55 protein-coding genes, 1 tRNA gene and 1 riboswitch (1 of these 57 cut by a window edge) are annotated in these 55,066 nt (G+C 65.3%); of the genes, 21 read left to right on the top strand and 35 right to left on the bottom strand.

Annotation, left to right across the window (positions count from 1 at the left end):
* The first annotated feature begins 40 nt into the window (after window positions 1-40).
* A complete protein-coding gene (locus ACOI1H_RS01185) occupies window positions 41-1,906 on the top strand; it encodes a glycosyltransferase family 2 protein (RefSeq protein WP_422434888.1) in 1,866 nt (621 codons plus the stop codon).
* A gap of 100 nt (window positions 1,907-2,006) precedes the next feature.
* Here the strand turns inward: ACOI1H_RS01185 and ACOI1H_RS01190 are convergent, their stop codons facing one another.
* Complete coding sequence (locus ACOI1H_RS01190; RefSeq protein ID WP_422434889.1) at window positions 2,007-2,660, bottom strand: GntR family transcriptional regulator; 654 nt, start codon at window positions 2,658-2,660, stop codon at window positions 2,007-2,009.
* Between the two features lie 109 nt (window positions 2,661-2,769).
* Here ACOI1H_RS01190 and ACOI1H_RS01195 point away from each other — a divergent pair, with 109 nt between their 5' ends.
* Window positions 2,770-3,960, top strand: a complete 1,191-nt coding sequence (locus ACOI1H_RS01195; protein ID WP_422434989.1) for an FAD-dependent monooxygenase — start codon at window positions 2,770-2,772, stop codon at window positions 3,958-3,960.
* Here ACOI1H_RS01195 and ACOI1H_RS01200 read toward each other — a convergent pair.
* The 3 genes from ACOI1H_RS01200 to ACOI1H_RS01210 form a co-directional block, all read right to left on the bottom strand.
* Complete coding sequence (locus tag ACOI1H_RS01200; RefSeq protein WP_422434890.1) at window positions 3,957-5,078, bottom strand: aminotransferase class V-fold PLP-dependent enzyme; 1,122 nt, start codon at window positions 5,076-5,078, stop codon at window positions 3,957-3,959. The two genes, ACOI1H_RS01195 and ACOI1H_RS01200, sit on opposite strands and share 4 nt — an antisense overlap.
* Window positions 5,079-5,179: 101 nt before the next feature.
* Window positions 5,180-5,632 (bottom strand): Lrp/AsnC family transcriptional regulator, encoded by a 453-nt coding sequence (locus tag ACOI1H_RS01205; protein WP_422434891.1) that lies wholly within the window; start codon window positions 5,630-5,632, stop codon window positions 5,180-5,182.
* Complete coding sequence (locus tag ACOI1H_RS01210; RefSeq protein WP_422434892.1) at window positions 5,629-6,084, bottom strand: Lrp/AsnC family transcriptional regulator; 456 nt, start codon at window positions 6,082-6,084, stop codon at window positions 5,629-5,631. Before ACOI1H_RS01210 ends, ACOI1H_RS01205 begins: the two co-directional genes overlap by 4 nt.
* Before the next feature lie 132 nt (window positions 6,085-6,216).
* On the opposite strand from ACOI1H_RS01210, the gene ilvC reads away from it, so the two are divergent.
* On the top strand, window positions 6,217-7,239 hold the full coding sequence (gene ilvC, locus ACOI1H_RS01215) for a ketol-acid reductoisomerase (RefSeq protein WP_422434893.1): 1,023 nt from the start codon (window positions 6,217-6,219) through the stop codon (window positions 7,237-7,239).
* 64 nt (window positions 7,240-7,303) lie between these two features.
* Here ilvC and ACOI1H_RS01220 read toward each other — a convergent pair whose 3' ends face one another.
* The gene (locus ACOI1H_RS01220) at window positions 7,304-7,468 is read right to left on the bottom strand and encodes a hypothetical protein (RefSeq protein ID WP_422434894.1); all 165 of its coding nucleotides are present in this window, start codon (window positions 7,466-7,468) and stop codon (window positions 7,304-7,306) included.
* Window positions 7,469-7,516: 48 nt separating this feature from the next.
* Between ACOI1H_RS01220 and ACOI1H_RS01225 the strand changes: the two genes are divergently transcribed.
* Entirely contained in the window at window positions 7,517-8,440 is a 924-nt protein-coding gene (locus ACOI1H_RS01225; protein ID WP_422434895.1) for a DMT family transporter, read from the top strand.
* A gap of 64 nt (window positions 8,441-8,504) precedes the next feature.
* On the opposite strand, the gene glmM is transcribed toward ACOI1H_RS01225, so the two are convergent.
* From glmM to ACOI1H_RS01265, 8 genes are all read right to left on the bottom strand, one after another.
* Complete coding sequence (glmM, locus tag ACOI1H_RS01230; RefSeq protein WP_422434896.1) at window positions 8,505-9,848, bottom strand: phosphoglucosamine mutase; 1,344 nt, start codon at window positions 9,846-9,848, stop codon at window positions 8,505-8,507.
* Between the two features lie 2 nt (window positions 9,849-9,850).
* A complete protein-coding gene (gene folP / locus ACOI1H_RS01235; protein ID WP_422434897.1) occupies window positions 9,851-10,855 on the bottom strand; it encodes a dihydropteroate synthase in 1,005 nt (334 codons plus the stop codon).
* Entirely contained in the window at window positions 10,852-11,772 is a 921-nt protein-coding gene (locus ACOI1H_RS01240; RefSeq protein WP_422434898.1) for a dihydroneopterin aldolase, read from the bottom strand. The genes folP and ACOI1H_RS01240 overlap by 4 nt, the downstream gene beginning before the upstream one ends.
* A 65-nt stretch (window positions 11,773-11,837) precedes the next feature.
* On the bottom strand, window positions 11,838-12,512 hold the full coding sequence (locus ACOI1H_RS01245; RefSeq protein WP_422434899.1) for a cell wall hydrolase: 675 nt from the start codon (window positions 12,510-12,512) through the stop codon (window positions 11,838-11,840).
* Window positions 12,513-12,650: 138 nt separating this feature from the next.
* A complete protein-coding gene (locus tag ACOI1H_RS01250; RefSeq protein WP_422434900.1) occupies window positions 12,651-15,239 on the bottom strand; it encodes a putative PEP-binding protein in 2,589 nt (862 codons plus the stop codon).
* 88 nt (window positions 15,240-15,327) lie between these two features.
* The gene (gene glyS, locus ACOI1H_RS01255; protein WP_422434901.1) at window positions 15,328-17,460 is read right to left on the bottom strand and encodes a glycine--tRNA ligase subunit beta; all 2,133 of its coding nucleotides are present in this window, start codon (window positions 17,458-17,460) and stop codon (window positions 15,328-15,330) included.
* A gap of 1 nt (window position 17,461) precedes the next feature.
* Entirely contained in the window at window positions 17,462-17,986 is a 525-nt protein-coding gene (locus tag ACOI1H_RS01260) for a DUF6446 family protein (protein WP_422434990.1), read from the bottom strand.
* Window positions 17,986-18,906 carry a glycine--tRNA ligase subunit alpha gene (locus tag ACOI1H_RS01265; RefSeq protein ID WP_422434902.1) on the bottom strand — a complete coding sequence of 307 codons (921 nt, stop codon included), beginning with the start codon at window positions 18,904-18,906 and terminating at the stop codon, window positions 17,986-17,988. Before ACOI1H_RS01265 ends, ACOI1H_RS01260 begins: the two co-directional genes overlap by 1 nt.
* 173 nt (window positions 18,907-19,079) lie before the next feature.
* Here ACOI1H_RS01265 and ACOI1H_RS01270 point away from each other — a divergent pair, with 173 nt between their 5' ends.
* Both ACOI1H_RS01270 and ACOI1H_RS01275 read left to right on the top strand, forming a co-directional pair.
* Complete coding sequence (locus ACOI1H_RS01270; RefSeq protein WP_422434903.1) at window positions 19,080-20,846, top strand: serine protease; 1,767 nt, start codon at window positions 19,080-19,082, stop codon at window positions 20,844-20,846.
* A gap of 40 nt (window positions 20,847-20,886) precedes the next feature.
* Window positions 20,887-21,276 carry a hypothetical protein gene (locus tag ACOI1H_RS01275; RefSeq protein WP_422434904.1) on the top strand — a complete coding sequence of 130 codons (390 nt, stop codon included), beginning with the start codon at window positions 20,887-20,889 and terminating at the stop codon, window positions 21,274-21,276.
* Between the two features lie 12 nt (window positions 21,277-21,288).
* On the opposite strand, the gene ACOI1H_RS01280 is transcribed toward ACOI1H_RS01275, so the two are convergent.
* The 3 genes from ACOI1H_RS01280 to ACOI1H_RS01290 form a co-directional block, all read right to left on the bottom strand.
* A complete protein-coding gene (locus ACOI1H_RS01280; protein ID WP_422434991.1) occupies window positions 21,289-22,737 on the bottom strand; it encodes a TrkH family potassium uptake protein in 1,449 nt (482 codons plus the stop codon).
* 54 nt (window positions 22,738-22,791) lie between these two features.
* Complete coding sequence (gene folE2, locus ACOI1H_RS01285; protein WP_422434905.1) at window positions 22,792-23,895, bottom strand: GTP cyclohydrolase FolE2; 1,104 nt, start codon at window positions 23,893-23,895, stop codon at window positions 22,792-22,794.
* Window positions 23,896-24,009: 114 nt separating this feature from the next.
* Complete coding sequence (locus tag ACOI1H_RS01290) at window positions 24,010-25,188, bottom strand: aminotransferase class V-fold PLP-dependent enzyme (protein ID WP_422434906.1); 1,179 nt, start codon at window positions 25,186-25,188, stop codon at window positions 24,010-24,012.
* Between the two features lie 45 nt (window positions 25,189-25,233).
* Window positions 25,234-25,311: riboswitch (SAM riboswitch) on the bottom strand.
* A 162-nt stretch (window positions 25,312-25,473) separates the two neighbouring features.
* Between ACOI1H_RS01290 and ACOI1H_RS01295 the strand changes: the two genes are divergently transcribed.
* Entirely contained in the window at window positions 25,474-25,803 is a 330-nt protein-coding gene (locus ACOI1H_RS01295; RefSeq protein ID WP_422434907.1) for a PilZ domain-containing protein, read from the top strand.
* Here ACOI1H_RS01295 and ACOI1H_RS01300 read toward each other — a convergent pair.
* Entirely contained in the window at window positions 25,800-26,420 is a 621-nt protein-coding gene (locus ACOI1H_RS01300; RefSeq protein ID WP_422434908.1) for an inner membrane-spanning protein YciB, read from the bottom strand. The genes ACOI1H_RS01295 and ACOI1H_RS01300 overlap by 4 nt on opposite strands.
* A gap of 11 nt (window positions 26,421-26,431) precedes the next feature.
* The gene (locus ACOI1H_RS01305) at window positions 26,432-27,334 is read right to left on the bottom strand and encodes a DMT family transporter (protein WP_422434909.1); all 903 of its coding nucleotides are present in this window, start codon (window positions 27,332-27,334) and stop codon (window positions 26,432-26,434) included.
* A 75-nt stretch (window positions 27,335-27,409) separates the two neighbouring features.
* Here ACOI1H_RS01305 and ACOI1H_RS01310 point away from each other — a divergent pair, with 75 nt between their 5' ends.
* Window positions 27,410-27,901 (top strand): MgtC/SapB family protein, encoded by a 492-nt coding sequence (locus tag ACOI1H_RS01310; RefSeq protein ID WP_422434910.1) that lies wholly within the window; start codon window positions 27,410-27,412, stop codon window positions 27,899-27,901.
* 8 nt (window positions 27,902-27,909) lie between these two features.
* Here the strand turns inward: ACOI1H_RS01310 and ftsY are convergent, their stop codons facing one another.
* Window positions 27,910-29,037: a signal recognition particle-docking protein FtsY gene (gene ftsY, locus ACOI1H_RS01315; RefSeq protein ID WP_422434911.1), complete on the bottom strand. Its 1,128-nt coding sequence runs from the start codon at window positions 29,035-29,037 to the stop codon at window positions 27,910-27,912.
* A gap of 151 nt (window positions 29,038-29,188) precedes the next feature.
* On the opposite strand from ftsY, the gene ACOI1H_RS01320 reads away from it, so the two are divergent.
* Entirely contained in the window at window positions 29,189-30,025 is an 837-nt protein-coding gene (locus ACOI1H_RS01320) for a lytic transglycosylase domain-containing protein (RefSeq protein WP_422434912.1), read from the top strand.
* A gap of 9 nt (window positions 30,026-30,034) precedes the next feature.
* Here ACOI1H_RS01320 and ACOI1H_RS01325 read toward each other — a convergent pair whose 3' ends face one another.
* On the bottom strand, window positions 30,035-31,720 hold the full coding sequence (locus tag ACOI1H_RS01325) for an NAD(P)H-dependent oxidoreductase subunit E (protein WP_422434913.1): 1,686 nt from the start codon (window positions 31,718-31,720) through the stop codon (window positions 30,035-30,037).
* 186 nt (window positions 31,721-31,906) lie between these two features.
* Here ACOI1H_RS01325 and ACOI1H_RS01330 point away from each other — a divergent pair, with 186 nt between their 5' ends.
* Window positions 31,907-32,926 carry an alkane 1-monooxygenase gene (locus ACOI1H_RS01330; protein ID WP_422434914.1) on the top strand — a complete coding sequence of 340 codons (1,020 nt, stop codon included), beginning with the start codon at window positions 31,907-31,909 and terminating at the stop codon, window positions 32,924-32,926.
* Complete coding sequence (locus ACOI1H_RS01335) at window positions 32,923-33,324, top strand: hypothetical protein (RefSeq protein ID WP_422434915.1); 402 nt, start codon at window positions 32,923-32,925, stop codon at window positions 33,322-33,324. The genes ACOI1H_RS01330 and ACOI1H_RS01335 overlap by 4 nt, the downstream gene beginning before the upstream one ends.
* Here the strand turns inward: ACOI1H_RS01335 and xseA are convergent.
* Window positions 33,321-34,778 carry an exodeoxyribonuclease VII large subunit gene (gene xseA / locus ACOI1H_RS01340; RefSeq protein ID WP_422434916.1) on the bottom strand — a complete coding sequence of 486 codons (1,458 nt, stop codon included), beginning with the start codon at window positions 34,776-34,778 and terminating at the stop codon, window positions 33,321-33,323. The genes ACOI1H_RS01335 and xseA overlap by 4 nt on opposite strands.
* 70 nt (window positions 34,779-34,848) lie before the next feature.
* Between xseA and purD the strand changes: the two genes are divergently transcribed.
* Window positions 34,849-36,117 (top strand): phosphoribosylamine--glycine ligase, encoded by a 1,269-nt coding sequence (purD, locus tag ACOI1H_RS01345; RefSeq protein WP_422434917.1) that lies wholly within the window; start codon window positions 34,849-34,851, stop codon window positions 36,115-36,117.
* 97 nt (window positions 36,118-36,214) lie between these two features.
* On the opposite strand, the gene ACOI1H_RS01350 is transcribed toward purD, so the two are convergent.
* The 5 genes from ACOI1H_RS01350 to ACOI1H_RS01370 form a co-directional block, all read right to left on the bottom strand.
* Window positions 36,215-36,724, bottom strand: coding sequence for a CarD family transcriptional regulator (locus ACOI1H_RS01350; protein ID WP_237063199.1), 510 nt, complete (start codon window positions 36,722-36,724; stop codon window positions 36,215-36,217).
* 200 nt (window positions 36,725-36,924) lie between these two features.
* Entirely contained in the window at window positions 36,925-37,260 is a 336-nt protein-coding gene (gene fdxA, locus ACOI1H_RS01355; RefSeq protein ID WP_422434918.1) for a ferredoxin FdxA, read from the bottom strand.
* 51 nt (window positions 37,261-37,311) lie between these two features.
* The gene (locus ACOI1H_RS01360) at window positions 37,312-37,698 is read right to left on the bottom strand and encodes an RNA-binding S4 domain-containing protein (RefSeq protein WP_422434919.1); all 387 of its coding nucleotides are present in this window, start codon (window positions 37,696-37,698) and stop codon (window positions 37,312-37,314) included.
* On the bottom strand, window positions 37,695-40,574 hold the full coding sequence (locus ACOI1H_RS01365) for a helicase-related protein (protein WP_422434920.1): 2,880 nt from the start codon (window positions 40,572-40,574) through the stop codon (window positions 37,695-37,697). Before ACOI1H_RS01365 ends, ACOI1H_RS01360 begins: the two co-directional genes overlap by 4 nt.
* Before the next feature lie 27 nt (window positions 40,575-40,601).
* Window positions 40,602-41,162, bottom strand: a complete 561-nt coding sequence (locus tag ACOI1H_RS01370) for a tetratricopeptide repeat protein (RefSeq protein ID WP_422434921.1) — start codon at window positions 41,160-41,162, stop codon at window positions 40,602-40,604.
* A 72-nt stretch (window positions 41,163-41,234) separates the two neighbouring features.
* Between ACOI1H_RS01370 and ACOI1H_RS01375 the strand changes: the two genes are divergently transcribed.
* The 8 genes from ACOI1H_RS01375 to ACOI1H_RS01410 all read left to right on the top strand — a co-directional run bounded on the left by ACOI1H_RS01375 (window position 41,235) and on the right by ACOI1H_RS01410 (window position 48,975).
* Window positions 41,235-41,522 (top strand): SCP2 sterol-binding domain-containing protein, encoded by a 288-nt coding sequence (locus ACOI1H_RS01375; RefSeq protein WP_422434922.1) that lies wholly within the window; start codon window positions 41,235-41,237, stop codon window positions 41,520-41,522.
* Window positions 41,522-42,457: an alpha/beta fold hydrolase gene (locus tag ACOI1H_RS01380; protein WP_422434923.1), complete on the top strand. Its 936-nt coding sequence runs from the start codon at window positions 41,522-41,524 to the stop codon at window positions 42,455-42,457. The genes ACOI1H_RS01375 and ACOI1H_RS01380 overlap by 1 nt, the downstream gene beginning before the upstream one ends.
* 156 nt (window positions 42,458-42,613) lie before the next feature.
* Window positions 42,614-43,630, top strand: a complete 1,017-nt coding sequence (locus tag ACOI1H_RS01385; RefSeq protein ID WP_422434924.1) for a ligase-associated DNA damage response exonuclease — start codon at window positions 42,614-42,616, stop codon at window positions 43,628-43,630.
* Entirely contained in the window at window positions 43,627-45,216 is a 1,590-nt protein-coding gene (locus ACOI1H_RS01390) for an ATP-dependent DNA ligase (protein ID WP_422434925.1), read from the top strand. Before ACOI1H_RS01385 ends, ACOI1H_RS01390 begins: the two co-directional genes overlap by 4 nt.
* Window positions 45,217-45,226: 10 nt before the next feature.
* On the top strand, window positions 45,227-46,276 hold the full coding sequence (locus ACOI1H_RS01395; RefSeq protein ID WP_422434926.1) for an endonuclease/exonuclease/phosphatase family protein: 1,050 nt from the start codon (window positions 45,227-45,229) through the stop codon (window positions 46,274-46,276).
* 52 nt (window positions 46,277-46,328) lie between these two features.
* Window positions 46,329-48,152: a M3 family oligoendopeptidase gene (locus ACOI1H_RS01400; RefSeq protein WP_422434927.1), complete on the top strand. Its 1,824-nt coding sequence runs from the start codon at window positions 46,329-46,331 to the stop codon at window positions 48,150-48,152.
* Window positions 48,149-48,673: a GNAT family N-acetyltransferase gene (locus tag ACOI1H_RS01405; protein ID WP_422434928.1), complete on the top strand. Its 525-nt coding sequence runs from the start codon at window positions 48,149-48,151 to the stop codon at window positions 48,671-48,673. The genes ACOI1H_RS01400 and ACOI1H_RS01405 overlap by 4 nt, the downstream gene beginning before the upstream one ends.
* Window positions 48,674-48,726: 53 nt before the next feature.
* On the top strand, window positions 48,727-48,975 hold the full coding sequence (locus ACOI1H_RS01410; RefSeq protein WP_422434929.1) for a peptidase: 249 nt from the start codon (window positions 48,727-48,729) through the stop codon (window positions 48,973-48,975).
* A 21-nt stretch (window positions 48,976-48,996) separates the two neighbouring features.
* On the opposite strand, the gene ACOI1H_RS01415 is transcribed toward ACOI1H_RS01410, so the two are convergent.
* The 4 genes from ACOI1H_RS01415 to ACOI1H_RS01430 form a co-directional block, all read right to left on the bottom strand.
* The gene (locus tag ACOI1H_RS01415) at window positions 48,997-49,956 is read right to left on the bottom strand and encodes a Gfo/Idh/MocA family protein (protein ID WP_422434930.1); all 960 of its coding nucleotides are present in this window, start codon (window positions 49,954-49,956) and stop codon (window positions 48,997-48,999) included.
* 81 nt (window positions 49,957-50,037) lie between these two features.
* A complete protein-coding gene (gene rpoH / locus ACOI1H_RS01420) occupies window positions 50,038-50,934 on the bottom strand; it encodes an RNA polymerase sigma factor RpoH (RefSeq protein WP_422434931.1) in 897 nt (298 codons plus the stop codon).
* A 163-nt stretch (window positions 50,935-51,097) separates the two neighbouring features.
* Window positions 51,098-52,126: an RluA family pseudouridine synthase gene (locus tag ACOI1H_RS01425; RefSeq protein ID WP_422434932.1), complete on the bottom strand. Its 1,029-nt coding sequence runs from the start codon at window positions 52,124-52,126 to the stop codon at window positions 51,098-51,100.
* Window positions 52,127-52,310: 184 nt separating this feature from the next.
* A tRNA-His gene (locus ACOI1H_RS01430) sits at window positions 52,311-52,387 on the bottom strand.
* A gap of 83 nt (window positions 52,388-52,470) precedes the next feature.
* On the opposite strand from ACOI1H_RS01430, the gene ACOI1H_RS01435 reads away from it, so the two are divergent.
* Window positions 52,471-52,662: a DUF6324 family protein gene (locus ACOI1H_RS01435; RefSeq protein ID WP_422434933.1), complete on the top strand. Its 192-nt coding sequence runs from the start codon at window positions 52,471-52,473 to the stop codon at window positions 52,660-52,662.
* Here ACOI1H_RS01435 and ACOI1H_RS01440 read toward each other — a convergent pair.
* The 5 genes from ACOI1H_RS01440 to ribB all read right to left on the bottom strand — a co-directional run.
* The gene (locus tag ACOI1H_RS01440) at window positions 52,649-53,059 is read right to left on the bottom strand and encodes a thioesterase family protein (protein WP_422434934.1); all 411 of its coding nucleotides are present in this window, start codon (window positions 53,057-53,059) and stop codon (window positions 52,649-52,651) included. The two genes, ACOI1H_RS01435 and ACOI1H_RS01440, sit on opposite strands and share 14 nt — an antisense overlap.
* Window positions 53,060-53,062: 3 nt before the next feature.
* Window positions 53,063-53,527, bottom strand: a complete 465-nt coding sequence (locus ACOI1H_RS01445; protein WP_422434935.1) for an MmcB family DNA repair protein — start codon at window positions 53,525-53,527, stop codon at window positions 53,063-53,065.
* Between the two features lie 397 nt (window positions 53,528-53,924).
* On the bottom strand, window positions 53,925-54,392 hold the full coding sequence (gene nusB, locus ACOI1H_RS01450) for a transcription antitermination factor NusB (protein ID WP_422434936.1): 468 nt from the start codon (window positions 54,390-54,392) through the stop codon (window positions 53,925-53,927).
* Window positions 54,389-54,919, bottom strand: coding sequence for a 6,7-dimethyl-8-ribityllumazine synthase (locus tag ACOI1H_RS01455; protein WP_422434937.1), 531 nt, complete (start codon window positions 54,917-54,919; stop codon window positions 54,389-54,391). The genes nusB and ACOI1H_RS01455 overlap by 4 nt, the downstream gene beginning before the upstream one ends.
* Window positions 54,916-55,066 carry the end of a 3,4-dihydroxy-2-butanone-4-phosphate synthase gene (ribB, locus tag ACOI1H_RS01460; RefSeq protein ID WP_422434938.1) on the bottom strand. It continues 980 nt past the right edge of the window, so 151 of the gene's 1,131 nt are visible here — the last part of the coding sequence; its start codon lies off the right edge, out of view; the stop codon is at window positions 54,916-54,918. The genes ACOI1H_RS01455 and ribB overlap by 4 nt, the downstream gene beginning before the upstream one ends.

The following is a 55,066-nucleotide window of genomic DNA, read 5'->3' on the forward strand; positions in this document are numbered from 1 at the left end:
CTTCATTCTGGCCAGATGATCCTGCACCGAAAGCAGGATCATGAGCCTTTTTGCGACCGACTTCGACGAAACAGGCGCGCTGCATGATACCGGTGCGGACCTTGAGTCCGCGACCGGCCCCGGGCTTGTCGATCAGGTCCGGATTGCGACACGCGTGGCCGCCGAAGATGATCCCCTGATCCGACGCCTACTGGCGACGGATCAGATCTCGGCCAGGATCGCCCGACAGGCCCGCCTGATCGCCGATCGTGAACGGCTGCCCATCGCGGACGTCCTGCGCACAAGGTTCAGCGTGTCCCCCAGGGTGCTGGTGCTGGCCGAAGGTGCCGACCTGTCGTGCCCGCTGGTCGACCCCGCCGTGCAGCCCCCGGACCGTGCGCTGGTCGGCCGCTACGGTGTCGCGCGCGCCATGACGCACACTGTCCTGCCATGGCGGCAGGTCGGTAACTGCACACTGGTTCTGGCCCCTTGCTACGACACATTCCTGCGCCACCGCACCGGGTTGGAAGACGCCTTGGGTCCGGTGCGGATGGCCCTTTGCACGACCGACCAGATCACGTCGGTTCTGGCGCGCGCCTTCGGCGCGGACCTTGTGCAGCGGGCCGAGACACGCCTGCCCGCCAGTCAAAGCAGTCGCGGCTGGCGCACCGGGCCAGCGATGGTCCTGTCGATGCTTCTCGTCAGTGCGCTCGCCATCACCGCTGTGACGGCCCCCGTCACCCTTTTGTCGGTGCTGTCCATCATCGCAGTCGCCCTGCTTGTCCTGACCGGCACCATCAAGGCCGCTGCGGCGCTGATCGGCAGCGGACCCGATCCGGTGCCGGTCACGGCCGAAGCCGACATGCTGCCGGTCATCACCCTGCTGATCCCGCTTTACCGCGAAGGCGCAATCGCCGATCACCTGCTGACCCGGCTCGAGGCGCTGGACTATCCGCGTGAACGGCTCGACGTCTGCCTCGTGCTGGAAGACGACGACACCACGACCCGCACCGCGCTGAACCGCACGCATCTGCTGACGTGGATGCGCCCGATCGTCGTGCCACAGGGGACGTTGCGCACGAAGCCGCGCGCACTGAACTATGCGCTGGATTTCGCGCGCGGCAGCATCGTCGGCATCTACGACGCAGAGGATGCGCCCGACCCCAATCAATTGCGCATCGTCGCCGCCACATTCGCCACAGCACCGCCGCAGGTCGCCTGCCTGCAAGGGGTGCTGGACTACTACAACAGCTCTGCCAATTGGCTGACCCGCTGTTTCACCATCGAATACGCCAGCTGGTTTCGCGTTGTGCTGCCGGGCTATGCGCGCATGGGCCTCGTGGTGCCGCTGGGCGGCACGGCATTGTTCTTTCGGCGCGAAATTCTGGAAGGGCTGGGCGGCTGGGACGCGCACAACGTCACCGAAGACGCCGATCTGGGGCTGCGATTGGCCCGCGCCGGGTTTCAGACGGTCTTCATCCCCTCCGTCACCTTCGAGGAAGCGAACGGCCGCTTCTGGCCCTGGGTCAAGCAACGGTCACGCTGGCTGAAAGGCTATGCCATCACCTACTGCGTCCACATGCGCAATCCGGCCCGATTGTGGCGCGACCTGGGGGCATGGCGGTTCTTTGGCGTGCAGGTGCTGTTCGCGGGCACCCTGTCCCAGTTCCTTCTCGCACCGTTGATCTGGTCGTTCTGGCTTATCCCGCTGGGACTGAATCACCCGGCAGCGGCCCTGCTGCCCGTGCCGGTCTTCTGGACGATGGTCGGCCTGTTCGTTCTGGCCGAGGTCACGAACCTCGGGGTCGCGGCGCTGGCCCTGCGGCGCGCGAACAAGCGGTGGCTGCTGCCCTGGGCGCTGTCACTGCAACTCTACTTTCCGCTGGGCTCCATCGCAGTCTACAAGGGTCTGCTGGAACTGACCTGAAAGCCGTTCTACTGGGACAAGACGGCACACGGCATTCTTCTGCCCAAACGGTCACGCGGTCAGGGCACCCCCTGACCTGACATCGGCGGGGTTCGGTCCGTCACTCTGCCGCTTCGACCTTGGCCGCATCAAGGCGCAGGCGCGTGACGAACGCCTGAGATATGTGGTCCCGCAGGGCCGCGTCGGCGGCGTCACCGTCACCGGCGGCAATCGCCTCAACGATGCGCCCGTGTTCCTCCAACGTGTCGGCCCCACGGCCTTCGGCCGAGATCGAGGTCGTCGCCAGCAACGCCATCGACCGATGCACAAGGTCGAGTTGCTGCACCAGAAATCGGTTGTGCGATGCAAGGTGGATCTGTTTGTGGAACCGCCGGTTCGCCCGCGACAGTCCTGCCGGATCGTTGCGCAGGGCCTGATCGGCGGCCAGCATGTCGCGCAGCACGGCGACTTCTTCGGGGGTCGCGTGGCGGGCGGCAAGGCGCGCCGCCAGCCCTTCCAGCGTCCCGCGCACGACATAAAGTTCCGCCATCTGTGTGTGATCCAGCGAAGCCACGATCAGCGACCGCCCGTCGCGGGTCAGCAGGCTTTGCGTTTCAAGCCGTTGCAGCGCCTCGCGCACCGGCGTGCGGCTGACGCCAAGCCGGTCGGCCAGCTCGCTTTCCACCAGCCGGTCGCCGGGCTTGTAGATGTGGCTGTCGATGGCTTCGAGGATCAGCGTATAGGCGTCTTTCTGCGGCGTGGCACGGTCCTGCATGGCGGTCTCCTCCTCTGGCGCACACCTTAGTCGCGCTTGGGGACTGCGGGCAAGGATGTCGCATGCCTCCGACCTTTCCGGCTACGCCGCTTCACCCTATATGCAAGGCATGGACAGAGACGCGACAGACATCCTCATCAGCGGCGGCGGCGTGGCGGGCCTTGCGACGGCGATCGCCTTTGGCGCGGCCGGATTCGACGTGATCGTCGTGGACCCTGCAGCACCCGTCACGGATGCGACACAGGACGGAGCCGATCTGCGCACCACGGCATTCCTGCAACCGGCGCAGGCCTTTCTGGCGCGTGCGGGTCTTTGGGACGCATTGTCCCCCGACGACACGCCGCTTGCCGTCATGCGGATCGTGGACGCGGCCCGGGACCCCGCCGTGACCCGCGATTTCGTGGCCAGCGACATCTCTGACGCGCCCTTTGGGTGGAACCTGCCGAACTGGCTGCTGCGGCGCGTGATGGTGGACCGCATAGCGGACATGGCGAACGTGACCCTGCGCACCGGCACCGGCTTTGCCGGCATGGTCGCGCGGCTCGACTGTGCCCTTGTGCGTCTGACCGACGGTGGCCAGATCGCGGCAAAGCTCGTGATCGGTGCGGATGGTCGCAATTCGGCCGTGCGGCAGGCCAACGGCATCGAGGTTACCGTCAAGCGCTACGGGCAAAAGGCGATCACCTTTGCCGTCACCCATCCCGCTCCGCACGACGGCATCTCGACCGAGGTGCACCGTGCCGGCGGCCCCTTTACCCTCGTCCCCCTGCCCGACCACGAGGGGCTGCCCTGCTCGTCGGTCGTCTGGATGGACACCGGCCCGCACATCGCGACGCTGGCAGCACTGTCGGACGCCGACTTTGCCGCCGCCGCGAACGCCCGCAGCGCCGGTGTGAACGGCCAACTGACGCTGGTGGGCAAGCGGTCGGTCTGGCCCATCGTCAGCCAGATCGCCGACCGCATCACCGCCCCGCGCACCGCCCTGGTGGCAGAGGCCGCGCATGTGGTGCCACCCATCGGCGCACAGGGCCTGAACATGTCGCTGGCCGACATGGCGTGCTTGCTGGACCTTGCGGTGGCGTCGCCGCAGACCTTGGGCGAACCAGCGATGCTGTCTGCCTACGCCAAGGCGCGGCACGGCGACATGCGCCTGCGCGTCACGGGCATCGACGTGCTGAACCGCACCTCGATGGCCGCAAGCCCGCTGGTCCACGACCTGCGTGCCCTCGGCGTGCGGGCGCTGCACGATGCAGCCCCCGTCCGTCAGCGGCTGATGAAACTCGGCCTTGGTGCGTCCTAAAGGACGCGGGTCAGCACCGGCAGCAGGCGGTCCAGCGTGCCCTGCACGTCGTACAGCTTGTCGAGCCCGAACAGCCCAAGCCGGAAGGTCATGAAACCCGCGGGCTCGCCGACCTGCAACGGCACCCCGGCGGCAATCTGCATGCCTTCGCGCACGAAGGCGGCACCGGACTTCACCTCTGGATCGTCGGTATAGCTGACGACGACGCCGGGGGCCTGAAAGCCATCCGCCGCGACGGACCGCACGCCCAGTCCCGTCAGATGCGCGCGCACGGCATTGCCCAGTTCCCACTGGGCTGGCTTCAGCCTGTCAAAGCCGTAGTCCCGCGTTTCTTCCATCGTGTCGCGAAAGGCGCGCAGGCCGTCCGTCGGCATGGTGGCGTGATAGGCATGGCCACCGTCCTCGTAGGCTTTCATGATCGCGCGCCACTTCTTCAGGTCGCCTGCGAAACTGTTCGAGGTCGTGGCCTCCAGCCGCTGCGCGGCGCGGTCGGACAACATGACAAGGCCCGCGCAGGGCGTCGATGACCACCCCTTTTGCGGGGCAGAGATCAGCACATCCACCCCCGTGGCCTTCATGTCGACCCAGATGCAGCCCGACGCGATGCAGTCCAGCACCATGATCGCGCCGACCGCATGCGCCGCATCAGCCATCGCTTTTAGATAATCGTCCGGCAGGATCATGCCCGCGCTGGTTTCCACATGCGGGGCAAAGACGACATCGGGCTTCGCGTCATGGATCGCCTGCACGACATCCTCGATCGGTGCCGGTGCAAAGGGCGCGCGACTGTCGTTGCCGGTCTGATGCGCCATTTTCACCGTCGTCTGCGCGGCAAAGCCGCCGGCGTCGAAGATCTGGGACCAGCGGTAGGAAAACCAGCCGTTGCGCAGGATCAGGCAGTGCGCGTTCGTGCCGAACTGCCGCGCCACCGCCTCCATCCCGAAGGTGCCGCCGCCGGGGACGATGGCGACCGCATCCGCACCGTAGACCTCCTTCAGCATGGCGGAACAATCGCGCATCACCTGCTGGAACACCTTCGACATGGAATTTAACGACCGATCCGTGAAGACCACCGAAAATTCCATCAGCCCGTCCGGGTCGACCGGGGTGTGCGTCATCTGTCCGTCCATCGCGTCCTCCATCGCTTTGCCATCCGAGGTAGGCCGAAACGCGCAAGCTGGCAAAGCCTATCTTGGCATACCGTATAACAGTGGCCCCCTTACAAAGGGCCGGGTCTGCGCTCCTCGCTCAGCATCACGTTCGCCTCGACCTGACCGACCCCGGGCAGGGTCATGATCCGCCGCCGCAGGACCCGTTCGAAATCCGCCAGATCGCGGGCGACGACGCGCAGGCGATAATCGTAAAGCCCCAGCACATGGGTCACGACCTGCACTTCGGGGATCGCGCCCACCGCGCGTTCAAAGTCCTCGAGACTGACGCGGCCTTTCGTCGCCAGCTTGATGCCCAGAAACACGGTGACCCCGAACCCCAGCCGTTCGGCATCCAGCAGCAGACGGCGCCCGGTCAGAATCCCCGCGTCCTGCAAACGCCTGATCCGCCGCCAGGCCGCGGGCTGGCTCAGCCCCAGTTGCCGCCCCAAGGCCGAGGCCGACTGCCCTGCATCCGCCACCAGCAGACGCAGCAGCGCGCGGTCCAGATCGTCCAGCGTCACAGGGGCAACCCCATCTCGGACTTCACGGCGGCGACGTCCATCAGCGCCTCGATATCCGCGATGTGCGGCAGCGACAGGATGCGGGTGCGGTAAAGGTGCTGGTAATGACCCAGATCGCGCGCCACCAGCGCCAGCCGCACATCGACGCGGCCCAGAAAGGTCTGGATTTCCAGCACCTCCGCCACATCGCGCGCATCGGTCAGAAAAGCGTCGAACGCGCCTGGCACCGTCTTGTCCAGCGTGATGCGCAGGCTGACCTGCAGCGGATATCCCAGCGCCGCCCAGTCGATAACCGCGGTCTGGCCCCGGATGATGCCGTCCGCCGTCAACCGGTCCAGCCGCCGGGTCGCCTGCCCCGCCGTCAGGCCGGCCAGGACTGCCAGCTCCGGCACGGTCAGGCTGGGGTCCGCCTGCATCCGGCGCAACAGCGCCCTGTCCTTGTCATCCTGCATGAAACTCTCGAAAACTGGCGAAATGGCGCATGATCCCATTCATCTGGCCAGATAAACTCAAAATTCTGCTCTCGCAAGTGCGGCTGAAATCAATATGGTGCGCCACAATGCAACAAACCAAGGATGAACCCCATGCGCGTTTATTATGACCGCGATTGCGACGTGAACCTGATCAAGGACAAGAAGGTCGCGATCCTCGGCTATGGCTCTCAGGGCCACGCCCATGCGCTGAACCTGCGCGATTCGGGCGCCAAGAACCTCGTCGTCGCCCTGCGCGAAGGCTCACCCAGCGCCAAAAAGGCCGAAGCCGAAGGCCTCAAGGTGATGGGCATCGCGGAAGCCGCCGCTTGGTGCGACCTGATCATGTTCACGATGCCCGACGAACTGCAGGCGGAAACCTACCGCAAATACGTCCACGACAACCTGCGTGACGGGGCCGCCATGGCCTTTGCCCACGGTCTGAACATCCACTTCGGCCTGATCGAACCGAAACCCGGCGTCGACATCATCATGATGGCACCCAAAGGCCCCGGCCACACGGTGCGCGGCGAATACACCAAGGGCGGCGGCGTGCCCTGCCTTGTCGCCGTTCATCAGGACGCGACGGGCCGCGCGATGGAAATCGGCCTGTCCTATTGCTCTGCCATCGGCGGTGGCCGGTCCGGCATCATCGAAACCAACTTCCGCCAGGAATGCGAGACCGACCTGTTCGGCGAACAGGCGGTGCTCTGTGGCGGTCTGGTCGAGTTGATCCGCATGGGCTTCGAGACGCTAGTCGAGGCCGGTTACGAGCCCGAGATGGCCTATTTCGAGTGTCTGCACGAGGTGAAGCTGATCGTCGACCTGATCTATGAGGGCGGCATCGCGAACATGAATTATTCGATCTCGAATACGGCCGAATACGGCGAATACGTCTCTGGCCCGCGCATCCTGCCTTACGACGAAACCAAGAAGCGCATGAAGGACGTGCTGACCGACATCCAGACCGGCAAGTTCGTGCGTGATTTCATGCAGGAAAACGCCGTTGGTCAACCGTCGTTCAAGGCCACCCGTCGCATCAACGACGAACACCAGATCGAGAAGGTTGGCGAAAAGCTGCGCGCGATGATGCCGTGGATTTCCGCGGGCCGCATGGTGGACAAGGCCAAGAACTGATCCCTGCCGCCAGTGCAGCGAAAGGCCCGCCTCGGTGGCGGGCCTTTCTCATATCGATTCCTTTTCAGCGAAAGGGCTGCGGCCCCGGTCCATCCTTGGCCAGCGACGATTTGGGCGCATTGGGGTCTTTCATCTTTTTCTCGGTCTGCGCCTTGCTATAGAGGGAGAAGACGATGGCCGCGAGCAATGTGAACATCGCCAGCAGCGGCAGCAGAAAATTCCAGTCCATGACGGGTCTCCGGTATGTGGGATTGGTGTGGCAGAACGTCAGGACCTAATGCAGAACTCAACCACAGGTTCCCCGGCACCGACGCGCGGCAACTGGGCCTCGATCTTCGTGCTGGGTCTGATCTGGGGCGGCACCTTCATGGTCGTGGCGGTCGCCCTGCGCGGCTACGGCCCGCTGACCGTCGCCTGCGCCCGCACGACGCTGGGGGCGCTGGCGCTGCTGGGCCTGCGGGCGGCGCTGCGCCGGCCCTGGCCGGACGTGTCCCCGCGCCTTGTGAAGTACCTGTGTTTCATCGGCATCCTGAACACCGCCTTGCCCTTCGTCCTGCTGTCCTGGGGCCAGCAATACGTGCCGTCGGCCTTTGCCGGCATCTCGATGGCGGCGCTGCCGCTGTTCGTGCTGCCGCTTGCCCATGTCTTCAGCGACGAGGCGCTGTCCACCCGCCGCCTGATCGGCGTCATCGTCGGTTTCATCGGCGCTTTGGTGCTGATCGGCCCCGGCGTGCTGCGGATCGGAACGGGGTGGGAACCGCTGGGCCAGCTTGCCTGTGTTGCCGCCGCAATCTCCTACGCGATCGCAAGCATCATGACCCGGCGCTGCCCACCGATCGATCCCATCGCCCTCGCATCGCTTACGTTGGTCGTGGGATCGGTGGCGCTGATCCCCGCCATGCTGCTGGTCGAGGGCGTGCCCGGTCGCGCCGCGCCGCTGCACATGGCGGCCATCGTCTTTCTCGGCCTGTTTCCCACGGCGCTGGCCGCCCTGCTGCGGGTGACGGTGATCCGCTCGGCTGGCTCCGTATTCATGACGCTGGTGAATTATCAGGTGCCGCTCTGGTCGGTCCTGTGCGGTGCCCTCATCCTGTCGGAGAGCCTGCCGCTGCGGTTCTTTGCGGCCCTCGCCCTGATCCTCTGCGGCCTTGCCATCAGCCAGTGGGCCAGCCTGAAACGGCTCGCGACCCGCCAGGCCTGACGCCGACGCCCCGCATTCTTCTGGTCAAAAATATCCCGGGGTTCGGGGCAGCGCCCCGAGGGGATCAGGCGACCCGCGCGACCTCGTCCACGATGCCGTCCACCACCATCAGCAGCAGGTCCGGGTCCTCGCATTCGGCCATGACCCGGATCAGCGGCTCCGTGCCGGACTTGCGGATCAGCAACCGGCCCTTGCCCGTCAGACGCAGTTCCGCATCGGCAATGCAGGCCTGCACGCTTGCGTCCGCCAACGGGTTCGACCCCGCGGCAAAGCGGACATTCTTCAGCATCTGCGGCACGGTCTGAAACTGCCGGGTCAGGGCCGAGGCCGGCTGCCCGGTCTCGATCATCGCGGCCAGGAACTGCAGCCCTGCCAACAGGCCGTCGCCGGTCGTGGCATAATCGGTCATCACGATGTGGCCGGACTGTTCGCCGCCCAGATTATGACCGCCACGGCGCATCGCCTCGACCACGTAGCGGTCGCCGACGCTGGTGCGTTCCAGTCGCAGCCCGTGACCGTCGAGGAACCGTTCCAGCCCGAGGTTCGACATCACGGTCGCGACCAGCGTACCGTTCGCCAGTCGATCCGACTGCGCCCACCGATGCGCCATCAGCGCCATCAACTGATCGCCGTCCGCCACGCGCCCGGTTTCGTCCAGGATCATCACGCGGTCCGCGTCGCCGTCAAGGCAGATGCCGACATCAGCCCCGTGGCTGACGATCGTCTCCGACGCCTTGCGGGTGTGGGTCGATCCGCAGGCATCGTTGATGTTGAACCCATTCGGCGCGGTGCCGACCTCGATCACCGTGGCCCCCAGTTCCCACAGCACCTCGGGTGCCACCTTGTATGCGGCACCGTGGGCGCAGTCGATGACGACCTTCAGGCCATCCAGCCGCATACCGTGCGGAAAGGTCGATTTCAGACGTTCCGCATACCGGAACCGCCCATCGTCGATCCGCTTGGCCCGACCGATGTTATTCGACTGCGCAGGCTCCACCCCGTCGAAGATCAGGCGGGAAATCTCCTCCTCCGCTGCGTCCGACAGCTTGAACCCGTCGGGCCCGAAGAACTTGATGCCGTTATCATGATGCGGATTGTGACTGGCCGAGATCATGATGCCAAGGTCGGCACGCATGGAACTGGTCAGCATCCCCACCGCCGGCGTCGGCACAGGCCCCAGCAGCAGGACATTCATGCCCGTGCTGGTCAGGCCCGCCGTCAGGGCGTTCTCGAACATGTAGCCGGACAGCCGCGTGTCCTTGCCGATGACGACCCGGTGGCCGTTCGATCCGTCGTTGCGGAAATAGCGCCCGGCCGCAGCCCCGATGCGCAGCGCCATGTCGGCGGTCATCGGCCAGGTATTCGCCGTGCCGCGAATGCCGTCGGTACCGAAAATCTTCTCAACCATGTCTAAACCTCTGTCACGGCCTGCATCATGTCGCAGGCTGCCTTGGTATCCTTGGTATCGTGGACCCGGTGGATTTGCACCCCCTGCGCGATGCCCCCCAGCGTGACCGAGAGGGAACCCGCCGCCCGGTCCCGCGCCAGGTCCCGCCCGGTGATCGTGCCGATGAACCGCTTGCGCGACGCTCCCAGCAGAACCGGACACCCCAACGCGTGAAACAGCGACAGACGCCGCAACAGCGCAAGGTTGTGCGCTTGGGTCTTGCCAAAGCCGATGCCGGGATCGATGACGATGCGGTCCCGCGAAATCCCAGCCGCGACCGCCGCCGTCACCCGCGCGTCAAGGTGATCGTAAACGTCCAGCAGCACGTCGGCATAATGCGGGCTGGCTTGCATCGTGGCGGGATTGCCCTGCGCATGCATCAGGCAGACGGGGCGGCCACTGTCGGCCACGACCTGCCCCATGCGGGCATCCCAGGTCATCGCCGAAACGTCGTTGACCAGCCCCGCCCCCGCCGCAATAGCCGCCTTCGCTACCGCCGCCTTGCGCGTATCGATCGAGATGGCGACGTCGCTTTGCGCGCGCAGCATCGCGATGACGGGGACGGTGCGGGCGGCCTCTTCCGCATCGGAAACAAGGGTTGCGCCGGGCCGCGTGCTTTCTCCGCCGATGTCGATGATGTCCGCGCCTTCGGCCTGCATCTCGAGCGCGTGGGCCAGGGCGGTGTCGCGCGCCACGAAGGCACCGCCGTCCGAAAAGCTGTCAGGCGTCACGTTGAGGATACCCATGATCCGGGGCCGACCCATGTCCAGCCCTGCGACAGCCGTGCGCGGTGCGGTCAGCCGGTCGCGCACGTCGTCCGGCAAATCGGCTGCGGCGATGATGCGGGGGGCCGCGTCGCGCGACAGCACCTCCACCCGGTCGAACCAGCACCAGCCACCCGCCAGCGTCTGCGCACCTTCCGGGCGCGCGGGATCGGTCTGCGGCACGGGCCGGTAATACAGCGTCATGTCAGGCGGTCGGCCGTGGCGGATAGGGCGCGCACCGGAAACGCGGCATTCGGTGCATCGGCCCCGATCAAAAGCAATTCCGCCGCATCCATCTGGTCCGCGAACCAGACCGCAAGGGCCACCGCATCCTGCCGGCCGGCCGAGGGACCGTCGACCGCATCCAGGACGATCTTGGACGGGGCCCAGATGCAGGTCTGGCCGTTCTTCATGGCCCAGTCGAGCTCTGTCCGGCTGCCCACGACGATCAGGCGTGGATCGCGCGCGGCCAGCACCCAGGCGTTCTGCTCGATCGCCAGCAGGTCGATACGGCGTTGCGCCAGCGCATGGGTCGCCTGCGGGGCGGCGACGCCTGCGGCACCGACGCAGACGATCAAGGGCGCATCCAGCGCGATGGCCTGATCGAGCCAGCCTTTCAGTTGCGGCGATTCCACAGCCTCCGGCGACAGGAACAGCACGCGCGGGTGTGGCGCCGCCTCATGCACCTGCACGGCGGAGCGTTCGCCGCCGCGGGCGCGCACGATCTCGACCCCCAGAGAAAACAGGCCGCGATCCAGCTTTTCGATCCGCACGAAGACGCGTTCGGCCTGCGGCTCTCTCAGGATACGCTCGGCCACCCGCGCGGCGAGGGTTTCGAGAAGGTTGATCCGCTCCGCACGCAGTTCCGCACCGATCGCCTCGGCCACCCGGTCGTAGGACAGGATGCGGTCGACGTCGTCGTCGATGGGGCCGGACAGCGGCAGCACCTCGACCACGACGTTGAAGCGGACCCGCTGCAGGTGGCCGCGTTCCTGCTGAAAGGCACCGATTTCCACCTCGACCACGTAGTCGCGCAACGAGATGCGGTCATAGGGAATATTGCTGCTGGCCGCCGCACGTTCGGACGGATGGGCGAAGGCCAGTCTGATGTCGTCGGTCATGCGCTGCCCTGCCCGTTTGCCATCCGTGGCATAACGACCGGACCCGCGGGTCGCAAGCGGTGGCGTCAGTTCGACGCGCTGCGGGTCGGCTGCTTGTAGAAATAATGCGCCCCGATGCTGGCCGTCCTCGGGAACCGATTCGCCCATGACGGATGCACCGCCTTCGTGTGGTAATGCGTGGCACCTGCCGTCAGACCGCGCGGCAGGCCGTCGATCAGCAGCTTCGCGACCTTGCCGACGCGGGAAAACGCCGCCCGGTTACCGATGGAATCGGAGTTGTTGTCGCAGGTCCAGGTGAACTGGCAAGCGAACTTCCTGCCCGTGCCCTGATGCACGACGCCGCAGATGGTGCCCGGATATTCGGCGCTGTCCACGCGGTTCATGATGACCTCACCCACCGCAAAAATTCCCTGCAGCGATTCGCCTCGCGCCTCGAAATACAGGGCGTCGGCCAGACATTCCCATTCCGCGTTCCCTCTCGGGGACGTCATCGAGGACAGGAATCCCTCGGTCATCACGGCCGCGCCGTCGGCGGGCATGGTATTGCGCCGCGCACTTTCGGGCACGGCGGTCAATGTCGAAAGACGGGTGTCCGGCACGATTTCCAAAGCCTGACGTTCCTGCCCCAGCACCGCACCCAACCGCGCCGAGAGAACTTCGTCGGCCATGGCCGCAGTGGCGGCGGTCAGACTGGCAAGTGCAAAGGCAGTGGACAACAGGCGGCGCAGGTTCGGCGTCATCGGTCAGGCTTTCGTTCCGCACGGTCAGCCCCGTACAGGCAGCGCTCTCATAATGAAAAATGACGTAATGGTCCACCTGACCGCCCGGCAGATTCTCGCCGCCCATTTCGGGACCTGTCAAAAGCAGTCGCGTGTCCCTTATTTCATGGGCATTTGCGTATAGGCAGCCTGCCGCCCATCCGCCGCGGCTCTGTCTGCCAGCGTCAACTGGGCGGCGGAAAGCCGCGCAAGCGGCACGCGGAACGGGGAACATGACACATAATTAAACTTTTGCGACCGGCAGAATCCAATCGCGGCCCGCGTCCCGCCATGTTCGCCGCAGATCGAGACGACCACGTCGGGTCGCCCGGCGCGCCCCCGCGCGGCACCGATGGCCAACAACTCTCCCACGCCTTCCAGATCGAGCGTGTGGAACGGGTCTTCCTCATACACACCCTGCTGGACATAGGCCGACATGAACCGGCCCGCGTCGTCGCGCGACAGGCCATAGGTCATCTGGGTCAGATCGTTGGTGCCGAACGACAGGAACGAGGCATATTTCACGATGTCCTGCGCCCGCAAGGCCGCCCGCGGCGTCTCGACCATCACGCCCAGCTTGAAGGCAAAGGCGATGCCCGTCTCGCGCTGAACTGCGGCCGCAACGCTGTCGATTCGCGTCTTGATCAGTTCGACCTCGCGCATGGCGCTGATCAGGGGAATCATGATCTCGGGCTGCACGGACAGGCCTTGCCCCGTCACGCAGGCAACGGCTTCAAAGATCGCGCGGGCCTGCATTTCGTAGATTTCGGGAATAGCGATGCCCTGACGCACGCCGCGCATCCCCAGCATCGGGTTGTATTCCGACAGCGCCTGCACCCGGTCCGTCACGGCCGTCAGCGGCATCGCCAGCTGTTCGGCCAGATCGCGCTGGCCCGGTTTGTCGTAAGGCAGGAATTCGTGCAGCGGCATGTCGAACAGGCGAATGCAGACCGGCCGCCCATCCATGATGCTGAAAAGCTTGATGAAATCTGCACGCTGGATCGGCAGAAGTCGATCCAGCACGACGCGGCGGTCGTCGGCGGTCGCGGCAAAGATCATCTCTCGCATGACGCCCAGCCGGTCGCCTTCGAAGAACATGTGTTCGGTCCGGCACAGACCGATTCCCTCGGCGGCAAAATTGCTGGCGGTCTGCGCGTCCGTCGGCGTGTCGGCATTGGCGCGCACGCCGATGTCGCGAAAATCGTCGGCCCAGGTCAGCAGCGTCTGAAAGGCGTCGTCCAGCGTCGCCTCGAGCATCTGCGGCGCGCCGGCCAGCACCGTGCCTGTGGTCCCATCCACCGTGATGATATCGCCAGCCGCGAATCGCCGGCCGCCGGGGGCCACGATCTCGGACCGCTTGCGGTCGATCGTCAGGTCGGAGGCACCGACGACACATGGGACACCAAGGCCCCGGCCGATGACCGCAGCGTGGCTGGTGATGCCGCCCCGCATGGTCAGAACCGCCTGCGCCGCGTGCATTCCGCGGATGTCCTCCGGCGTCGTTTCGCGCCGGACCAGCACGCAGGGCTCACCGCGCGCGGCGCTCGCCTGCGCCTCGGCAGCGGACAACACGATACGCCCTGTCGCGGCACCGGGGCTGGCCCCGATGCCGCGCACGATGATGTCGCGCGTGGCGGCAGGATCGACCTGCCGGTGCAGCATCTCGGACAGCGCATTGGGCGGCACGCGCATCACCGCCTCTTCGCGCGGGATGATCCCGGCGCTGGCCAGCGCCACGGCGATCTGCACCAGCGCCCGGCTGGACCGTTGGACGCGCACCGCATCGAGGATGTGCAGCACGTTGTTTTCCAGCGTGAACTCGATCTGCATCTCTTCGCGCAGACGCGCGCGGCAGATCTCGCCGTAATGGATCAGCGCGGCGAAAGCAGCCGGACAGATATCCTCCAGCCCCTGGCCCCGCGGGTCGCTGGTCAGGAACATGGCGCCGTCACGGCCATTCAGCGCGTCGCGCCCCTGGCTCTGGCTCAGATACCGGCCCGTGACCTGCGGTTGGCCGTCGGAAGAGCTGACGAACTGGATCACGCCGGACCCGCTCTCGTCGGCACCCACACCCAGGGCCAAGGCCTGCACGACTAGACCAAGGCCAGCATCGACAGGCGCACCCTTCGCCTCGCGGAGCAGGCGCGCACTGGTGCCGTCCCATGCTCGCGCCATGGATCGCAGCACCTCGGAGAGCTGCACGGCAACGTCCTGCGGGAAGGGTTCCTCGGCCTCGAACTCGTAGGTGTCCAGCGCGACACGCAGGGCGTCCGAATCCTTCATCTTGGGGAAATCGAACGCATCGGGGTCAAGACGCGCCACATGGACCGCATAGGATTGCACGAAACGCACATAGAGCGCGGTCGCAGCTTCCTCTCCGACACGGCGGGCCAGCGCGGCATGGGTCGCATCGTTCAGGCCGATGTTCAGGATCGCCCCCGGCCCGCCCCAATCCGGGTCTTGCGACGACGGCCGCACGGACAGCAGCGGATCTGGTCCGAACGGGGCCAGTAAGGCCTGCATGTCAGGCAGCTTGCCTTTGGCGCAGCGCAGGACGGCGTCGAACGACAGCGCCAGCGTTGTCGGCACCGGCATGTCGAGGCGGATGAGGCGTTGCAGGCATTTCGCGCGCCCACCATGCACCGCCGGCGACATTGGCGCCGTTGGCGTGATCAACGTCACGTCCTGATAGGTCTGCGGTTGCTGCACTGCGGCGATCCTTCGTTCACGGGCAACATAGGGCCGCGCGGCGACGCGTGTAAAGCGATGGTGACACCCTGCGACTTTTGTCGCAGCCTCAGCCTTCGATCTGCGTCAGGTCTGCGACCGACAGGCAAATTTGCCTTATGCGCGACAGCAGGTTCAAACGGTTGCGCCGCAGGATCTGGCTTTCCGCGTTGACCTGAACGTCCGTGAAGAAGCGGTCGATGGGTCCGCGCAGGGCAGCCATCGCGGCCATCGCGGTGCCGAAATCCTCATCGCGCATCGCCGGGGCGATTTGCTCTTCGGCGGCATCGAGGGCCGCGAAGAGGTCCTTCTCCGCCGCGTCCTCGGCAAACTTCGGGTCGGCCCCGTAGGAATACTCGACGCCGTCCTTCGCCTCGGCCTGCGTCAGGATGTTGTTGGCGCGCTTGAAGCCCTGAATGAGGTTCCCGCCGTCGTCGGTCTCCAGCGTAGCCTGCAAAGCTTTCGCTTTCTGAGCGATCCTGAAAATATCTGGGTCAGGAAAAGGTTGATCCAAGATGCTTTCAGATGCCCCTTTTTCAACGAGGCGCTTTGCTTCAACAAGCCTATCATTGTCCGCAAAAAGGCACGCTTGGATAACGTCGTATCGAATGCCATCCGCGCGAAATAGCTGGACGAGCCGTTCAGAAATAAAAGAGAAAAGTTCAAGTGGCCAGTGAGGATGCGCTGTGCGTGATTTAATCAGGCTATAAAGATCAAACCGCAGTTTATTCTCCAGCACCAACCGGATCACCCCCAGCGCCGCACGGCGCAGCGCGAACGGGTCTTTCGAGCCCGTCGGCTTTTCGTCGATGGCCCAAAAGCCGGTCAGCGTGTCCAACTTGTCGGCCAGCGCCACGGCGACGGACACGGGTGCGGTCGGCACGGCGTCGGAGGGGCCTTGCGGTTTCCAGTGATCCTCGGCGGCGGCGGCGACGGCGGCATCGCGCCCCGCCGCAAGCGCATAGTAACGGCCCATCAGGCCCTGCAATTCGGGGAATTCGCCGACCATTTCCGACCGCAGGTCGGCCTTGGCGATCAGTGCGGCCTCGAATGCCTGATCGGGGTCTGCCCCAACCATCGGCGCGATCTCGCGCGCCAGGGCGGCGATCCGGTCGATCCGGTCGCGCTGTGATCCCAGCTTGTTGTGGAAGGTGACGGCGGCCAGACCGTCCAGCCACGGCTGCATCCCGGCCTTCGCGATCCGCAGGTCGTTGTCCCAGAAGAATTTCGCATCCGACAACCGCGCCGACAGCACCCGCTGATTGCCGTTCAGGATCGTGGCACCGTCATCGGCCGCCTCGATATTGGCGACAGTGATGAAGCGTTCGATCCGCCCGGTCTTGGGGTTACGGACGGAAAAGAACTTCTGGTGTTCCTTCATGGACGTCTGCAAGACCTCTGGCGGCAGGTCGAGGAAAATCTCCTCGATCCGCCCCATCAGCACGACGGGCCATTCGACCAGACCGGCGACCTCGGCCAGCAGGCCGCGATCCTCGACGACCTCCAGGCCATTGGCAAAGGCCTGACTTGTGGCGTCCTGCCAGATCGCGTCAGCCCGTTCATCGGGTCGCAGCATGACCTTCGCGCGCTTCAGCTTTGCCTCGTAATCCTCGAAAGAAGTTACGGAAAACGGCTGCGGTGCCATGAAGCGATGACCGCGTGTCGTGTTGCCCGATGCGATGCCGTCCACGTCCAGCGGCACCACCTCTGCCCCGTCGTCACCGACCAAGATGCAGAGAATGGAATGCAGCGGCCGCACCCAGCGCAGAGTGCCTGTCCCCCAACGCATCGACTTGGGCCAAGGGAATGTGCGGATCGTGCGCTCCAGCACCTCGGCCACGATCTCGGGCGCGCTGCGCCCCGGCTTGTCGATCACGGCGACGTAGAAGGCACCCTTCTTGTCCTCGCGCGTTTCCAACTGGTCAACAGTCAGCCCGACACCACGCAGGAAACCGTCCAGCGCCTGCTGCGGTGCACCGACCTTCGGGCCCTTGCGCTCTTCACGCACGGCGCGGCTCTCGGCCGTCAGATCCTCGACCGACAGCACCAGACGGCGCGGTGTGGCGAATGCTGCAGCAGCGGCATAGGTCAGCCCGGCCTCGACCAGACCGTCGGTCACCAGCTTCTTGAGGTCGGCACTGGCCTGCGCCTGCATGCGGGCGGGGATTTCCTCGGAGAAGAGTTCGATCAGCAGGTCGGGCATGTCAGCGCGTGCTTTCCGGTGGGGGTGGGCAGCCTTCGGGGGCGGGGTTGCCGTCAAAGACAACCTCGCCGCAGGCGTTGATCTGGTGCCAGGCATAGGCGCGGCCATCGGGATAGACGGCGACGATCCGGTCGATCCCGTATTGCACGTCGCGCTGGCCAAGAAAGCCGACAGCGACACCGGACTCGAGGTCGGCACCGATCCGGGCAGCGTCGAAGCAGTCGAACCAGCCGGGCGCGACGCGCGGTTCCGCGTCGTCCACGATCTGATAGGTCTCGGTCAGCATGGCGAGGCTGGCGGGCATGGTGTAGCAGGCGCGGTAACGCAGCGGGCTGCTGTCGCTGTCGATGGCGCGGAAGTCGTCGAAGGCCACGGACTCTGCCGCGTCGCTGGTGAGGGAGACCATGTCCACCACGGCGTCTTCGGCCGGCACCTCGACGTAATAGGCGTAGACCTGAAGGTAATAGAGGGCGACACCGGCGATAAGCGCTGTAAGCATGATGAAGACGACCCAGAGTTTCGCGATCACGCCGCCGCCCCGCCCGCCGGGGTCAGCACGAAAGCATCGGCGCAGGCCTTGGCAAGGTTGCGCACCCGCCCGATATAGGCCTGCCGTTCCGTGACCGAGATGACGCCCCGTGCATCAAGCAGGTTGAACACGTGGCTGGCCTTGATCGCCTGATCATAGGCCGGATGCGCCATGCGGATGGTCTTACCGGTCTTGGGATCGACCGCGTCCTGATCCAGGATGCGGGCGCATTCCGCCTCTGCATCCTTGAAGTGTTGCAGCAGCGTGTCCGTGTCCGCGACGTCGAAGTTCCAGCGCGCGTATTCCTGTTCGGTCTGCAGAAAGATGTCGCCATAGGTCAGCGGTGTCGGGGCGTCCGGGGCGTTGAACGGCATATCCATGACGTGATCGACGCCCAGCACATACATCGCCAGACGCTCCAGCCCGTAGGTCAGCTCGCCCGACACGGGGCTGCAATCGTGGCCGCCGACCTGCTGGAAATAGGTGAACTGCGACACCTCCATGCCGTCGCACCAGACCTCCCACCCTAGACCCCAGGCTCCCAGCGTCGGGGATTCCCAGTCGTCCTCGACGAAGCGGATGTCGTGCAGCGTGGCGTCGATGCCGATGGCCTGCAGCGAGCCGAGATAGAGGTCCTGCATGTCCGGCGGCGACGGCTTGATGATGACCTGATACTGGTAATAGTGCTGAAGCCGGTTCGGATTTTCGCCGTAGCGCCCGTCGGTTGGACGCCGCGAGGGCTGGACGTAGGCCGCGGCCCAAGGACGCGATCCCAGCGCGCGCAGGGTCGTCGCCGGGTGGAACGTGCCGGCCCCGACCTCCATGTCGTAGGGTTGCAGCATGGCGCAGCCCTGTGCGGCCCAGTAGGTCTGAAGCCGCAGAATGATCTCCTGGAAACTGCGCGGTTGATCGGCCATGTCGTCCCCTGTCAAACGTCAGCGCTGCATAGGCCGGGCTGTGCGGCGGGTCAATCGTGCCACAGCCGCTTAATTTGGGCGGGAACACGCCGATTTGTGCTGCGCGGGGGGTTGCACCTGTTAGAACGCGCGCGGGTCGGTGGGGCCATGGCGACGATAGGATGACGTGCAACATGAAATCTCTGGCCTTGAGGATCGTTGCAGTGCATCTGGCCGCCCTGCTGCTTGGTACGGCGGCGCAGGCGCAGGACGGGACTTGGATCCAGCTCGAGGCGCAACCGACCCGCACCGCCGCCGAAACCCGTGTGCGTGTCTATGCGGACGAAACCGGAAACGTAGCGGGCTTTGCGCTTGGCAGCTCGTGGTTCGCCATCGTCAGCGGCCCCCATGCGGACCGCGACGCCGCAACGGCGGCCTTGGGCGATCTGCGGCGGGCGGGACTGGCGCCGGGCGACGCCTTCCTGACCGATGGCGAAGGCTTCGGAGAGCAGTTCTGGCCGGTGGCCGGTGCGACGCCCACCGTGCCGCAGACCGACACCGCCGCGGCATCGCCCGATATCGACGCCCCTGCCGCACCGCAGGTGGCAGAGGTTGTCCCGACCCCATCGTTCCCGCCCGACGAAACGGTTCAGGAGGCCCGCGTATCCGAACAGGCGCTGAATCAATCCGAGAAGGAAATGATGCAGACCGCGCTCGCCTGGGCCGGGTTCTACGATTCCACCATCGACGGTGCGTTCGGCCGTGGCACGCGCGGCGCGATGGAGGCGTGGCAGCTTGCACAGGGTTTCACGCCGACCGGCGTGCTGACCACCGCCCAGCGCGCGCAGCTTGTCGGGGCCTATGACGCCGTGCTGGACGGCATGGCCCTGCAACTGGTGCGCAACAGCGCAGCAGGGGTCGAGGTGATGATCCCGACCGGCGTCGTCAGTTTCACCGAGTATGAGCCGCCCTTCGCCCGCTACGGGCCCAAGGGCGACATTCCAGCCCAGGTCCTGCTGATCAGTCAGGACGGCGACCAGAACCGCCTGTTCGGCCTGTATGAAATCCTGCAGACGCTCGCAATCTTTCCGCCCGACGGCGACCGCACGCGTCAGGATGCCAGCTTCGAGATCGCGGGCCAGAACACCGAGGTGCAAAGCTACGTCACCGCCCGCCTTGACGCTGGGCAGATCAAGGGCTTCGCGCTGGTCTGGCCGGCCGGCGACACGGCCCGGTTCAGCCGTCTGCGCGACGAGATGATGAACAGTTTCAACCCCATCGACGGCGTGCTCGACCCCGCCATCGCGCGGCCGGACGAAGATCAGGCCATCGACCTCGTCGCCGGCCTGCAGATCCGCAAGCCGAAGGCGTCGCGCACCGGTTTCTACATCGACGCGACCGGACGCGTGTTGACCGATGCCAGCGCGGTCGCAAGCTGTGACGGAATTAGCATCGACGGCAGCCACCGTGCCACCGTGACCCTGACCGACGACGCCCTCGGCATCGCGGTCCTGACACCGGACGAGGCGCTGTCGCCGTTGTCCGTCGCCGCGTTCCAGACGCAGGTCCCGCGCCTTCAGACCGAGATCGCGGTCGCTGGCTATCCCTACGGCGGCGTCCTCGTCACGCCGACGCTGACCTTTGGACGCCTGGCCGACATTCGCGGGCTGAACGGCGAGGAGGACGTCAAGCGCCTGTCGCTGACCGCCCGCGACGGAGATGCGGGCGGGCCGGTCTTCGACAACGGCGGCGCGGTGCTGGGGATGCTTCTGCCCAAGGGGCCGCAGAACGGCCAGATGCTGCCGCCGGACGTCAGCTTTCTTGTCGATGCGGACCGGATCGTCGCAGCGCTGGACGCCGCCGGGATCGCGACCGACACGACCGACACGCTGGCCTTCATGCCGCCCGAAACCCTGACGCTGCGGGCCGCCGAAAGCACCGTGCTGGTCAGTTGCTGGTGATTGTCTGCGCTGGCCTTGAAAGGATGACGGTGTGCCGCCGATGAAATCGACGTCTCACAGGCTGGGCTGGGTCAAGGCCAATTTCTGGCGCGTCGTTCTGGCCTTCCTGCTGGCGCGCTTTGCGACCCGCGTGTCGGGCATCCTGTTCGCCAGACTTGGAGAAGTCGTCGTCGTGGCCGGTCTGGCGCTGGCTCTTCAGGGTCTCTATTTCGGCATCATCTACAGTTTGCTGGTCAGGCGGTTCTACCCGATGCTGTGCCTTGTGTCCGCCGTGGCCTCCGTTGCGATCGGTCTGCCCTTGTTCCTGATCGGCAGCAGCGGACTGATCGACCCGCGCTGGATGCTGGCCGGACTGCCGGCGACCCTTCTGGCCTTCACGCTTTCGGCATGGTGGCTGCGCGGGCGCAGGCCGCCCGTCAGCCCTGTTTGATAAAGACCGCCATCACTCCCGCCAGAAGCGTGGCGTCAGGATGACCAGCACCACCATGATCTCGAGCCGCCCGATCCACATGGCGGCGGCCAACAGCCATTTCGCGGTGTCGTTCAGCCCCACGAAATTGCCCGCAGGTCCAATCTGGCTGCCCAGACCCGGCCCTACGTTCGCCAGCGCCGTCGCGGCGCCGCTGACAGAGGTGATGAAGTCCAGACCGGTCAGTCCCAACAGCACCGAAAACAGCCCGATCAGCAGGATGAAGGCCACGAACAGCGCCATGACAGAATTCATCACGTCCTGCGCCACCGGACGACCTTCGTAGCGCGGCACGAAGATGCCGTGGGGAGAATGGATCTGACGGATCTGCGCCTTGAGGGACGCGAACAGCAACTGGTAGCGGAACACCTTGATCGAACAGGCCGTCGATCCCGCGCAGCCACCGATCAGGCCGATGAAGAAGAACATGACGATCGGAAACGTCCCCCAGGTCATGTAGTTGGCGCTGGCGTAACCGGTCCCCGAGATGATCGATACGACGTTGAACAGCGACTCGCGGAATGCGACCTCCGTCACCACGCCCTCGCGTCCCCAGACCCAGGCGGTCATCATCAGGACGCAGATCAGGATGATCCAGAAGAACACGCGAATCTGGCTGTCGCGCAACAGGGGACGGCCGGCACCGCCCATCAACTGCACATAGCGCACGAAGGGCAGCGCCGCGCTGATCATGAAGAAGACCGCGACATAATGGATGCCCGCCCCGTAGGTGCCAAAAGACGCATCGGTATTCGCCATGCCCCCCGTCGACAAGGTGGTCATCGCGTGGACCAGCGCATCGAAGCCCGGCATGCCAAGGGCATTGTAGGTCAGCGCGCAGGCAACCGTCAGCCCGACGTAGATGACCGAGATGCGGGACGCGATCTGGCCTGCCCGCGGCAGGATCTTTCCCATCGTCTCGAAGGATTCAGAGCGGAAGATCTGCATGCCGCCGACCCGCAGTTCCGGCAGGAACACCATCGCCACGACGATGATCCCGATGCCGCCCAGCCATTGCAGCGTGCCGCGCCACAGCTTGATCCCCGCAGGCAGCGCCTCCAGCCCGCCCAGCACCGTGGCCCCCGTGGTCGTCAGGCCCGACATCGCCTCGAAATAGGCGTCCGTGAAATCGTTGTTCGTGGCCCCGGTCATGAAGGGGATCGCGCCGAACAGCGGCAGGGTGATCCAGATGGTCGAGGTCAGCAGGAAGGTCTGCCGCACGGTCAGACCGGCGCTGACGCCATTGGCGCAGGCGACGGCAAGAAGGCTCCCGACGAGGGTGGTCAGGATCGCGGCTTCAAGAAAGATCGGCCAATGCCCGTTGCCCGCGATCAGGTCTGCCGCAAACGACGGCAGCATGGTCAGCCCGAGCGTGGCCACCAGCAGGCCGATGACGTATCCGACGGGGCGCAGGTCAATCATCGGACCGGGGTGCATGGCCGCCGCTGTGCTGTCAAGCGGCGGCACGCGCCCGCATCATCCGACGTGGAACAATGTCGCAAAAAGGTGCGGGTCGAGCGACTGCGCGTCGAACGTCGGCCCTTCGGTCAGGACCGACACGGCATCGTGGCTGTGCAGGCTTTCCTGATGGCTCGCCACCACCCGGAAATCGCCGATCCGCCGGTCAAGCTGCAACTGTTCCGCGAAGAGGCGCGCCGCGTCCTCGACGAAGATGGGGTTGGCCGCGTTCAGTTCCGCAAACGCCTGTTCGTCCTCGCGTTTCACCATGACCTGCGTTTCCGTCGGCACCGCGATGCGCGCCAGATCGACGAGATCCTCGAACCACATGACCCCCTGCCCCGGTTCCAGCAACACGGATAGGCGCGCGACGGATCGTTGCGAATGGGGCGTGGCAAGCTGCCCGCGAAACTGTCGGGCATGTTCCGATAGTTCCAGCGAACAGGGACAGGTGCTGGAATAGACGTAGTCCAGATGCACGATCTTGCGCCGCACGCCGCCCTGTTCGACCAGTTCCAGCGCGATGTCGTAATACTGGAACCCGGTCAGCCCGGACCGCAGGCTTTGCATCTTCATCGGGAACGAAAACCGCATCTGGATGCGGGCGTCGAAACTGTCGAGATCGGTCTTGTAGGCGTCAAGCGCGCGCTCGATCACATCGAAGCTGAAGGTTTCCTCGGCATGCTCATAGAAGGTTCGCATGATCCGGGACATGTTGATGCCCTTCTTTTCGGCCTCCAGGCTGACGGTGCCGGTGACGCTGGTTTCCAGCGTCAGATCGCCATTGTCGCGGGTATGGAACCGAATGGGCAGTCGGAAGTTGGAAATCCCGACATGCTGGATGTGTCGCTGTGCGCCGCGGATCAGGCTCGACGGTCCGTTCTGCAGGTCCGGCATCGTCGCGCGATAGGCCGCATCGACCGCAAAGTCCTCCGGGTAGGCGCGGGCAAGGGCCGGATAGTTCGAGACGGCCTGCCCCGGCAGCAGCCGTCCGATCAAGGGGTCGAGGGTCACGATCTCCTCGGCCGTGGCACCGCCCGCCCAGCGGCGCAGCAGGCTGAGTGCCGCCTCGGCCTCGGCCCGGCTGGGCGTGCGTTCCATGTCGCGGGACTGAAGATTCATGACGACGGACCCCTTGATCGGTTCTGAAGACCTTAGATGGTGCGGCCCGGTCCGGTTTCCAATTTTATTGCGACAGATTAACGAAATGCCGCAGTCCAAGGCTGCGACATCTTGTCAGACCGCGTCAAGCGCAGTCATCAGATCCGCGATCAGATCATCCGCGTCTTCCAGTCCCGCCGACAGACGCACCAGTCCCGGACTGATGCCCAACAGGTCCTTTTGTGCTTGCGGCAGACGCTGATGGGTCGTCGTGGCCGGATGCGTGGCGATCGACTTCGCGTCGGCGAAATTGTTCGAGATCGTGATGATCTCGAGCGCGTTCATGAAGGCGAAACACGCGGCCTTGCCGCCCTTCACCTCGAACGCCAGCACGGTGCCGCCCGACGGAGCCTGCGCCAGCGCCAACGCCTGCTGCGGATGCGACGGATGGGTGGGAAAGCGGACGGAAGCGATCTTGGGATGGCCTTCCAGCGCATCCGCGATATTCAGAGCGGTCTCGGACTGCGCGCGGACCCGCAGGTCCAGCGTTTCCAATGCCTTGAGGTGGGTCCAGGCGGTGAAGGGGTTCATCGCCCCGCCGGTGTGCTTCATGTAGGACTCGATCGGGCCACGGATCAGGTCGCGCGACCCGCAGATCGCGCCGCCCAGCATCCGGCCCTGCCCGTCGATATGCTTGGTCGTGGACACGATGGCGATGTCGGCCCCGCAGGCACGGGCATAGGAAAACACCGGCGTCGCCATCGCATCGTCCGCCAGCACCAGCGCGCCGACCGCATGGGCCGCCTGCACGACATGGCGCATGTCCACGACTTCCAGCGTCGGGTTCGAGATGCTTTCGAAGAACACCAGCCGCGTGTCGGGCCGGATCGCCGCATCCCAGGCCGCGTTGTCGCACCCGTCGATCAGCGTGATCTCGACCCCGAACCGCGCCAGGATGTCCTCCAGCACATAAAGGCATGACCCGAACAGTGCGCGCGCCGCCACGACATGATCGCCGGCCTTCAACAGCGCCGTCAGCGCACCGCTGACTGCGGCCATGCCGGACGTGCAGGCAAAGCAGTCCTCATAGCCAAGCAGGTTCGCGATCCGGTCCTCGAACATGCGCACGGTCGGGTTGCCGTAGCGGGCATAGATGAATTCATCGTCACCCAACGACTGGAACCGCGCCTCGGCTTGTTCGGCACTGTCATAGACGAAGCCCTGCGTCAGAAAGACGGCCTCGGACACTTCGCCCCACTTGCTGCGGCGGGTGCCGGCGTGAACGGCCCGCGTCCGCTTGTTCCATTCGGTCATGGCATGCCCTTTCGGCAAAAGAATAGCCCCGACACCATGGGCATCGGAGCAGATCCCCTTACCCTTTTAGCGGAATATTTAACGTGGCCCGCAATCCGGCATCAAATCACCACGGCCCCGGCTTTACGCCCCACCGGCAAAGCCGTCAAGCCGCCGCCCCCTCTTGTGGCAACTCGGACGTGGCGCACCGACGGCGTGAAACAGCGGCGGACGTCGGACACCATCCTAACCGGATGTTTACGCGCATGGGCGTATCCCTTGCCGCAACCGCGCAAGGGGGGTCAGATGAACCAGCAATTCCGCCGCCATCGCTATCCGACCGCCTTCCCGCTGACGGTCACGACCCCGATGGGGCGACAGAAGGCCATGCTGATCGATGTCAATCAGGGCGGTGCGCGTCTGGAATGCGTCGAAAACGTCATGCGCGGCGACCGCCTGACGCTGCATGTGCTGAACGAACAGGTGCCCGCCACGATCCGCTGGGTCGCCGCCCACCGCGTCGGCGTCGCATTCCTGATGCCCGCCCGCCCGGTGCTTGTGGACCTGCTGCGACAGGGCATCCGGGCGACGGTGGCCGGGCGCTACAACTCTGCGGCGCTGCGCGAAATGCGCTAGGGCTTGGGGTCCGCATCGGCATCGGCGTCGTCGATCATGTAGCCACGCACCGCGTAGAACTGCCAGCCCAGAAAGATCATCGACACGACCGGAAAGGCGAAGGTCTCGATCTTGACCCAGACGTCGGTGGATTGCGTCCGCCACAGCCATTCGTTGAACAGCGCAAGCCCCACGCAGAACAGCGCGACCCGCGTCGTCAGGATCATCCAGCCCTTGTGCTCCATCGCCAGCGCGGCACCCATCGCCCATTCCATGTAGGACCGACCGCGCAGCAGGCCGAAACCCAGCACCGCGGCCATCGTGCCGTAGACGATCGAGGTCTTCATCTTGAAGAACCTCTCGTCATTGAACCAGGCTGTCATGCCACCGAAGAAGATCACCATGACCGCAGTGAAGATCTGCATCCGGCTCAGCTCTTTGGTCAGGGCCCACAGCACGCCGATCGCCGCCAAAAGGATCGGGATGAAGATCAGGGTGGCGAAGATGAAACCTGAATACTCGGTCCCCGCGATGGTAAAGACGTCGTCCTTGATCCGCGTGTAGACGATGAAGAAAAGGACCGTCGGTCCCAGTTCAAGCACCTGCTTCAGGATCGGATTGATCTCGCGTGTGGCCATGATGGTCTCCCTCAGCCGCCCATTTCCACGATTACGGCCCCCAAGGCAACCAGTCCCATCAGCGCGGTGCGGCGTTTGCCCACGTGTTCGCCCAGAAACAGCCAGCCGATCAACGCCGCGAACACGGTCGAGGTTTCGCGCAGCACCGCCGCCTCGCCCACCTTGTCGAGCCGTGTGGCCAGCATCACGCCGCCGAACGATAGCCAGGCCACAAACGACCCGACAAGGCCCCGCACGAACAGCGGGCCAAGTGCCGGGCGATCCGTCATCGCCCGCCACCGCCAGGCCGCGAGGAGGGGAAAATCCAGCGCGGTGATGAAGAAGAACCAGGCCAGAAAAGTGAACGGGTCCGTCGCCTGCCGAATGCCGTAGGCGTCGTAGGTCGTGTAGATCGCCACGAGGATACCGGCGGCGAGCGCCCAGAGCAGGCCGATCTTCATGCCCCGCAGGTCGATGTCGTTTTCGTGTAGGTTGACCCAGGCAAGCATCAGGATGCCGCCCGAGAGGCAGGACACGCCCAGCCATTGCACGACGGAGAAATGTTCATGAAAGATGACGCTGGCCGCCAGCACGGTGACCAGCGGCCCCGTGCCGCGCACGACCGGGTAGACCACCGTATAGGCCGCGCGTTCGTAGGACAGCGCCATCGTCACCTTGTAGGCAAAGTGGATCACCAGCGCGCCCAGCAACAATACCGCGACCTGTCCCGTCGGCCAGGGCACGAGGAACAGCGCGACCGGAGCCGAGATCACGATCAGCCCCGCGTCGATCGCGCCCCGCGACAGCCAGGGATCGTGCCGTCCCTTTTGCAACGCCCCAAAGGCCGCATGGGCCACCGCCGACATCAGCGCCAGCAGCGTGGCCAGCCGCGCGCCTTCCGGCGTGCCGGCGATCCCCACCAGAAATTCACCCATGCCGGAGGCCCTTCAGGCGGGAACCCGACAGGCAGGTTCTGGATTGTAAACAAAACATGACGGGATTTTTCAAGGATGTGGGACAGTCTGGCGGGTGAGTTCACGAACGGCTTTTCCGCCGTGCCTTGGTATATTGCACTGACGCGCCTGATATTCGCGGCGGTCTTGGGGGCCGTGATCGGGTATGAGCGCGAGGCGAAGGGCAAACCCGCGGGTCTGCGCACCCATATCCTGGTCGCTGTCGCGGCCTGCCTGTTCAGCATCGTCGGGCAAGAGCTGTCGCAGCTTCAGTTCGACAGCGACGATGTGAAGCGGGTCGATCCGCTGCGCCTGATCGAGGCGGTGACGAGCGGCGTCGCCTTTCTTGCGGCCGGGCTGATCTTCACCTCCGGCGGCAAGGTCCGCAACATCACAACCGGCGCGTCGATGTGGCTGGCGGGGGCGATCGGCCTGGCCTGCGGCGCAGGAGAGGCCATGCTTGGCCTCATGGCGACGTTGATCGTCGTGATCGTGCTCCACGTCCTCGGCCTGACAGAAACGGCCTCGTCCAACGACACCGCAGAATAGACAGCCCCTCAATCCCCAAGTCCCACGAGGGCGCGGGCGAAATCCTCCGGATCGAAGGGGGACAGGTCGTCGATCTGTTCACCCACACCGATGGCGTGGATCGGCAGGCCGAACTTGTCCGCCAGCGCCACGAGGACGCCACCCTTCGCCGTGCCATCGAGTTTTGTCATGATCAGGCCCGACACATCGGCCAGTTCCTGAAACACCTTCACCTGTTGCAGCGCGTTCTGGCCGGTCGTCGCATCCAGCACCAACAGCGTGTTGTGCGGCGCGTCGGGGTCCTTCTTGCGGATCACGCGAACGATCTTGGACAGCTCTTCCATCAGGTCGGCACGGTTCTGCAACCGGCCCGCCGTGTCGATCATCAGCAGGTCCGCACCTTCGGCCTGCGCCCGCGTCATCGCGTCATAGGCCAAAGAAGCGGGGTCGGACCCCTGTGCCGCCGTCATGACCGGCACGCCGGCACGGTCGCCCCATACCTGCAACTGCTCCACCGCCGCCGCGCGAAAGGTGTCGCCAGCGGCAATGACAACCGACTTGCCGGCAGCCTTGAACTGACTGGCCAACTTGCCGATGGTCGTCGTCTTGCCGGACCCGTTCACGCCCACGACCAGCACCACCTGCGGCTTCTGATTGTACAGCGGCATGGGCCGGGCGACCGGCTCCATGATCCGCGTGACCTCGTCCGCGAGCATCTGTTTGATCTCGTCGACCGACAGTCGCTTGCCCATCCGCCCCTCGGCCATGTTGGCGGTGACGCGCAGGGCCGTGTCGACCCCCATGTCGGCGGCAATCAGCAATTCTTCCAACTGTTCGACCATCGCATCGTCAAGGGTCCGGCGCACGACTTCGGGCTGCTCTGCGCCGAACATCCTGCCCAGGATACCGGGCTTCTTGGCCGGTGCAGCCGGGGTATAGGCCTCTGCCGGGATCGGTTCAGGGCTGGGGATCGGCACGATGGGCGGCACGACGGTTGGCCGTGGCGCGGGGCGCGGTGCCTCCATCGGCGGTGCGGTCGGGGCGGGGTCCGGCGCGGTCTCCGTCGTCCCGCCGTCACCGACGATCGCGCCCAGGCCTTCGTCCAGCTTTGACGACGACCGGAACATCCGGTCCTTCAGCTTCTTGAAAAATGCCATAGGGGCTGTCCTGCGCAGGGTTCACGCCCTAGCTAATGCCAAGCCCCGTCAAAGGAAAGGGCGCGGCGGTTGACGCCGCCCACGCGCCCGCGTTTAAACTTGAACCATGTTGCGTGCCCTGTGTCTTGTCGTTTTAGTGTGCCTGCCGGGCGTGACCCGTGCCGAAGGAGGCACGCTGTGCAGCACCGGGCGGTTTGGTCATGTCCAGTGCATCCGGCCTGCGCATTTCGTCCATGACACCTGCCAGGCCATCGATGCCTTCGCACAGGTCAACGATCTGGACCCCGCGTTCTTTGCCCGGCTGATCTGGCAGGAAAGCCGCTTTGACCCCAATGCCCTGTCCCCTGCCCGCGCGCGCGGGATCGCGCAGTTCATCGACAGCACGGCGCAGATGCGGGGCCTGCGCGACAGCCTCAACCCGGCCGAGGCACTGGAGTATTCCGCGCAATACCTCGGCGACCTCGTGCGCCGCTTCGGCAATGTCGGGTTGGCCGCCGTCGCCTACAACGGTGGAGAGGCCCGTGCGGCCGGCCTGATTGCCGGCACCGGCGGGTTGGCGCGCGAAACCATCGATTACGTCCGGATCATCACCGGCAAATCCGCCGAGACCTGGCGCGATGCGCCGCCCGCAGACCCCGATTTCCGCCTGCAGGACGGTGTGCCGTTCCGCGCCGCCTGCCACGACATGGCCCGCAACCGCGCCTTTTCCCGGTTCACACCGCCAGCACCGGTCTATGCGCCGTTCGGCATCCAGATGGCCTATGGCCTGACAGAGGCGGCGGCGCGCAGGTCATTTCGCAACATCACGCGTCAGTGCGCGACGGCGGTGTCCAAAGAGGAATTGCAGATCGTGTTCGTGCGGCACAGGGTCCTTGGCCGAAACGGCTATTACGCAGCGCGACTGGCCGCGGAGACCGGCCGCACGGGCAACCAGACCTGCAACAAGCTGCGCGAACAAGGCTGCCTTTGCGCCGTATATCCCAACTAGATCAAAGCGTTACACTTCGTCCTTGAAGTGGGTCAGAACCGACTTGATCGGGTTCGGTGCCGCCTGACCCAAGCCGCAGATGCTGGCGTCGACCATCACCTCGCACAGGTCGGTCAGCAGGTTCTCATCCCAGTGGTCGGCCTGCATCAGTGTGACCGCCTTTTCGCAGCCGACCCGGCAGGGTGTGCATTGGCCGCAGGATTCGTCGGCAAAGAATTCCAGCATGTTCAGCGCCGCGCCCCGCGCACTGTCCGACTGGCTCAGCACCACGACCGCCGCCGAACCGATGAAGGTGCCGTAGGCCTGCAAGGTGTCGAAATCCAGCGGCACGTCGTCGATGCTGGCGGGCAGCAGGCCAGAGGATGGACCGCCCGGCTGGTAGGCCTTGAAGGTATGACCAACCGCCATGCCTCCTGCCGCGTCGATGATGTCGCGGATCGTGGACCCGGCCGGCAACAGGTAGACGCCGGGCCGGGCCACGCGGCCAGAGACGGAGTAGTTGCGCAACCCCTTGCGGCCATTGTGTTCGACGCCGTTCAGCACCTCTGGCCCCTCGCGCAGCACCTTGGTGACCCAGATCAGCGTCTCGACGTTATGCACCAGCGTGGGACGGTCGAAGATGCCCTTCTGCGCGACGAAGGGCGGGCGGTGACGCGGGATGCCGCGCTTGCCTTCGATGCTTTCGATCATCGCGGATTCCTCGCCGCAGATATAGGCACCGGCCCCGCGTCGCAGATCTACATAGCCGGGCGCGATGATCCCCGCCGCCTCCAGTGCATGAAGTTCGTCCCTTAACAGGCTTATGATTTCTGGATATTCGTCGCGCATGTAGATGTAGACGCGCTCTGCCTCCACCGCCCAGGCGGCGATCAGCATACCCTCGAGGAACAGGTGCGGTGCACGTTCCAGATGCCAGCGGTCCTTGAAGGTCCCCGGCTCGCCCTCATCGCCGTTCACAGCCATCAGGCGTGGGCCGGGTGCGGCGCGCACAAAGCCCCACTTCTTGCCCGACGGAAATCCCGCCCCGCCAAGACCCCGCAGCCCCGACGCCGCCACGCGGTCCTGCACCGTCTCCCAATCGCCGCTGTCGCGCAGGTCCAGCAGGGTCGCGTAGCCGCCTTCGGCGCGGTAGGCATCAAGGCCCTGATAGTCGGGGATCACGGGATGGGTGTGTCCGGCTGCAATCGCCGCCTGCACCTTGTCCATCGTCGCATTGTCGATGAACCGATGCCCCAGATGCAGCGCCGGTGCAGTTTCGCAGCGCCCCATGCAGGGCGCGCGCAACACGCGCACCTGCGCGGGGTCCAGCCCATCGCTCAGCGCCTGTTTCAGCGCCTGTGCGCCGGCCATTTCGCAGGACAGCGATTCGCAGATGCGGATCGTCAGCGCGGGCGGCGGGGCCTCGCCTTCTTTCACCACATCGAAATGCGCGTAGAAGGTCGCGACCTCATAGACCTCGGCCTGGCTCAGCCGCATCTCCTCGGCCAGCGCGCGCAGATGTGCTGCCGACAGACAGCCGTAGCGGTCCTGAATCAAATGCAGGTATTCGATCAGCATGTCACGGGGAAAGGGCCCGTCACCCAGAAGCGCGCGCACCTCGGCCCAGGCGGCATCGTCAAGCTGGCGCCCCTTGGGTGTGCGCCGCCCCTTGCCCTTGCCGGATTTCCAGATCCCGTCCTTTTGATCCAGCGCCATAACAAATCCCCGTCCATCCAATTGCCCGTCCAGCATAGGCCCCCGGCCAACGGCCCGCGACGCAAAAGCGACGGTCGCTGTCCGGGCTACGGTGCGACCAATGATCATGGGCCGGGTTTTGCGAACGGCAATTGCAACATAAGTGCTATAGAAGCCGCGAATCCCTTCATTTCCGCCACGGTCCCGATGATCCTGTTCGCGTTCGCCACCCTGATGCCCTTGCCCCTCATCGCCCTTGCGGCGGGTCTGGGCGGCGTGTGGATCGCGATTGCCCTCATCTACATGACGGCCTTCGCCTACCTGCTCGACCAGCTTGTCGTCATCGCACGGCCAGAGGCGGCGGACCTGCAATCGGAGTTTCCCGCAGCCGACGTGCTGTCGGTGGTGTTGGGCATCGGGCATTTCGCATTGCTGGCGTTGATCGTGGGGTCCATTGGACAAGGCGTGTCCGGCCTGCTGGGCACGCTGGGTCTGATCCTCGCGGGCGGGCTCTATGTCGGGCAGGTCGGTAACGCCAACGCGCACGAACTGATCCACAAGGGCAGCCGCCCGTTGCACCGGCTGGGGCAGTGGATCTACATTTCGCTGCTTTATGGCCACCACACCTCGGCGCATGTGCTGATCCACCACCGCCATGTCGCCACCCCCGACGATCCCGCCACCGCGCGGCTGGGCGAAGGCTTCTGGTCCTATGCCCCGCGCGCCTGGTCCGGCGCCTTCCGCGACGGCTATGCGGCAGAGACGGCGCGTCTTGACAGGGTCGGGCGCAGTCGGTGGCATCATCCCTACGTCACCTATCTGGCCGGAGCTGCCGCCATGCTGCTGGTCGCTGTGCTGATCGGCGGCGGACGCGGCCTGTTCGGCTATCTGGCGCTGGTCGCCTATGCGCAGGTGCAACTGCTGCTGTCCGACTACGTGCAGCATTACGGCCTGATGCGCAGCGTCACTCACGCGGGCCGCCTTGAACCCGTCGGCCCGCGCCACAGCTGGAATGCGCCGCACTGGTTTTCCGGCGCGCTGATGCTGAACGCGCCGCGTCACGCAGATCACCATGCCCACCCGACGCGCCCCTATCCCGCCCTTCGGCTGGACGGCGAAGGTCCGACCCTGCCGCGGTCCCTGCCCGCGATGGCGACGCTGGCCCTGTTTCCACCGCTGTGGCGGCGCGTGATGGACCGCCGCGCGCGGCGCTGGGCGGTTGCATGATCCGGTCCCTGGCTCTTGCGCTGATGATCGCCCCTGCCGCCGCGGCCCAGACCCTCGACGCTGCAGGCTTCAATGCCTACGTCGCCGGCAAGACGCTGACCTTTGCCCTGCCCGACGGCACGACCTTCGGGACAGAGGCCTATGGCACCGACAGGTCCGTTCTCTGGTCGACGACCCCCGGCAGCTGCCAGCAGGGTCAATGGTTTGAACGCGACGGGCTGATCTGTTTTACCTACACCACCGATCCCGCGCCGAAGTGCTGGACCGTCACCCGCACCGACCGGGGATTGCGCGCCGAATCGACCGGCGGCACCGTGCTGTTCGAGGCGACAGAGGCCCCGCAGCCGCTCGTCTGCCCCGGCCCGGAGCTCTTGTCCCGACTTGAGCTCTTGCCCTAAACCGTCACCCGCCCGTCCGCGAATTCGATCTCGACCGATGTGGCATTCGACACGGCCTTTGTCGTGGTCACCACGGCACCATCCGCCCGCACGACCGCATAGCCACGCTTCAGCGTCTCGCGGTAACCCAGCGTTTCGCGCAGGCGGTCCAGCGCGTCCAGCCGCGCGCGGCGCTGGTCCTGATCGCGGGTCGCGCGGTCCATGAGGCGCTGCATCCGTGCGTCCAGCCGTTCGCGGGCACGCGACAGGTCGGGCGGCGTCAGACGCTGGTTCGCAAGCTTTTGCCCCGCATCCCCCAGGCGGCGCCGCAAGGCAGGGTCCAGCCGCGCCGCCAGCGTGTTCAGCCGTCGCCGCTGTTCGCCGATGGCGCGGTGCAGCACGCCGGGACGCAGCGCCGCATCCGCCAGCTTCACCCGCTTTTTCGCCGCCGCCGCCTGCAAGGCCGCGGGCAGGCGTTGGTCCAGATGGTCCAGCCGCTGCCGCGGCCCGGCCAGCAACGCCTCTGGCTGTGGCAGGACCCGCCCCAGATCGCGGACCCGCTGTTGCCGCAGTCCCAGCGTCTGGTTGACCGCCCGCCGCATCCGCGCGCCCTGATTGTCGAGTGTTGCGAACAGGTCCAGCCGCACCGGCACCGCTATTTCCGCCGCCGCCGTGGGCGTGGGCGCACGCCGGTCGCTGACGAAGTCGATCAGCGTAGTGTCCGTCTCATGCCCCACGGCCGAGATCAGCGGGATGCGGCTGTCAAAGGCGGCGCGGGCGACGATTTCCTCGTTGAAGCCCCAAAGGTCCTCCAGCGACCCGCCGCCGCGCGCCACGATGATCAGGTCGGGGCGCGGCAAGGCACCGCCCGGCGTCATCGCGTTGAAGCCCCGGATCGCCGCCGCGACCTCTGGCGCACAGCGGGCGCCCTGCACGGCGACCGGCCAGACCAGAACCTTGCGGGGGAACCGGTCCCGCAGGCGGTGCAGTATGTCGCGGATCACGGCACCGGATGGCGAAGTGACGACGCCAATGATCTCTGGCAGGAACGGCAGCGGGCGCTTGTGCGCGGGATCGAACAACCCTTCAGCCTGCAACGCCGCCTTGCGCTTTTCCAGCATCGCCATCAGCGCGCCCGCCCCGGCGGGGACGATGTCCTCGATGATGATCTGGTACTTCGACTGGCCGGGGAAGGTCGTCAGCTTGCCGGTGGCGATGACCTCCATCCCCTCCTCCGGCCGCTGCGCCAGCGCCTCGGCCCGCCCTTTCCAGATGATGCCCGATATCACGGCGCGGTCATCCTTGAGGTCCAGATACAGGTGCCCGGACCGCGGCTGCGACACGCGCCCGACCTCGCCCCGAATGCGGACGTGGCCGAACTCGCCTTCGATCGCGGCCTTCACCGCGCCCGAAATCTCGCTTACGGTGTATTCCGGCGCGTTGCTGGCCGGGGTGTCCTGTTCGAAAAGGTCCATCGGGCTGCCCTTGTGTTTTCTTGGGCCGACCTTAGAACGCAACGCAACCAAGGCCAAGCGGAGACACCCCATGAACATCCTGATCCTGGGCGGCGGCGGGCGCGAACATGCGCTGGCCTGGGCGATCAAGCAGAACCCCAAGTGTGACCGCCTGATCGTGGCACCGGGCAATGCGGGGATTGCGCTGGTAGCCGAATGTGCAGACATCGACATCCTCGATGGCGCAGCGGTAGTCGATTTCGCGGCCGAGAATGCCGTGGACTTCGTGGTCATCGGGCCGGAAGGTCCCTTGGCCGCCGGTATCGCCGATGCCTGTCGCGCGGCAGGACTTTCAGTTTTCGGACCTTCGGCCGCCGCAGCGCGCCTGGAATCGTCTAAATCTTTCACAAAAGCGATCTGTGACGCTTGCGACGCACCGACAGCTGCCTATGCGCACTTCAGCCACGCGGATGACGCGCGCGACTACGTCAGGACCCAGGGGGTCCCCATCGTGATCAAGGCCGACGGTCTGGCCGCCGGCAAGGGCGTCGTCGTCGCCATGACCGAAGCCGAAGCGCTGGACGCCATCGACGACATGATGGGTGGCCAGTTCGGCGATGCCGGCGCAGAGGTCGTGATTGAGGAGTTCATGGACGGCGAGGAAGCGTCGTTCTTCGTCCTCTGCGACGGCAAGACAGTTCTGCCGATCGGCACCGCGCAGGACCACAAGCGTGTCGGCGACGGCGACACCGGCCCCAATACCGGCGGCATGGGAGCCTACGCCCCCGCCCCTGTGATGACCGAGGCCGTCACGCAGAAGGCCCTCGACCGGATTGTGCGTCCGACGATGGCGGCGATGGCCGCGCGCGGCACGCCTTTTACCGGCGTCCTGTTCGTCGGGCTGATGATCAAGAACGGGGAACCCCGCCTGGTGGAGTTCAACGTCCGTTTTGGCGATCCGGAATGTCAGGGGCTGATGATGCGGCTGGGCGGCCAGATCCTCGATCTGCTGCAGGCCTGTGCCGAGGGGCGACTGGACGCCCAGCAGGTCCATTGGGCCGACGATCATGCGTTGACCGTTGTCATCGCCGCCAATGGCTATCCGGGCGACTACGCCAAGGGCAGCCGAATCGACGGCCTGCACGACCTGCCAGAGGACAGCTTTCACATGACGTTCCACGCCGGCACCACCACGGACGACGATGGCCACCTTGTGGCGACAGGAGGCCGTGTGCTCGGCATCACTGGGCGGGGCGCGACATTGGCCGAGGCCCACGCCCGCGCCTATGCAATGGTCGATGCGATCGATTGGCCAGACGGCTTCTGTCGGCGCGACATCGGCTGGCGTGCGCTGACCTGACCATCGCAGCCGACCCTTCGGCGAAAGTTCGGACTGCTCAAAAAGAAAGGCCGCACCCTCCCAAGTGCGGCCTTTCCTCCTCCCTGATAGATCGGGCTTACGCCGCGCGACCCACCAGAACCGAACCGATCTCTTCCGCGGCGGCCTTCTCGTCGTTGCCGGCCACGGCGGCGATCTCGCGCGTCAGACGCTCCAGAGCAGCCTCGTAAAGCTGACGCTCGGAATAGCTCTGCTCGCGCTGATCGTCCGCACGATGCAGGTCGCGCACGACTTCCGCAATAGCAATAAGATCGCCGGAGTTGATCTTCTGCTCATATTCTTGCGCACGGCGCGACCACATGGCCTTCTTGACCTTGGCCTTGCCGCGCAGGGTCTTCATCGCGTGGCTGACGACGTCGGGTGTCGACAGGGCGCGCATGCCCACTTCGGTCGCCTTGTGGGTCGGCACCCGCAGGGTCATCTTGTCCTTTTCGAAGGCGATCACGAACAGCTCCAGTTCGAAACCCGCCACTTCCTGCGTCTCGACCGAGACGATCTTGCCCACACCGTGGGCTGGATAGACGACGAAATCGTTGGGCTGGAAATCTTTCTTCTTCGACTTGCTCATGGCAATCCTTTCTGTGACCCGGACGTCAAAAAACCCCGGCGGCGACATCAGTCATCGTCAGGGGTTCGCACACGAATTATGGGTCAGGTCATTGGCGGCATTGATTAAAGAATACCACAAAATCCACCCGCGCGAAAGCCCGGTGAATCAAGGAAGAAATGATAACGCGATCAAAGAGTTGCAACAGCAACTGGCGCGAATCAGCCGCCCTCGCCTGGGGCTTCGGAAAACAGGTCCATCTTGCCGGTCTTGCCGTCCATCTCCTCTGCGCCCGGCAGCGGATCCTTCTTGGTGATGATGACCGGCCATTTCTCCGAGTACTTGCGATTGAACTCGACCCACTTCTCCATGTCTGGCTCCGTATCCGGACGGATCGCGTCGGCGGGACATTCGGGTTCGCAAACGCCGCAGTCGATGCATTCGTCAGGATGGATCACCAGCATGTTCTCGCCTTCGTAGAAGCAGTCCACCGGGCAGACTTCGACGCAGTCGGTGTATTTGCAGGCGATGCAGTTGTCGTTGACGATATAGGTCATGGTCGTTCATCCTGGGCGCGTTTGGGGGTCTTGCTAGGCCAGCGGGCGGGATCATTCAAGCGCGAATGGATCGTCGCGCCCCTTGGCCGCATCCATGTCGCGGCGGTCCTTGCCCGTAGGCCGTCCGCCGCCGTCGAACCGGGGATTGATTGGCGCACGCACCACGACCGGCGACAGGTCGTCGAAAAGCGCCTGCGCCTCGACCGCCGGGCCGCGCCGAGTGCCGCAGGCGCGAATTCGGACGACCCGCACGTCGCGTTCCTGCGGAAAGGTCAGCACCTGCCCCGGCCCCACGGCGCGGGCGGGTTTCGACACCGGCGTGCCGTCGACCCGCACCGGGCCTGCCGTCACGACGGCGGCTGCGATACTGCGCGACTTGAAGAACCGCGCCTGCCACAACCACTTGTCGAGCCGGATCGTGTCACCGGGTTCGGTCAATCCGCCTTGAACCCCTGCAGCGCCGCGGCAAAGGGGTTGTCCGGGTCGATCTTCTTTTCCACCCGCTGCGGCTTGGCCGCGAATTTCTGCGGCTTGTCGTCAGACTTCGGACCCCGCTTGCCTTGCGGCTTGCCGCGACGAGGCTTGTCACCGGCAGCACCTTCGGCCTTGCGCGGGGCATCGTTGCGGCGACCAGCGGGCTTGCCGCCCTGACGCGCGGCGCGACCCCCCCAGGTGAAGGTGTAAAAGGTCTCCATCTCGGGCGCGGCCTCGCCAGCCTCGACGATTCCGGTCGTCGAATCGCCGATCGCGTCAAGCTGCGCCGGTGCCGTGGGCGGCATCGGCGGCACGTCCGTCGGCGCATCGCCGGGAACCGTCGTCGGCTCGTCCGGCACGGGCGGCACGTCGGGCCCGGGTGCCTCGCCCGGTTCGGTCGGCACACCTTCGCCGGGTGCGTCGCCGGGCGCATCTGCGGGACGGTCGGGGATCGGCTTTGCCGCCTTCACCTTCGCGCGTTCGCCCTTTTCCGCATGGTAGCCAAGGCCGCTCATCAGGTCGGCAAACTGGTCCAGCGTCGTGCCCGTGATCGACAGCATGTCCGGCACCGCCTCGAACCCGGCCTTGCTGTCGCGGTCGCGCAGCATGTCGGCCAGACGCTCCAGCATGTCGATGCGGATGGCGCGCGCGCCGGCGGCCCGGTAGCCCGCCATCGTGTAATAGCCCTGCACCGCATCTGTCGCGGCCGGCAACGTTACCAGACCCGGCGGCGGGCTTTCGGGGAATTCCTGCAAGTCCTTCGCCAGCGACCACAGGACCAACCGCAGCCGCGTCGGCGCTGGCTTCAGCAGCAGAGGCAGAAAGATCGTGAACTGGCCAAAGCGGATGCCATGCTTGCGCAAACTGCCCCGCGCCTCCTGGTCCAGCGCCTTGACTTCTTCGACCACCTCACCGCGCGGGATGATGCCAAAGTGTTCCGCCATGCGGTAGGCGAATCCCTTGGCCGATCCGGTCAGCGTGTCGTCGTTCTTCAGCGCCAGCAGCGGCTCGAACGCCGTTGCGACCTTGCGGTCGATGAAATGCTGCAAGCGGCGCTGCACCTTGGCGGCGACATCCGGTCCCGCCTCGTCATCGACAAAGGCCACGACGCGCGGTTTCAATGGATCGTCACCTGCCGCAAGCTTGCCGACCGCGTCGGATCCCCACATCAGGCCGCCCTGCTCGGTGAAATCCATTTCGGTGTCGGGCGCGTTGTAGAACCGGTCCGCCCGCAGGTGAAAGTGCGGCACCAGTGCCTGCGCACTCGCCTGTCGCAGCGTCTTGGCCTCGTCCGGGCTGCCCGCCTTGTCCATGCGAAAGCGGAAGCCTTCGAGACGGCCGATGAATTCGCCCTCGACCGTCACTTCGCCCTTGTCGTTCACGTCAGCCAAGAGGCTCTCCTTCTGTTTGAGCCGGCGGAGCAATACGGATGTGCGCCGGTCCACGAATCTTTGCGCCAATGCGCCGTGCAGCGCATCCGATAGGCGATCTTCTACAGCGCGGGTCTGGTCGCGCCAATGGTTTTCGTCCCGCAACCAGCCTCTGCGCTGCGCCACATAGGTCCATGTGCGAATATATGCCAACCGTTTCGACAGCGTGTCGATGTCGCCATCATCCCGGTCGATCCGCGCAACCTGCAGGGCGAACCAGTTTTCGTCGATATGACCGAACTGGTGCAGGTCGGTGAATATACGCATAAGAAGGCCCGCGTGTTCCCCTTTGCTGATCCCGCGAAAGTCAGGCACGCGGCACACATCCCACAAAAGCCGCACCGACGGGCCGTCGCTGGCACGGGCGGCCACGATTTCGTCCTGGCCCAGCGCGCGCAGGGCGGCCAGGTCGTCGCTTTCCCGCACGCGGGTCAGCCAGTCGTTGTCGGTCCGCGCCTCCAGTGTCTGCAACAGCCGCTTGACCGACCCGAATTGCAGGTCCGAATTGCGCCATTGCAGCTTTTTCACCGGCTGGAACTGGTGGTTGACGATCTGGTTCACGACACCCTCGTCCAGCTCCTGCGCCTCGCCCGTCACGCCGAAGGAACCGGCCGCCAGATGTCGTCCGGCGCGTCCCGCGATCTGCGCCAGCTCGTCCGGGCGCAATTCGCGCATCCGGTGTCCGTCGAATTTCGTCGTCGCCGAAAAGGCGACATGCTTGATGTCGAGGTTCAGACCCATCCCGATCGCATCCGTGGCGACAAGGTAATCCACGTCGCCATTCTGGTACATCTCGACCTGCGCGTTGCGCGTTCGGGGCGACAGCGCCCCCATGACGACGGCCGCCCCGCCCTTCTGGCGGCGGATCAACTCTGCGATGGCATAGCAGTTCTCGACCGAAAACCCGACGATGGCCGACCGGGCGGGCATGCGGCTGATCTTCTTCGATCCGGTATAGGTCAGTTCGGAAAATCGCTCGCGGCGCTGGATCGTCACCTGCGGGATCATCGCCACGATCGCCTGCCGCATGGTGTCGGCCCCCATGAACAGCGTCTCGTGCAATCCGCGCGCGTGCAGCAACCGATCGGTAAAGACGTGGCCCCGTTCGGGATCGGCGCACAACTGGATTTCATCGACCGCAAGGAAGTCGCAGCCCAGACCGTCCGGCATCGCCTCGACCGTGCAGACCCAGTAGGCGGTGCGCGGCGGCACGATCCGCTCCTCGCCCGTGACCAGCGCCACGACGCCGGGGCCGCGGGCCTTGACGATGCGGTCATAGACCTCGCGCGCCAGCAGGCGCAGCGGCAGGCCGATGACGCCCGTGCGATGGCCCAGCATCCGTTCGATCGCATAGTGAGTCTTGCCGGTGTTTGTCGGCCCAAGAACGGCCGTCACGCGGGATGGTTGCATTGTCGTCCCCGCAGGGGCGGTCGGGGCTTACAGCGCCAGACCGTCCAATTTGACTGAAACGCGGTCGACGGCGTCCTGGACACCCACCGCGTGGGGCGCAATCGACAGGATTTCACGATAGACCTCAAGGGCCTCTGACGGGCGATCCAGTTCATCAAGGATCACGGCAAGCCCGCTCATCGCGCCGAAGTGGCGCGGATTCAGCGCCAGCGTGCGCTCGATGTCCGCCAGCGACGGCCCGATCTGTCCCGACATGTAAAAGGCGGTCGCGCGCCCGTTGTAGCCTTCGGCGAATTCGGGGGCGTGGTCGATCAACGCGCTGAAGTGCTGGATGGCAAGGTCGTGTTCGCCCGCCTCCATCGCATCCTCGCCGCGCCGCAACAGCAGGTCCATCGCCGCAGAACCGCTCCGCGCCCATTGCGCGGCGATCTGGCCCTGGATCTGCCCCGTTTCTTCTTCATCCGCCTCGGCCAGCCGGTCGAACAACGCGTCGAGCTCTGCCGTCTGCCCAAGGGCGGGCTGAACCAGCGTCAGCCCCAGCATAAATGCCGCAGCGGCACGATTGATGACTTTTCTATCCTTGGTCATACCTGCAATGTAACGTAACCCGCGCCCGATACCAGTGGCGCACTCTCACAACCGCGACAAAGGAAGTTTTCAATGAGCGATGTCATTACCCAGGCCGTCACCGCGCTGAACGCCAAGATGGACGGCGGCTTTGACGGGCTGGCCAAGTTCGTGGTCGAGGATGAAGGCGCCATCATGATCGACCGGGACGGTGCCCGCGCCGGGGACGAGCCCGCCGAGGTCACACTGACCGCATCGCGGGACACCTTCGAAGGGATCCTGAACGGCGACCAGAACCCGACCGCCGCCTTCATGACCGGCAAGTTGTCCATCGACGGCGACATGGGCAAGGCGATGCAACTGGCCGCCGTGCTCGGCTGATGCGCTACGCCCCCCTGCATGCGGACGTCGCCGATGGCCCGGATGCAGGGGCCGCGCACTGGATCAAGACGACCGATCATGTGCAGATCCGCGTGGCGCACTGGGTCTCCGACGCGGATCGCGGCACCGTCCTGCTGTTCCCCGGCCGCACCGAGTATATCGAGAAGTATGGCCGCGCCGCCCGCGACCTGCGCGCCCGCGGCTATGCGACGGTCACGCTCGACTGGCGCGGTCAGGGTCTCGCGGACCGCGCGGTGCCGGACCGGGCGACCGGCCACATCGCCGCCTTCACCGACTTTCAGAAGGACGTGGCGGCGATGCTGACCCACGCACGCGACCTTGGCCTGCCAAAGCCCTTCTACCTGATCGCGCATTCGATGGGCGGTGCCATCGGCCTGCGCGCCCTGATCGAAGGGCTGCCGGTGCGGGCCGCCGTCTTTTCCGCACCCATGTGGGGCATCCAGATGTCGGCCGCCCTGCGCCCCTTTGCCTGGGGCATCTCGACCCTTGCCCGGCGCGTCGGCCTGGACACCCGCATGGCACCCGGACAAGAGGCGGAAAACTACCTGACCCGCATCGCGCTGGCCGAAAACACGCTGACCTCGGACGCAGAGATGTTCGACTACATGCGGACCCAGATCACGACGCATCCGGACCTTGGCCTGGGCGGCCCCAGCCTGCGCTGGCTCAACGAATCCCTCGTCGACATGCGCCGTCTGTCGCGCCTCGCCTCGCCGCGCACACCCACCACCACGTTCCTCGGCACCGCCGAGACCATCGTCGACCCCGCCCGCATCCACGACCGCATGGCCCGCTGGCCCGGCGGCATGCTGGAGATCGTGAAAGGCGGCAAGCACGAAACGATGATGGAGACCTCCGACATCCGCACCCGCTTCTTCGACACCGCGACAGCCCTGTTCGACGCGCATCCCTGACGAGCGCCACGCGACGCCTCTCTTGATCCGGCACCTGAGATGCCGATTCACGCGGCGCTTTCCATTTCATCTGGCCCGTAAACTCCCGCCGGAGGCAGCGGCGGGCACGGCCCGCCGCCCACTGGCAAATCACACCGCCTGACCTACCTCCGCTGCATGGCAGACGTCCTCACCTTCACCGATCGCGGCATCTACTGCCCTGCCGGCGATTTCCACATCGACCCGTGGCGTCCCGTGGACCGCGCGCTGATCACGCATGGCCATGCGGACCATTCGCGCTGGGGGATGAAACGCTACCTTGCGACCGAAGCCGCAGCCCCCGTCATCCGTCACCGCCTGGGCGAGATCGACCTGGCCACGATCCCATACGGCGTGGAACGCCGCATCAATGATGCCACCGTGTCGTTCCATCCCGCTGGCCACGTCCCCGGATCGGCACAGATCAGGGTCGAGGTTGGCGGAGAGGTCTGGGTCGCGTCGGGCGACTACAAGACGGTGGCCGATGGCCTGTCGGAACCCTTCGAACCGGTGCGCTGCCACGCCTTCATCACCGAATGCACCTTTGGCCTGCCGGTGTTCAAATGGCTGGACGAGGCCGTCCTAACCGCCCAGATCAACGCCTGGTGGGCCGCCAACGCAGCCGAAGGGCGCACGTCGATCATCGGGGCCTACGCCCTTGGCAAGGCGCAGCGCCTCCTGACCTGTGTCGATCCGGCCATCGGCCCGATTCTGACCCACGGCGCGGTGGAAAACACCAACGATGTCCTGCGGGCGCAGGGCGTGCGGCTGCCCGCCACGATCCGGGTGACGCCGGACACCAAGGCGGCCGACCATCCCGGCGCGCTGGTGGTAGCCACGCCCTCCGCCCTTGGCACATCATGGGCGCGGCGGTTCGGCCCCGCCTTTACCGCCTACGCCTCTGGCTGGATGGCCCTGCGCGGCGTGCGCCGCAGGCGGGCCGCCGACCGCGGTTTCGTCGTCAGCGACCATGCCGACTGGGACGGGTTGAACGCCGCGATCCGCGACACCGGTGCCACGAAGATCTTCGCCACTCACGGCTACACCTCTGCCTTTCAGCGCTGGCTGGCGGACGAAGGCTATGACGCGCATATCGTCAGCACCGAATACAGCGGTGAAAGCATCGACGAACCCGAAGATCAGGCCGAACCATGAAGGATTTCGCCGCGCTCTACGCCCGCATCGACGAATCCACCAAGACGACGGTCAAGGTCGCGGCCGTCGCGGACTATTTTCGCGCTGCCCCCGACGCCGACAAGCTCTGGACCGTGGCACTCTTTTCCGGACGCCGCCCGAAACGGACGATCACCGCCACCCGCCTGCGCGCATGGGCGGCCGAACGCGGCGGCATCCCCCTGTGGTTGTTCGAAGAATCCTACCACATCGTCGGCGACCTGGCCGAAACCATCAGCCTGATCCTGCCGGACGCCACCGGCACGGACGACCGGTCGCTTGCCTTCTGGATCGGTGAAATCAAGCGCCTTTCCGCCCTCAATGACGCGGCGCGCAAGGCCGGCATCCTTGCCGCATGGGACGCGCTGCCGGGGCCGCAGCGCTATCTGTTCACGAAACTGCTGACCGGATCGTTCCGCGTCGGCGTCAGCCGCAAGCTGATGACCCGCGCCTTGTCCATCGCCACGGACGGCGATGAGGCGAACCTGACCCACCGCCTGATGGGCGACTGGACGCCCGAAACAACGACCTGGAACCGCCTGATCGAGACGACCGACCCCAGCACCGACCTCTCGCGCCCCTACCCTTTCTACCTCGCTTACGGGCTGGAGGATCTGGCCGCCCTCGGCCCGGCCACCGACTGGTCTGCGGAATGGAAATGGGACGGCATCCGGGGCCAGTTCATCCTGCGTGGCGGCGAACATCACCTGTGGTCGCGGGGCGAGGACCTGATGACCGACCGCTTTCCCGAACTGGCGCAGCTGCGCGACTTTCTGCCCGACGGCACGGTGATCGACGGCGAAATCCTCGCCTTTCGCGACGAAGCTCCCCTGTCGTTCAACACGCTTCAGGCCCGCATCGGCCGCAAGACCGTCCCGAAAAAGCTGCTGACCGAGGCCCCCGTGATCCTGATGGCTTACGACCTGCTCGAACACGCAGGGGATGACATCCGCGCCCAGCCCTTTGCCGACAGGCGGGCGCGGCTGGCAGATCTGGTCGACGCCGCCCCCGCCACAGCCCCCCTGCGTCTGTCGCCCACGGTCGCCGCCGACGACTGGGACACCCTAGCCGCCGCCCGCGAGACGTCGCGCGACCGCCAGGCCGAGGGGCTGATGCTGAAGCGGCGGGACAGCCCCTATCTTGCGGGCCGCAAGAAGGGCGACTGGTGGAAATGGAAGGTCGATCCGCTGACCATCGACGCGGTCATGATCTATGCGCAGCAGGGGTCCGGGCGGCGCGCAAACCTTTTCACCGACTACACCTTTGCGGTCTGGGACGGCACCGACCTCGTGCCCTTCGCAAAGGCGTATTCCGGCCTGACCGACGCCGAATTCCGGCAGATCACCGCTTGGGTCCGCAAGAACACCTTGCAGAAGTTCGGTCCTGTCCGCCAAGTCACCCCGGAACATGTCTTCGAGTTGGGGTTTGAAGGCATACAGGCCAGCCCCCGTCACAAGTCGGGTGTCGCCCTGCGGTTTCCCCGGATGCTGCGCTGGCGACACGACAAGCCCTTGGCCGAGGCGAACACACTGGCGGACCTGCAAGCAATGCTGACCGCCTACGGATAAGGAAGACGCCATGCGCCGCTGGATCGCACGGATCATCGCCCTCCTGTTGCTGATCCTCGTCGCGCTGACGGCGGCTTCGGTCTCGAACCAAGACATCTGGTGGCTGCGGTTTCTGGATTTCCCCCGCATGCAGATCGCAGGCGCGCTGGCGGTCCTTGTGCTGTTCTACATGGCGCTGACGGGGTGGCGCGGCATCGTCGTGACCCTGCTGGCGCTGACCGCCCTTGGCCTGCAACTCTACGTCCTCTGGCCCTATCAGCCGCTGGCGGGGCGAATGGTCGCCCAGACCCCCCGCTGCGCCGACGACGGACGCCTGCGCATCCTGATCACCAACGTCCAGCGCGGCAATCAGGACGCGGGACAGGTCATCGCGATGATCCGCGCCCACGACCCCGATATCGCACTGGTAATGGAGACGAACGAACGCTGGGACGCAGACCTTGCCCCGCTGGCCAACGATTTCGACGCCGTGATGCAAAGCATCCCCGACGCGAACACCTTTTACGGGATGCACGTCTATTCCCGCTTTGCGCTGTCGGACGCCCGTTTCGAATTCCCCCATGACACCGACACGCCCCTGTTCGTCGGCGATGTGGCCCACCCGCGCGGCACCGTGCAGTTCATCGGCATTCACCCCCGCCCGCCGCAGCAGGGTCAGCCATCCACCGCGCGCGATGCGACGATCCTGACCGCAGCCCAGATCGCCCGCGATGATGAAGGCCCTAGCGTCATCGCCGGCGATTACAACGCGACGCCCTGGAACGACACCGCCCGACGGGCCCTGCGCATCGGTCAGTTGCTCGATCCCCGGCAAGGGCGCGGTCCGTTCGTCAGCTTCGATGCGGAAAGCTCCTGGATGAAATGGCCGCTCGATCAGATCCTCTGGAAAGGCGGGCCGGGGCTGCTGGACTTTCAGGTGCTGCCGCCCGTCGGCTCCGATCACTATCCGGTCATGGCCGACCTTTGCATGACCACGAATGCCCCCGGTGCCCCGTCGCCCCTGCGCGAAGGTGACGTGGACGCCATGCAAGCCACGTTCGACGCCGTCACGCGGGGTTGAGCCAGTGCCGCCCAACGCCTATGTCGAAGCCAACTTTGCAACAGGACGCGCCATGACCCATCCCATCGCCCACGACGCCCACACAGACAAAGGCAGCAACGCCTTTGGCGACCTGCCGGAATGGGACCTGACCGACCTTTACCCCGCTCCCGACTCGGCCGAGATCAAGCGCGACATGGACTGGCTGGAAGCCGCCTGTGCCGATTTCGCCAACGACTACGAAGGCAAGCTCGCGACGCTCGATGCCGTGGGCCTGCTGGACGCTGTGAAACGTTACGAGACGATCGACATCATCGCCGGCCGCATCATGTCCTATGCCGGCCTGCGCTACTACCAGATCACGACCGACGCGGAGCGTGCCAAATTCATGGCCGACGCGCAGGACCGGATCACGACCTACACCACGCCGCTTGTCTTCTACGGGCTGGAATTCAACCGCCTGGACGACGCGCATCTGGCGGACCTTCTGTCGCAGAACGCCGATCTGCGCCGCTACAAACCGATCTTCGAGCGGATGCGCGCAATGAAGCCGCACCAGCTTTCGGACGAGCTTGAAAAGTTCCTGCACGACCAGTCGACCATCGGGGCCGCCGCCTGGAACCGCCTTTTCGACGAAACGATGGCGGGCCTCATGTTCGCGGTGGACGGCGAGGACCTGAACCTCGAAGCCACCCTGAACCTGCTGACCGACCGCGACCGCGCCAAGCGCGAGACGGCCAGCACCGCCCTGTCCAAGGTCTTTGCCGCGAACGTGAAACTGTTCGCCCGCGTGCACAATACGCTGGCCAAGGAAAAGGAAATCGAGGACCGTTGGCGCAAGATGCCGACTCCGCAGTACGGACGGCACCTGTCCAACCACGTCGAACCCGAGGTCGTCGAGGCCATGCGCAACGCCGTCGTTGCCGCCTATCCGCGCCTGTCGCACCGCTATTACGCGTTGAAGGCGAAATGGATGGGTCTTGACCGGATGCAGACCTGGGACCGCAATGCGCCCCTGCCGATGGACAGCGACCGGCTTGTCACATGGCCAGAGGCCGAACGCATCGTGCTGGACGCCTACGCCGATTTCGCGCCCGAAATGGCCGACCTCGCCAAGCCGTTCTTTACCGACGGCTGGATCGACGCCGCCGTGAAACCCGGCAAGGCCCCGGGCGCCTTCGCCCACCCCACCGTCAGCACCGTGCATCCCTACGTGATGCTGAACTACCTCGGCAAACCGCGCGACGTGATGACGCTGGCCCACGAACTCGGCCACGGCGTCCACCAGCGCCTGGCGGCAGGACAGGGCGAACTGCTGTCATCGACCCCGCTGACGCTGGCCGAAACCGCCAGCGTCTTCGGAGAGATGCTGACCTTCCAGAAGCTCCTGGAGGGGGCCAAATCCAAGGATGAACGCAAGATCCTGCTGGCCGGCAAGGTCGAGGACATGATCAACACGGTCGTGCGGCAGATCGCATTCTACGACTTCGAATGCAAGCTGCACGCCGCCCGCGCGAATGGAGAGTTGACGCCCGACGACATCAACGCCCTGTGGATGTCCGTGCAGGCCGAAAGCCTGGGCCCCGTCTTCGACTTCCATGCGGGGTACGAGACGTTCTGGTCCTACATCCCCCACTTCGTCCACTCGCCGTTCTACGTCTACGCCTATGCCTTCGGCGACGGTCTGGTGAACGCGCTCTACGCCGTCTATGCGGAAGGCGACCCCGACTTCAAAACCAAGTATTTCGACATGCTGCGTGCCGGCGGGTCCAAGCATCATTCCGAACTGCTGGCCCCCTTCGGCCTCGATGCCTCTGACCCGGCATTCTGGGACAAGGGCCTCTCGATGATCGAAGGCTTCATTGACGAACTGGAAGCGATGGAAGAGGATGCATGACGCGCGTCGCCCTCGGCCCCTACACCGCCGATCAGCGCGATGCCGTCAGTGCGCTGACGGTGGCACCTGAACAGGTCGTATTCTCCGGCCAGCCCGCCGCGTTCATCACGCAGCCCGACGCCGACATGGACATCCATGTGATCCATGCGGACGGCGAGCTGGTCGGCTTTTTCCGCATCGATCTGGACTACGCCCGCATCCACGATTTCGCCAAACCGGGCGACCTTGGCCTGCGCAGCGTCATCGTCGATCACCGGCAGCAGGGGCGCGGCATCGGCAGTGCGGCGGTCCGCGCCCTGCCCGCCTACCTGGCTCTGCATTACCCCGGCGCCACGGACCTTTACCTGACCGTGAACCTGCGCAATCCGGGGGCGCGCAAAAGCTATCTCAACGGCGGCTTCACCGACACCGGCGCGCACTACCTCGGGGGTGACGCCGGGCCGCAACATATCATGCACATGACGCTGACCCGGCCCGGCGCATCGGTCGAAAACCTTGCGCCAGCGCAAGTTACAGACTAGGGCTGCGACACCGGGCGGGTCAACGCCCGGTTTTGCACATCATCGGAGACGAAATGCAGCGCAAGCTGATCGCCCTCGCGGCGTTCGAGCAAGAGTTGAAGTGGCTGGCGCTCGCCCTCGGCCTCGCGTCCACCATCGCCATCGTGCAGAACTGGCAGCCCTGGCCGATGGTCCTGGGCCTGCCGTTCTGTCTGATCTGGGTCTACTGCGGCTGGCTGCGGACAGAGCGGCAGTTGAAGTGGATCAACATCATCTTCAGCGCTCTCTACATTTACGGCCTGCTGCGGTGGTGGCTGGCGTGACCGGCCACCACGCGCGATGCCTCAGTCGCGACCGCCCTTGGCATAGATCATGTCCATCATCGCCTGGGTGCCGCGGCTGAACTCCAGCGGGCAAGCGTAATCCGCCCCCGCCGCCGCCGCACCAAAGGCTTCGACCTGCCGGACATAATGGTTAACACCGGGCCAGCGTTCCACCGTGCGTACGCCACCCGTGGTTTCCAGCACAAGCTCTGCCTGATCGTAGACGCCGGCGTTGAAGGGGGCCGACAAGGTGATGTGCCCCGCCTCGCCGTGGAACGTGATCCCCTGTGCGGGCTGCATCCGCGTGGACACGATCGCGCCAAAGGTGAAGGCGTCAAAATCCGCCGCCACCTGCGCAAAGACATCGACGCCATTCTCATAGTCCAGCCGCGCGTGCGTCACTGCGACAGGCTCTGCCCCCGTGACGAAACGGGCCGACCCGAGCGCGTAGCAACCGATATCCGGCAAGGCCCCGCCGCCCGTGTCGGGCTTGTTTCGGATATTGGCGGCATCGGGATTGTTGAAGGTGAACACCACCTGCACATGGCGCAGCCGCCCGATGGTGCCGCCCTGCACCAGATCGCGCGCCCGCACGAATTGCGGGTGATGCACGATCATGAAGGCTTCCGCCGCCATCCGCCCGCTGGCATTGCGCGCCGCGATCACCCGGTCAATGTCTTCGGCGCGCAGGGCGATCGGCTTTTCGCACAGCACGTGCTTGCCGGCTTCCAGCGCCTTCACTGACCAGTCGACATGCAGGTGATTGGGCAGCGGAACATAGACCGCGTCCACACTGTCATCTGCCAGCAGCGCATCGTAGTCCGCATGCACCCGCAATCCCGGCGCAAACGCGCTGAAGCCCGCAGCCTTGTCCGCCGACGTGGTCGCCAGCGCCACCAGCTCTGCCCCATGCGCCGCATGAATGGCCGGCCCCATGTGATTGCGGGCGAAATTCGCAGCCCCCAGAATACCCCAACGCATCACGATCCCTTTCATCTGGCAAAGAAAACTCCCACCGGAGGTATCCGGCGGGAGCCATTCAGACCAAGCCTAGCGAAAGCATCACACGCCCTCAAGCATGCCTTTCTCGGCGGCAAGCTGACGCATCCGCGCCTGCAACTTCTCGAAGGCCCGCACCTCGATCTGGCGGATGCGTTCGCGGCTGACGTCGTACTGCGACGACAGGTCTTCCAGCGTGATCGTCTCGTCGTTCAGGCGGCGCTGCATCAGGATGTCGCGCTCGCGCTCGTTCAGCACGTCCATCGCTTCGGCCAGCATGGCGCGGCGGTTCTCCAGCTCGTCGCGTTCGGCATAGTCGCCTGCCTGGTCGGCGTCTTCATCCTCCAGCCAGTCCTGCCACTGCATCGTGCCTTCGCCCTCGGACCCCACCGTCGCGTTCAGCGAGGCATCGCCACCGGACAGCCGCCGGTTCATCGACACGACCTCATCCTCGGTCACGCCGAGGTCGGTCGCGATCCGCGTCACGTTCTCGGGGCGCAGGTCGCCTTCCTCCAGCGCGCCGATGCGGTTCTTGGCCTTGCGCAGGTTGAAGAACAGCTTCTTCTGCGCACTCGTCGTGCCCAGCTTGACCATCGACCAGGACCTCAGGACGTATTCCTGGATCGCCGCCCGGATCCACCACATCGCATAGGTCGCAAGGCGGAACCCCTTTTCGGGGTCGAACTTCTTCACTGCCTGCATCAGGCCGACATTGGCTTCCGAGATCACTTCGGCCTGCGGCAGGCCATAGCCGCGATAGCCCATCGCGATCTTCGCCGCGAGCCGCAGGTGAGACGTCACCAACTGGTGCGCCGCCTCCGTATCGCCGTTTTCGGTCCAGCGCTTGGCCAGCATGTATTCGGTCTCCGGCTCCAGCATCGGAAACTTCCGGATTTCCTGCATGTAGCGGTTCAGTCCCTGTTCCGGAGACGGTGCCGGCAGATTCTTGTAGTCGCTCATTCTGGTTCCCCTCTGTCCGATATTTACGGACTTAACATGGATATGGGCATCCAAGGGTCGTGCTTCAATCATTGTCGTTGCGATAGTTTAACAACGTATGAACCCATGCGTTCCGTCGCGCACCCCTGACTTCTGCGCGAGGATGCACAGCAACCGGTCGGTTTCAGCCCTGATGCCGCAAATCCTGCAAGAGGTCCTGCATATCCTCTGGCATTTCCGCCGCGAACTCCAGCGCCTCACCCGTCACCGGATGCGTGAACCCCAAGGTCGCGGCATGCAGCGCCTGTCGCGGAAAGGCGCGCGCCGCCGCGACACCGGCCTCACCGACCGCGCGGGCGGCCAGCTTCTGGCGGCCGCCATAGACCGGATCGCCGATCAGCCCGTGACCGCAATGCGCCAGATGCACCCGAATCTGATGCGTCCGCCCGGTTTCCAACCAGCATTCCACAAGCGCCGCCACAGCCGGGGTGCCCAGCGGTTCCACGATTCGAACCCGCGTCACGGCATGACGTCCGGTCTGGAACGACACCGCCTGCCTTTGCCGGTCGGTCTTGTGGCGACCCAGAAAGGTCTGCACCTTCAGGATATTCCCCGGTTCGAAACTCGTGCCCTTCACGCCGCGCAGGCGGGGGTCGTTGGCATCCGGCACGCCGAAACAGACCGCAAGATACCGCCGCTGCACCGTATGGGCGGCGAACTGGGCCGCCAGGCCCTGATGCGCCGCATCCGACTTTGCCACGACCAGCAGGCCCGAGGTCTCCTTGTCGATCCGGTGCACGATCCCCGGCCGCTTCATGCCCCCGACACCCGACAGGTCGTCGCCGCAATGATGGATCAGCGCATTGACCAGCGTGCCGTCCGGACTGCCGGGGGCCGGATGCACGACCATCCCCGCCGGCTTGTTCAGCACGATCAGGTCCGCGTCCTCGAATACGATATCCAGCGCGATGTCCTGCGCCGTGATATGGCTCTCCTGCGCCGCCTCGACCGTGATCGCAACCTGCGCACCCTCGGTCACGCGCGCGCGCGGATCGGTCACGACGATGCCATCGACGGTCACCGCACCGTCTGCAATCAAGCGGCCCAACCGCGACCGGGACAGCGTCGCGTCCTCTGGCACGTCGCGGGCCAACGCCTTGTCCAGCCGCGCGGGCGGATCGGATTCGATCTGGAAGGTGACGCGCTCGGTCATCGGCAAAAACTCCTTGCAGCGCGCCGCATAGCGTCGCGCGCCCCTGATGTCACGGGGTCAACCGCCGCACGGGCCGTTCATGCCGTCGTAATAATCGTTAAATAATTGATAAAGATTACATAATACGTATCGCATGCGAAACATTCGCTTTTTGATATGTATCTTGGCCGTCAAAAAATGGGGATGGTACCACGTCCTGGTCTCGAACCAGGGACCTCTTGATCCACAATCAAGCGCTCTAACCAACTGAGCTAACGCGGCACTGGGCCGGGATTTAGCGAACCCCTTCCCCGATTGCAAGACCTGAACGCCCCGCGTAAAAGCCAAAAAAACAGGAGGCCCCGATGGGTATCAACGACGAACGTGATCTCGAGGCGAACATGCAGATCGGCCCGACCGAGTTGGGCATGGTCAGGCTCTTCATCACCTCTGGCCAGATGGAAATCCCGATGGATTTCGATCCCGAAGAGGCCGAAGAGATCGCCGAGGAAATCCGCGCCGCAGCCCAGGCCGCCCGCGCCGTCAAACCGCGCTAGACTTTGCGGCGACCCGCGCGTTGAAACGATCGAGGTCGATCGTGGCGCGTCGATGCGTCCCCTCGCCGATCAGGCCGGCGGCGTCCCAGGCCGCGACGCGGAACCGCAGACTGCGCCCCTGCACCTCGATCAGTTCCGCCACCGCCCGGATGCCCATCCCCGCCGGGGTCGGCGCGATATGGGTGATGTTGATGTCCGTCCCCAGCGAATGCTGCCCCGGCGGCTGATGCGGCAGGATGCACTTGATCGCCGTCTCCTCGAGGAACCCGACCAGATACATCGTCGCCAGCACCCGTGGCATGGCCGAGAAGTCGCCAAAGACACCCGCCGCGCCCGGCACCAGCATGGCCTCTGTCACGACCATCCGGGCCTCGGCCCGCATTCCCACCGTCAGCATTGGCTATCCCCCGAATGGCAGCACGAACCCAGGGTCCCGCGCGGCCTGTGCGCGCACGGCCGCATGGCGTGCGAATTTCTGGATCATGACCTTTCGCCGCGCCGGCGCAAGCCGCATCTCGGGGCCCATCGCCACGATCTCGGCGTCATAGCTGTCGGCGATGATCAGGCCCGTCTCCTCGGGCAGCAATTCGGCCGGAAAGTCCGGCCCCACGGCCCAGAAGAATCGGTCGCACCACGGCAGATAGCCCTGCCACTTGGCATCCGACTGGTAGTCCGCGCGGCTGGACTTGCACTCCACGATCCAGACCTCGCCCTTCGGGCCCAACGCCATGACATCGACCCGCAGACCCGGAGTCGGCACCAGCTCTTCGACCGTCACGAAATCATGGCTGCGAACATGGCGGGATACGCCGCGGGCCAGCAACTGACCGGGCATCATCTGCAAACTGTTCAGATCATCGGGCATGGGCGGAATATGAACAAACCGTAAAAATCGGTCAAGCCCCCCCTCCACCTTGCCAGTTCCCCCTTGCCGAAGGCCACCGGCACGCTTACCTCTTGGCATGGCGGGCTTCTGCTCTTCTCGTACGCATGGGGGCTACATTCCAGTGGCCTTAAGCAAATCCGAGGGCGCTGGCTCTGTCCGGACCCTGGTCCGGTTACCTGGTACCCACCTGTACATACAGGTCCTCGGGAATAAGTCCCCGTACGGTCGCTGCGGTTCCCGCCACTCGCACCCCTTTGTGTCGACAAGGCAGGCGGCCCCATGCGGACCTGTCTGCATTCATTGTCACGAAAATATTTTGGGGTCCGGGGGCAAAGCCCCCGAAAGGGGTGGGCGGGCGGGGCCCGCCACCCCCCTGTCAGAATCCGCCCGGCAAGACCTCATGCGCCATGTGATCCAGCACTGCGTTCACGAAACGTGGCTCGCGGCCGTCGGGAAAAAAGGCACCCGCCACGTCCACGAATTCCGTGATCACCACCCGCGGTGGCGTATCGCCGATGATCAGTTCCGCACCCGCCGCGCGGAACAGCGCCCGCAAGGTGGGGTCGATCCGGCCGAGTGGCCACTTCGCCACCAGTGCGCGGTCAGTCATCTGGTCGATCTTTGCCTGCTCGTCCACCGCCCGTTCCATCAGGGCGCGAAAGGTCTCGACGTCGCCTTCCAGCATCTCGTGATCGTCAAAGACCTCGCCAAAGCGGTGATCCTCGAATTCGCGGATCACGGCATCGACGGTCTGGTCGATCGCTTCCATCTGGAACAGCGCCTGCACGGTGTAAAGCCGTGCCGCGGCACGCATCTTGCGCCGCTGGTTGCCAGAGACGGTCATACGGTCTCTCCTCCCTTGGCCAGCGGCCCGGCGGTAAAGCCCACGGACGTCTCGCGCTGGCTCCATCGCCGCGACAGGGCGATCAGGTGCAGGGCGGCAGCGGCGGCACCGCCGCCCTTGTTCTGGCCCGCAGCCTCGGCCCGGACGACGGCCTGATCGTAGTTTTCCACGGTCAGGATGCCATTGCCGATACACAGCCCCTGCAGGCCCAGCAGGGTCAGGCCGCGACTGGAATCGTTGCAGACCGTCTCGTAATGCGTCGTCTCGCCCCGGATCACGCAGCCCAGTGCCACGTAGCCGTCGAAGTTGCTCATCCGTGCGGCGATCCCGATCGCGGTCGGGATTTCCAGCGCGCCCGGCACCTCCGCGACTTCCAGCGCCACACCGGCCTGATCGCAGACCGCACGCGCGCCCGCGATCTGCTGGTCGAAGATGTCCTTGTAATAGGGCGAGGCCACGGCGAGCAGTTTTACCGGCCTGTCGAGGGCGGGCAGCGGCAGGCTGTAATGTGTCGGTCCGGCCATCATCCGATCTCCGAAATTCTGCGGGTGCCCGTGATCTCGAGACCATAGGCATCGAGGCCCACCACCTTGGGCTTGGGCGAATTGGTCAGCAGTTCGATGCGGTGCAGCCCCAACGAAGACAGGATCTGCGCACCTAGGCCGTATTGCCGC

It is taken from the genome of Loktanella sp. DJP18, assembly GCF_049310965.1.
Taxonomy (GTDB): domain Bacteria; phylum Pseudomonadota; class Alphaproteobacteria; order Rhodobacterales; family Rhodobacteraceae; genus Loktanella.

Excerpts from the sequence above, each read along its gene's own strand:
- ACOI1H_RS01380 (WP_422434923.1), top strand. The coding sequence starts at position 41,522 with ATGCGCTACGCCCCCCTGCATGCGGACGTCGCCGATGGCCCGGATGCA.
- ACOI1H_RS01455 (WP_422434937.1), bottom strand. The coding sequence starts at position 54,919 with ATGATGGCCGGACCGACACATTACAGCCTGCCGCTGCCCGCCCTCGAC.
- ACOI1H_RS01240 (WP_422434898.1), bottom strand. The coding sequence starts at position 11,772 with ATGACCGACGACATCAGACTGGCCTTCGCCCATCCGTCCGAACGTGCG.
- ACOI1H_RS01225 (WP_422434895.1), top strand. The coding sequence starts at position 7,517 with ATGCAGAACTCAACCACAGGTTCCCCGGCACCGACGCGCGGCAACTGG.
- ACOI1H_RS01295 (WP_422434907.1), top strand. The coding sequence starts at position 25,474 with ATGAACCAGCAATTCCGCCGCCATCGCTATCCGACCGCCTTCCCGCTG.
- fdxA (WP_422434918.1), bottom strand. The coding sequence starts at position 37,260 with ATGACCTATATCGTCAACGACAACTGCATCGCCTGCAAATACACCGAC.
- ACOI1H_RS01440 (WP_422434934.1), bottom strand. The coding sequence starts at position 53,059 with ATGCTGACGGTGGGAATGCGGGCCGAGGCCCGGATGGTCGTGACAGAG.
- ACOI1H_RS01190 (WP_422434889.1), bottom strand. The coding sequence starts at position 2,660 with ATGCAGGACCGTGCCACGCCGCAGAAAGACGCCTATACGCTGATCCTC.
- ACOI1H_RS01195 (WP_422434989.1), top strand. The coding sequence starts at position 2,770 with ATGGACAGAGACGCGACAGACATCCTCATCAGCGGCGGCGGCGTGGCG.
- ACOI1H_RS01290 (WP_422434906.1), bottom strand. The coding sequence starts at position 25,188 with ATGACCGAATGGAACAAGCGGACGCGGGCCGTTCACGCCGGCACCCGC.
- ACOI1H_RS01275 (WP_422434904.1), top strand. The coding sequence starts at position 20,887 with ATGAAATCGACGTCTCACAGGCTGGGCTGGGTCAAGGCCAATTTCTGG.
- rpoH (WP_422434931.1), bottom strand. The coding sequence starts at position 50,934 with ATGAGCGACTACAAGAATCTGCCGGCACCGTCTCCGGAACAGGGACTG.
- ACOI1H_RS01220 (WP_422434894.1), bottom strand. The coding sequence starts at position 7,468 with ATGGACTGGAATTTTCTGCTGCCGCTGCTGGCGATGTTCACATTGCTC.
- ACOI1H_RS01390 (WP_422434925.1), top strand. The coding sequence starts at position 43,627 with ATGAAGGATTTCGCCGCGCTCTACGCCCGCATCGACGAATCCACCAAG.
- folP (WP_422434897.1), bottom strand. The coding sequence starts at position 10,855 with ATGACGCTGTATTACCGGCCCGTGCCGCAGACCGATCCCGCGCGCCCG.
- ACOI1H_RS01350 (WP_237063199.1), bottom strand. The coding sequence starts at position 36,724 with ATGAGCAAGTCGAAGAAGAAAGATTTCCAGCCCAACGATTTCGTCGTC.
- ACOI1H_RS01400 (WP_422434927.1), top strand. The coding sequence starts at position 46,329 with ATGACCCATCCCATCGCCCACGACGCCCACACAGACAAAGGCAGCAAC.
- ACOI1H_RS01210 (WP_422434892.1), bottom strand. The coding sequence starts at position 6,084 with ATGCAGGATGACAAGGACAGGGCGCTGTTGCGCCGGATGCAGGCGGAC.
- purD (WP_422434917.1), top strand. The coding sequence starts at position 34,849 with ATGAACATCCTGATCCTGGGCGGCGGCGGGCGCGAACATGCGCTGGCC.
- ilvC (WP_422434893.1), top strand. The coding sequence starts at position 6,217 with ATGCGCGTTTATTATGACCGCGATTGCGACGTGAACCTGATCAAGGAC.
- ACOI1H_RS01185 (WP_422434888.1), top strand. The coding sequence starts at position 41 with ATGAGCCTTTTTGCGACCGACTTCGACGAAACAGGCGCGCTGCATGAT.
- xseA (WP_422434916.1), bottom strand. The coding sequence starts at position 34,778 with ATGGACCTTTTCGAACAGGACACCCCGGCCAGCAACGCGCCGGAATAC.
- ACOI1H_RS01405 (WP_422434928.1), top strand. The coding sequence starts at position 48,149 with ATGACGCGCGTCGCCCTCGGCCCCTACACCGCCGATCAGCGCGATGCC.
- ACOI1H_RS01435 (WP_422434933.1), top strand. The coding sequence starts at position 52,471 with ATGGGTATCAACGACGAACGTGATCTCGAGGCGAACATGCAGATCGGC.
- ACOI1H_RS01270 (WP_422434903.1), top strand. The coding sequence starts at position 19,080 with ATGAAATCTCTGGCCTTGAGGATCGTTGCAGTGCATCTGGCCGCCCTG.
- ACOI1H_RS01385 (WP_422434924.1), top strand. The coding sequence starts at position 42,614 with ATGGCAGACGTCCTCACCTTCACCGATCGCGGCATCTACTGCCCTGCC.
- ACOI1H_RS01410 (WP_422434929.1), top strand. The coding sequence starts at position 48,727 with ATGCAGCGCAAGCTGATCGCCCTCGCGGCGTTCGAGCAAGAGTTGAAG.
- ACOI1H_RS01305 (WP_422434909.1), bottom strand. The coding sequence starts at position 27,334 with ATGGGTGAATTTCTGGTGGGGATCGCCGGCACGCCGGAAGGCGCGCGG.
- nusB (WP_422434936.1), bottom strand. The coding sequence starts at position 54,392 with ATGACCGTCTCTGGCAACCAGCGGCGCAAGATGCGTGCCGCGGCACGG.
- ftsY (WP_422434911.1), bottom strand. The coding sequence starts at position 29,037 with ATGGCATTTTTCAAGAAGCTGAAGGACCGGATGTTCCGGTCGTCGTCA.
- ACOI1H_RS01335 (WP_422434915.1), top strand. The coding sequence starts at position 32,923 with ATGATCCGGTCCCTGGCTCTTGCGCTGATGATCGCCCCTGCCGCCGCG.
- ACOI1H_RS01425 (WP_422434932.1), bottom strand. The coding sequence starts at position 52,126 with ATGACCGAGCGCGTCACCTTCCAGATCGAATCCGATCCGCCCGCGCGG.
- folE2 (WP_422434905.1), bottom strand. The coding sequence starts at position 23,895 with ATGAATCTTCAGTCCCGCGACATGGAACGCACGCCCAGCCGGGCCGAG.
- ACOI1H_RS01245 (WP_422434899.1), bottom strand. The coding sequence starts at position 12,512 with ATGACGCCGAACCTGCGCCGCCTGTTGTCCACTGCCTTTGCACTTGCC.
- ACOI1H_RS01375 (WP_422434922.1), top strand. The coding sequence starts at position 41,235 with ATGAGCGATGTCATTACCCAGGCCGTCACCGCGCTGAACGCCAAGATG.
- glmM (WP_422434896.1), bottom strand. The coding sequence starts at position 9,848 with ATGGTTGAGAAGATTTTCGGTACCGACGGCATTCGCGGCACGGCGAAT.
- ACOI1H_RS01325 (WP_422434913.1), bottom strand. The coding sequence starts at position 31,720 with ATGGCGCTGGATCAAAAGGACGGGATCTGGAAATCCGGCAAGGGCAAG.
- ACOI1H_RS01395 (WP_422434926.1), top strand. The coding sequence starts at position 45,227 with ATGCGCCGCTGGATCGCACGGATCATCGCCCTCCTGTTGCTGATCCTC.
- ACOI1H_RS01330 (WP_422434914.1), top strand. The coding sequence starts at position 31,907 with ATGATCCTGTTCGCGTTCGCCACCCTGATGCCCTTGCCCCTCATCGCC.
- ACOI1H_RS01370 (WP_422434921.1), bottom strand. The coding sequence starts at position 41,162 with ATGACCAAGGATAGAAAAGTCATCAATCGTGCCGCTGCGGCATTTATG.
- ACOI1H_RS01265 (WP_422434902.1), bottom strand. The coding sequence starts at position 18,906 with ATGGCCGATCAACCGCGCAGTTTCCAGGAGATCATTCTGCGGCTTCAG.
- ACOI1H_RS01300 (WP_422434908.1), bottom strand. The coding sequence starts at position 26,420 with ATGGCCACACGCGAGATCAATCCGATCCTGAAGCAGGTGCTTGAACTG.
- ACOI1H_RS01415 (WP_422434930.1), bottom strand. The coding sequence starts at position 49,956 with ATGCGTTGGGGTATTCTGGGGGCTGCGAATTTCGCCCGCAATCACATG.
- glyS (WP_422434901.1), bottom strand. The coding sequence starts at position 17,460 with ATGCCCGACCTGCTGATCGAACTCTTCTCCGAGGAAATCCCCGCCCGC.
- ACOI1H_RS01280 (WP_422434991.1), bottom strand. The coding sequence starts at position 22,737 with ATGATTGACCTGCGCCCCGTCGGATACGTCATCGGCCTGCTGGTGGCC.
- ACOI1H_RS01310 (WP_422434910.1), top strand. The coding sequence starts at position 27,410 with ATGTGGGACAGTCTGGCGGGTGAGTTCACGAACGGCTTTTCCGCCGTG.
- ACOI1H_RS01445 (WP_422434935.1), bottom strand. The coding sequence starts at position 53,527 with ATGCCCGATGATCTGAACAGTTTGCAGATGATGCCCGGTCAGTTGCTG.
- ACOI1H_RS01200 (WP_422434890.1), bottom strand. The coding sequence starts at position 5,078 with ATGACGCACACCCCGGTCGACCCGGACGGGCTGATGGAATTTTCGGTG.
- ACOI1H_RS01365 (WP_422434920.1), bottom strand. The coding sequence starts at position 40,574 with ATGCAACCATCCCGCGTGACGGCCGTTCTTGGGCCGACAAACACCGGC.